A 56,882-nucleotide genomic window follows, 5' to 3' on the forward strand; every position below is an offset into this window, starting at 1 on the left:
CGCTACGAGAAGACCGCGACCATCTACCTGGCCGGCCTCCACATCGCTGGCATCTTCCTCTGGTCAGCCCGCTGATCCGAACGAAACGGCCTAGTAGCCGAGGTCCTTCTGCTCGGTGATCAGACGGCCGGCGATGTGCAAGTTCCCGTCGGAGTCGAGCACAGCGATGATCTTCTTAGTGGAGCCGTGGTGGGTCGTGAAGTAGATCTTGTCCGCCTCCTGCGAGGAGGAGTGGTTCGTGTTCACGGACAGCTCGATGCTCACCGGGGAGCTGATGAGCACGTCCTTCTTCGGCGAGTTCGGGTAGACCTGGTTCTGCCGCAGCTTGACACGGCCGTGGGTGTCCCCCTCGTCCCAGTCGGACGCCACGCCGAGGTCGATGTCAGCCATGCGATTTCCCCCTCCGGTTGTTTTGGACGAACCGTGCGGCCGGGTGCCCCAGGACAACCCGAGCCGATCCCAGAACCTACGCAGTCTGTTCACACGACGGTGCAGCATCGCGGCACTATGGCCGACTTCCATCCCGCTTCGTCGTGAAATGACTGCAAGATACCGGAGGTGAAAAACGCCCTAATTGATCCTTGCAATTTCCGTCGACAGCGGATGAATCAACGTGATCAGCAGACTGGCCAGATAGTCCGGAACAAGCAGCCTGAGGTCCCGTCCCGCCCGGCGATCGCCCCTGTCCGGCCTCCCTGAAGACTGCACGACATACCTCACCGTGTACTGCTCCGGGTCATGGGGCCCACCCTGGAACGTGTCGGCCGGAGCCGTGCCCGTTCCCGGTTCGGTGCGGATCAGGACGGCATGACCCGCACCTCGCCGTGGACCAGGTCCACCTCGACGTTGTGGCCGGCTCCGACGAGAATCTCCAGCAGAGCCTGACGCAAGGCTGCGCGGATGCCCTCGTATTCCGCGTCGGGCCGCCCAGCGGGATCCAACTCTGCCGCCGGCACCCAGCCCACGACCACCGCTCCCCGTTCCTCCCGGACCCTCAGCCCGGCCCTCTCCTCGGCGCTCACCGACGCGACGTCGAACCCGGCGGACGCCAGCGTCCGGCACACCTCGGCGAACAGCCCCTCGAGATTCTCACCATGCACACGCAAAAGCTACACATGCCGAGTGGTGATGGAGCGACACGGTCCGTCGCCGTACGCCTCCTGGATCCTCAGCGGGACACCTCCACGAGGTAGCCGTCCGCCCCCGGTTCCACCAGCCCGGCCCGGACCGCGGACGCGTCGGCGATACCGACAGCGAGCGTCAACCCGGTGACCTTCTCCCCCACCGGCACGGCCGTGATCCGGTGGATTCCTCGGGGGGGAACCGGGGCATAGCCGGTGCGCGCCATCGGGTGCGGTGGGCGGACGGTCTCCCGGCCGCGGTGCGGTCCGGGCACTGCGGGCGGTGGTCCTGGCCCATCAGCCCCGTCAACAACGTCGCCAGGCATTACGCCTGGGAGGTTGGCCGTGACCCGGCTGGCTTCCGAGTGCAGTGTGGCAGCGACGGTAGTTGTAGCTGTAGAGGAAGCCCTCCAGGGCTGCGGTGCGTTCGTGGTTGCTGGTGCAGAGGCGGACGTAGGCCCATTCCTCGACGAGGGTGCGGTTGAAGTGGTCGACCTTGCCGTTGGTCTGGGGACGGTGGGCCCGGGTGAGGTTGCCGGTGGCGTCGAGCCGGGTCAGAGCCTGCTTCCAGGTGAGGCCCTTGTGGTAGGCCCAGGCGTTGTCGTGAGGACGCGTTCGGTGCGGGTGATGCCGTGGGCGTTGAAGAACGCCGTGGCGCGGAGGAGGAAGCGGGTGCGGGTGGCGACCTTCTCGTCGGGGGGAATCTCGCTGCAGGCGAGGCGGGTGTGGTCGTCGACGGCGGAGGCGCACCAGTCGCACTGCGTAGCCCAAGCGCGCACAGCGACCAGTACGTTGTCGCGACGCGCCTGCCCATGCCCCGTGCCCGGTGGGAGGAAAGGCCGGGCCCGTGCAGCGCTCGCCGGCTGTTGGTGCCGCCCCGGCGGGCGAGGGTTTCAGGCGGTGGTGCGGTTGCCTTGGCGTGCGGCGAGGGCTGCGTCGGCGGTGGGATGGGCGGGCAGGAAGGTGTCCATCCCGGTGACGTCGAGCAGGCGGCCCAGCCGGTCGGGGATCGCCGCCAGGGTCAGGGAGCCGTCGGCGTCCTTGGCGCAGCGCCAGATGCCGATGAGGGCGCCCAGGCCGGAGGAGTCGCAGAAGGTGACGCCCGCCAGGTCGGCGATCAGGTGCGGGTGGCCGTTCGCGATGAGATGCAGGGCGCGGGACCGCACGGCGGGGGCGGTGGTGATGTCGAATTCGCCGGACAGGGCGATCACGGCCAGGGTGCCGTCGGTGTGCGGGACGTCGATGTGGAAGGCGTCGGTCATGGGCGTCGGTTCTCCTGCCCGACGGAGGTGTCGGCGGTCGGGGCGGCGGCGCTGTGGGCGGTGGTGGTGACGCCGGCAGGAGCGGCGTCGGGGGTGGGGACGGACAGGGCCAGCAGGGCCACGTCGTCGCGTTCGGTGTCGGGGAGGGTGTCCAGGAGGACGATGGTGTCGTCGATCAGGCGGCCGGCGCTGACCGGCGTCGGCCGCCGGGCCAGGAAGTCCGTCAGGCCCGTATCGGCGAGCATGTCACCGTCGGCTGTGCGTGCCTCGGTGAGCCCGTCGGTGTAGAGGAGCAGGCCCTGGCCGGGTGCCAGGTGCAGGGTGCGTGAGGCGAAGGCGGCTTCGGCGAAGGCGCCGACCAGCATGCCGCCCTTGGCGCGGACCGCCTCCACCCGCATGCCGCCGTCCTCGGTGGGGCTGAGGTGGTAGGCGGGCGGGTGGCCGCCGGTGGCCAGCGTGACGGTGAAACCGCCGTCCGGGGCGGGATCGAGCAGGCCGAAGACGGCGGTGCAGAAGCGGGTGCCGACCGCCGCGTCCAGCAGCAGCGCGGTGTTCAGGGCCTTGAGCGCGGCCGTGGGATCGGCGTCAACGAGGGCTGCGGCCCGCAGTGTGTAGCGGATCAGTGAGGTGACCGAGGCGGCTTCGGCGCCCTTGCCGCACACATCGCCGAGGAAGAACGCCCACCGGCCGCCGTCGACGGGGAAGACGTCGTAGAAGTCGCCGCCCACTTCCTGCGGGGAGGCGGTCTGGTAATGGCAGGCCAACTCCAGGCCCGGTACCGCGGGCAGAGCGGGAGGCACCAGCGTGCGCTGCAGGGTGGAGGCGAACGCGGCGATGGCCGCCTTGTCCCGCTCCGCACGCTGGCGGGCCTCTTCCTCCGCCTGGCGCCTCTCCTGCTCGACCTTGCGGCGCTCCTGCTCGGCGCGTACGGCGTTCAGTGCCGACAGCCGCAGCTCCAACTGGTCACGCACCACCGCGGCCAGATCTCCGAGGGTGGAGGCATCGGCCTCGCTGATCTCGCGGGGGCGGGTGTCGAGGATGTTGACCGTGCCAAGCCGGTACCCGTCGGCGGTGATGATCGGAGCGGCTGCGTAGAACCGGACTCCCATCGGGCCGGCGACCAGCGGGTTGGAGCAGGCGACCGGGTCGAGCAGGGTGTTGGGGATCACGGTCGTGTCATCGGTCAGGACCGCCGAGGCGCACAGGCCCGGATCGCGGCCGATCTCGGTGACGCCTTCCAGCCCGTGCGTGGCCTTGAACCAGATCCGGTCCTCATCCACGATCGTGACGGTCGCTACCGGCACCTCGAACAGGCGCGCAGCCAGCGCCGCGACCCGGTCGTAGGCGCCGTCCGGAGGGGTGTCGAGAATGTCGTAACGGCGCACCGCCGCCATCCGTGCCGCCTCGACCGACGGGCCCGAAGGCCCGGTCGGTGCTATCGCGGGCGGGCTCGCTTGCTCGGGCATGGCCCTCGTCTCGTCATCCCCCCGGAAAGCGCAGACCGGACGGCCAGCACCCTGGAACCCTACCGAACGCCCCCAGCGACACCACTCAGAAGGCACTGCCGAGCAGCCAGTCCAGAAGCTGCTTGCGGAAGAAACCTCCCACGCCCACCCGAGCCGGTGCGTCACCTACTCCAAGAACGTGAGGGTGTAGAAGGTGGTGGCGGCGACGATGTTCATCGCCTATCAGCTACACGCCGGGACGCCCCGTTGCGCTCCCGTGTGAAAGGCGCGCTCCCTCTGTCCGTGCGCGCACCCTGGACGCCACCAAGCGCATGACCGACGGTAAGACCCCACGGACGCGGCCGTACCGGCAGCCTCGAGGCACACACCTCGTCCGGGCAGACCTGACTGGAGCAGACATGGAACGAACCGACCGCCTAGTCATACGCGTTGCTCGCAGGCCGCTGGTCCGGCTGGCCCGGGCGGGCGTTCTGCTGGCCGCGCTGCTCGGCGCGACCTTGCCGACGACGGCCGCCCAGGCCGCCGCCGGACCGTCCGCGCTCGTCACCTGTCTGGGGCAGCAGGTCACCGACTACAACCCGGGCCTGCACCTGACGCAACCGCGGGACGTCACCTACCAGGCCAACGGCACTTACTCCTCCTGCCCGCTCAACGACGGCGTCACCTCCGTCACCTATGCGGAGAGCGGCTTCGTACCCGACGCCACCTGCGTCGCTTTCCCGAGCACGGCGACAGCGCACCTGTACTGGAGCAACGGGCAGACCTCCACCATCCAGGTCACCGGCGTGGAGATCGATGTCGCCGGAGCCACACAGGTCTACGTCTCCCTGGGAACGGTCACGGCCGGCCGGTACGCCGGATCGACGGTCAACGTCACCACCGAGATCATCCCCGATCTGCTCAACCCCTTGCCGTGCCTCACCACTAGCGGTCTGACCAGGGTGTCCGGACTGTCGACACTGCTCATCGTCTGATCCGGACGATCCCGAACGAGCGGACGGCCCGGCCAGCACGAACTCGGTGCCGCAGCAGAAGCACTCGCGGCGCCGGTGAAGAAGGCCACCCCAGCCTCACCGGCGCGGCAGGGTCACGAAGGCGCCCCGAGCCGTGGCGTGGGCGGGGGCCTTCGTCTCCGGCAGATCAGCGACCGGGCGGCTCGGGACAGCGCCGACGGCGACGGCACGGTCGTCAACGTCGATCTCGCACCAGGGCTCACCGCGCTTCGGCTGGGACAGGACGTTCACCTATGCCCGGTCGTCTTTCCTTCAGGACGCACCGGAAGCCCTTGGCCGCTCCCGAGCGATACCGGCAGATCAGGCCCCAGCCCCGAGAACGGAGAACCAGGCGTGGAGAAGACCGGCACCGTCTCCTCATCCTGGCTCCGACGGCGGGCCGACGGACCGCCGGCCTCAGCTCCATCTTTCCCGCCGCCTGGAGCGCTCGTCCGGCTAGGGCTCGGCAGCGCTGTCCTGTGGCCGCAGCCAATCCTCTGGACGCCATCTGCACCACCAGCCAGATCGCCGAGACCGCATGCCAAGGCGTCGCCAGTGTCTCCGCACCCGCGCCGCCGCAACGAAGCACTCGCACAGCTGCTGACCGAAGCCGACCTGACCTCGGCCGAACTGGCCCGCAGGGTCAACCGCCTTGCCGCCGCGCACGGTGTCGAGCTGCGGTACGACCGCACCTCGGTGGCCCACTGGCTGGCCGGATCCCGGCCCCAGGCCTTCGTCGCCCAGGTGGTGGCGGAGATACTGACGCGCAGGACCGGCCGTCTGGTCGCCGCGACGGAGACGGGGCTGCTCCGGGAACGTGCCGCGGGCCGGACGGAGTCCACGCCGGCCCCGGTGCCGCCGGACCCCCTTTCCGGCCTCGTGGCCCTGGCCCGGACCGACACGGAGCCGAAGCAACGGTCGGAGCTGCGGACCTACGTCTACCAGGAACGCCGGGTTCCGGACGCGCGCCGCCCCCGCCCGGCAGCCGATGAAGGACGGACCGGCGCGGAGGCGAAGGTGGGGGCCGCCGACGTCCACAGGGCCGGCGTGGTCGCCGACCAGTTCTACGCGAACTGGATCCGCTTCGGTGGCGCGCACGCCCGCGGCGCGCTGGCCTCCTACCTCGGTGACGACATCGGGGGCCTGCTGGCCCAGGCGGTCCTGCCGGAAGTGCGCGTGGCGCTCGTGTCGGTGACCGCCCGTCTCGCCTACATACTGGCAGGCGCCTCCGCGGACGCCGGCCTCCACGGCCTCGCCCAGCGCTACCACCTCCTCGCCCTGGACGCCGCCGCCGAGGGCGGGGACGACAGGACCCGTGCGATGACGCTCCGCTCCATGAGCGTCCAGGCGCTGCGTATGCGGGCTCCGCGCTACGCCGTCGAACTCGCCGACGCGGCGGTCACCGCCGTCGGCCGAACCCAGGACGGTGACCTCCGGGCCTTCGTCCTCGTCCAGCGCGCCCACGCGCGGGCCGTCGCCGGAGAACACGACGACGCTCGCCGGGATCTGTCCGCGGCCGAACGGTCACTGGGGCGGACGGCCTCCGGGGACGGGCCGTTCGCACGGTACTCACCGGCCGGCTTCGCCTACCGCTCGGGGCAGGTCCTGCACCGGCTGGGGCACGTCCAGCCGGCGCTCGCCGCCCTGCGGTCCGCGGCCGAGCCCCGTGCCGAACACGAGAACTGCCTGCGGGCGCTCAGCCAGGCCCGACTCGCCCTGGTACTGCTGGACCAGGGCCTCGTCGACGAAGCGTGCCTCTACGGCCGGCTGTTCGCCAAGGAGTACCCGGCGCTCCGGTCACATCGGGCGACACTGATGTCGCGGGAGTTGAGGGCACGGCTGGCCAGGTTCCGCCGCCACCCCGGTGCGCTGGACGTCCTGCGGATCCTCTCGGCACTCGACCCGCAACCGGCCACCGCTCAGCACTGACCCGGCGGGACACGGCCCTGCGCGCCACGCGGACATGACAGTCTGCAGTACCGCCTGCGACGCCCTCGGCAGACACCGAAGAGTCATCACACGACGGAAATCGACAGGCCACCTCGTCCGTCTCGGCAGCGTTGACAGAAGACGCGCCGTGTATTGGCCGGGGGTGGGGGTGTGCACAGAGATGTTCGAACCACCTGCCCGGCCCCCTTCCTCAAGGGCCGGTGCCCGGGGGCCGTTATCGATGCGGGAGACAGCCCTTGCAGACCACCTGTGCAGCCTTGTTCCCGCGGTGATCACCCACTCGTTCGTCCCATCCCTTATGAAAGGAACCCTCTGATGAGAAGACGCTTAACCGTCATGGCGGTCGCTTTCGTCACGGCCTGCATCACCGCCCTCGCCGCCACCACCTCGGCAGCCGCCACGGCCTTCGAGCAGGACGACCTGGCCCTGGTCGTCTGCACGGGAACGGCGGACCAGAACTACTCCCCGCCCCTCACCACCACGAACCGGACGACGCACATCACGTCCACCCATGACTACCCGTCGTGCCTCGACGTACAGCTCGACCCGCAGTACCCGACGGTCACGTCCGCCAGCACCGGCCTGGACTACACGACGGAGGCGAACTGCCTGGTCGCACCGCCCATCACCTACCCCACACTCGATCTAATCTGGAGCAACGGTCAGCACAGCTACGCGGCGGTCACCACCGTCGTCACCCGCAGCACGGGCAGCACCATCGTGACGAGCATCGGCACCATCGGCTCCGGGCTCTTCGCAGGCCACATCGTCCACGAGGTCGTTGTCTATCCGAGTCTCGACGTGCTCGGATGCCTGACCACCGGCGTGACCGACGTCAGCGGTATCACCACGCTCGAGGTGGTGTGACCACCAGGCCTCACGACAGTGCCCGCGAGGCCGCGTGCCTGGTCAGAACAGGCATGTTGCGCCGCTTCCGGCAGCGCCGCCGGCCTTGGCCGCCCGCCTGCCGGCTCCGGTTTTCCGTGGTGCCGGACCAGTGGACGGCGAGGCGCTTTCCGGACCAGCTCCGCGCCCCTCAACCGAACGCGGTCACCGCGCCAGCCGGGTGATCCCTCCGTCCGGCGCCGCTGGCTGCGGGCCGCGGAACCGTCCCGTGGCCCCGGGGGAAGGTTGCAGCCCCGCCGGCAGCAGTTGGCCGGCGACCGTGAGCGCAGGCCGACGGGTGAGGATCGCGTCGGCCAGCGTCCGCACGGCCGGGATGTCCAGCGTCAGCACCGCCCGCACCCGCTGCAGATCCCCAGCCATCTGCTCGACGCTCCGGTCGAGTCCGAACCCGACGTCGTGGAGCAGCTCGCGGACCTCCGCGGCGTCGGGGTCGCCAGCCTGTGCGCGGCGGAGGACCGTGAGGACCTGCCAGAGGTAGTCCAGTTCCCACGGGAGCAGGAACAGCAGGACGAGGCCGTCCTCGGCGCCGGCGCAGGGCAGCAGTACTCGGCCAGACGGCCGAGTGTGTCCGCCACCGCCAGGTAGGTCTCGCCCGGCAGCACGAACGCATCCTCGTCGAACCGGTCCGCAGTTACCATGGCGCCCGGGCAAGGGCAGGGAGGACGCGCTGTTCCAGGTACTGCACCTCGAGCAGCCAGGAGACGTCACCGGGCAGTACGCACCGGCGATCCGGCTCGTCGACCCGTGATACCCCCACATCGCCTCCCTGTCGTTCGTAACGCTGCTGCCGCCAGCATGGCGCACCCGCACCACCCACCGGAGGTGAACCGGCAAGCCCGGGACGGGAAGCAGCGGCGGCAGGGTGCGCTGGTCAGGGGGTGTCGCCGGAGTGGTGAAGGCGGCAGACGACACCGGGCCCGCGGGGCTCGCCGGGCCGCGGGTCGTACAGGGCGCGGCCGCCGGGCCACCGGGTCAGCTCGGTGCTCAGGGCGACACCGTCGTCGATGCCCTCGGTGGGCCAGCCGTCGATGTCCGGCAGCAGTCCGTCGAGGGGGCCGCCGACCAGCTCGGCGTAGGAGCGGCCCGGCCGGGGGCCGGGGTCGTGGTCGGCGCCGTAGACCCGGCGGCGCAGCAACTACTGTTCTCCTTCACGGTTCAGCGCGCAACTTCTCCCGCACCCGCGGCGCCGGCGAGGACGGCACGGTCGTACTGGAGCAGCATGCGGGGGATCTCCCACTCCCCCGCATCCCCGCCCGGGGGCCGGTGCGCGGCCGGGTTGCCGGGCTCGGTCGGGGGTGGCCGGTCCGGGTCGGGCGCCAGGGTGGGTGGTCGGTGGCGGGCGGGGAGGTCGGACAGGGACCTGCGGGCGGTGTACAGGCGGTAGGCGGCTTCCCGGCCGCGGACGGTCTTCGGCTCGGTGATGTCCAGGCAGTGGGTGGAGATGGCTGCGGCCACCACCTGGTCGTCCAGACCGGGATCGCGCCGTCGGCCGCGCAGGACCAGGGCGAGGTGGCGGCGCGCTTCGGCGAGCAGGTGCCGGCGGTGGAAACGGCCGCCCTGGTTCATCACGAAGACGGTCGCGGTGACGTCGACGGCCGCCAGCGCGACATCGACCACGGCGGCGACCCGGGCCCGGATCGCCGCGGCTACGGCGCGGGCGTGGTCGAGGAGGGAGGTGATGACGTCGGCGGCGACCCCGGAGGTGAGGATCGCGCTCGTCTTCCACCACGCGCGCAGCTGCGAGAGCGGCCGGGTCTTCTGCATGGGCGGGCGGGTCTTGCGGGCGGCTATGGCGTTGAGCTCGGCGCGGGCCCGTTCGGAGACCACGGGCAGGAACTTCGGCTCTCCGCGAGCGCCGCCGTGGCGCCGCTCAACTACTGGGATGCGCAGGCCGGTTAACGTCAGGGGACGCCGCCCTGGGCAAGGGTCGACGATGGGTGTGCGTCAGGCGCCGAGACGCCGAGGGCCGCGTGGGCGGTGACGCGCCGGGCGTAGGCGGTCAGGGAGTCCGCGCCGGCCACTCCCGGTGCGACCTCGAGGACGGCCTCGGCCACGCGGTCCGGGCCGTCGAGCGCCCCGTCGACCACCACGGCCACCCGGTCGGCGCGGACCAGCCGTCCCATCGCTCGCCTGTAGGCGGCCGGGGTGACACCGGCCTGCCCCGGCCCGGCCGGAGCGGGACCGGCCGGAGCGGGACCGGCCGGAGCGGGACCGGTGGGCGTCGGCGGCGGAGCCGAGCGGGCCGCCGCGACCACCGCGACCGCCGCAGGGCTGCCGGACGTCGCGTCCTCGCGCCGACAGCCCCGCCACGCCTCGGCCAACTCCTCGTCCTCCACCTCCTGTCCCGCCAGGCGGAACAGCTCGTGCAGAGCCAGGGCGACGGCTTCCGGCGCGCGGGACGGGGCCACCTCGAAGCGGAGCCGCAGCACACACGCCGCACCGTCGTCCTGGACGTCACCGTGCACCGCGTACGCCAGCCCGTGGGCGTCGCGCAGCGTCCGGGCGAGCCGGGACGACGCCGATCCTGCCAGCAGTTCCCGGGCGACGGCGAGGTGCTGGGTGGCGTCCCCGCGGCTCTCCGCCCGCAGTCCGACCATGATCACGCAGGCACCGCTCCGCCCGGTGGACGGGCGGAGCGTCAACGGACGCACCGGCACGGCGGTGCCCGCCGCCGCCACGGGACCGGAACCACGGGCGGACCACGGTGACGTCCGCGCGGACCCGTCCGGCGGGGGCGGCACCAGACGGCGGGCCAAGGCGTCGAGGTCGACGCGGTTCAGGTCGGCGGCCACCACCAGGTCGCGGGGCGCGCCCAGAACGGTGCGGTGGAAGGCGAGGACCGCGTCGACGTCGACGCCCTCCTCCGCTGTTCCCTCCCGGGGCTCCGGGTGCGGGGTGCGGTCGCCGGGGAAGAGCGCCCGCCGGAGCAGCACGCCGGCCGAGCCCCCAGGAGCCGCGCGGGCGGCCGCGAGCGCCCGGTTCCAGCGGTGGAGGAAGGGCAGGACGTCCTCCGTGCGGGGAGTGAAGGACGTCAGGGTGCGCGAGAGGAGGGCGAGCGCGTCCTCGAGGTCGTCCGGTGTCGAGCTGAGGACGAGGCGGGTGGACGCGGCGCCCGCGTCGGCCGCGAACGTGGTGCCGAGCCGCTCCAGCCCGGCCTCGAGGTTCTGCTCGGCGGCGTGGCCGGAGCCGCGACGCAGCAGCGTGGTCCAGGCGCGGGCGGTGTCCTCCTGCCCCAGCGGGTTCCCCGCCGTGCCGTGGTGGAGGACGAGGCAGGCGGCCGCGGAGAGCCTGCCCGGCAGGTGGACGGGGACGAGCCGGACGAGCACGTGGTCACCGCTGTACACGCCATCAGGACCGCTCGCGCCACCAGGACTGCTCACGCCACCAGGATCGCTCGCACCACGAAAACCGCTTGCGCCACCGTTCGTCATGCCATCACCACCGCCTCCCGCATGCCGACCGGCTCCTGGACCAGGAAGGTCGCGCCGGGCAGGCAGAGCCCGGCGGCCCGCACGACGTCGTTCTCGGTGACCGAGGCGAGGGCGTCCGCCGCCGTGTAGGCGTGTGCCGGGCAGCCTCGGAGGCGGACATGGGCGGCGAAGGCCTCCGCCCGCGTGGTGGGGTCGTCGAGCGCCTCGTACCTCTCGCGGCGCAGGAGCCGCACGGCACGGTCGAGTTCACCGGGGGTCAGGCCGTCGGAGACCGAGGCGAGGACCGAGCGGACCTCCGCCAGCAGCCGTTCCCCGCTCGTGCCGGCCGTGGCGGTGACGGTCCCGAACAGGACGGAACCGCCCCGTTCGAGTTCCCATGCCGTCACCATCTCGGTGGCGGGGACGGCGACGCCCCGACCGCGGACGGCGTCGCGGAAGAGGCGGCTGCCCCGGCCCTTCCCGAGCACCGCGGCGAGTGCCGCGAAGGCGGCGTGCTCGTCGGTGCCGTACGGCGGCGTGTGCGCCATGACGTGCACCTGGGGCGGGGCCCCTCGGGGCCGGGCGGGGCCGTGCACGACCCCGCCGGGGCGTCGGCCGAACCGGTCCGGCGCCGGCGGGTCCGGCGGCGCGGGGTGGCGGGGCAGGGCGCCCAGGGTCGCCGCCGCGGCGTCGGTCACGGCCTGGGGGGAGACGTCGCCGAGCACCACGAGGGTGGCGCCGTCGGGCCGGTAGTGGCTGCGGTGGAAGCCGGCCACCTGCTCGGGGAGGAGGCGGCCCAGCAGGTCGGTGTCGCCCATGGACGGGTGCCGGTAGGGATGACCGGGAGGGAACGCCTCGGCGAAGAGCAGCGCGGCGGCCCGGCCGGACGGGCCGCCCCGCTCCTCCTCCTCGCGCCGGACCACGGCGAGGGTCTCCGCGAGCGCCGTCCGGTCCAGGGCCAGGGGCAGGTGCGCCGTGCGGTCCGCCTCCATCGCGAGGGACCTGCGGAGCTCCTCGCGCGGGACGGTCATCGTGAAGGCCGTGCGGTCCTGGTTGGTGGAGGCGTTGACGTCCCGGGCGCCGGCCCGCCGGAGCGTCCCCAGGAAGTCCGGATGGCGCGGTGTGCCGCGGAACATGAGGTGCTCGAGGAAGTGGGCGAGCCCGTGCTCACCAGGACGCTCGTGTCGGGAGCCCACGTCGTGGCGGAGGTGGACGTGCGGATCCCGCAGGAGCGCGTCGCGCTGGGCGACGACGGTGAGGCCGTTCGCCAGCCGGGCGGTGACGAGGGCACCGTGCGGGGCGTCCTTCCGGTCCATCGCTCAGGACCTCGCATAGGCGAACCGCACCGGCAGCGCGAGGCAGAGGCCGCCGTCCCCGTCCCCGAGCCGCAGGACCAGGTGTTGCGCCTCGAGGACGGCCAGCGCCTCCCGGTCGGCGGGGTCCGGCGCGGTGGGCGTGGCGTACGCGCGCAGCACCCTGCCCCAGGGGTGGTCGGGAACGGTCCAGCGGCGCGGTGCGGCCGGATCGCGCAGGTCCTCCAGGAGGAGGAAGCCGGGGCCGCGCCGGTGGGTGAGCAGGGGTTCCCGTGGGACGGGCCACGCCGGGACCCCTTCGTGCCGCGGCGGGTCGAGGTGCTGGAGCGAAGCCTGCGGGAGGTCGCCGATGTCGCCGTCCCAGTACACCCGCAGCCCCGCGCCCGCGGCTTCAACGAGCAGGTGGAGGAAGCGGGCGGTGGCGGCGGCGGTGGTGGTCGAGAGTCGGACGGGGCGGTCGACGACCAGGCCGCGCATCCCGGAGCGGGCCATGGAGGCCAGGGCGTCCCTGCCGCAGGGCTCCTCGGGCGAGTGCGGCACGAGGAGCGTGGAACGGCCGGACGGCCGGGCGGTCGCGATGGTGGATTCACTCATGGCCGAGTCCCGTGGGCAGAGCGACGTAGCGGCCGTCCTCGTGGAAGAGCCAGCGTCTGGCCCGCCATTCCTCGAGCAGCGCGGTCACCCGCTCCTCCGTCGTCCGGTGCCCCTGGACCGTCACCTCGCGGGTGACCGCGGCGGGGGAGCGGCCCTTGAGGGTGGCAAGGAAGGCCGCCACGAGCAGCGGGTCGTCGAGCCGCTCCTCGGAGGCGGACGTGGTGCGCTCGTCGACGATCCGCAGGGTGCCGTCCTCGGGGACGGCGACGAGCCTGCGGCCCTGGTGGTTGGCGCGCCAGGTGTCCACGGCGGCCCGCAGACGTTCGGCGGCGGACTCGGCGATGCCCGCCGGCCGGCTCTCGAACACGTAACTGATGTCGGCCACCTCGTCCGCGGGGAGCTTGTACACCTTCTTGAGCAGGCCGGAGGGGCCCAGGTTCTCCAGGCCGAGTGCGGGGTCGTCGAAGAAGGGGCTGAACCTGGTGAGGACGGCGCGGTAGACGCCCTCCGGCGGGGTGAGGTGGCACAGCCCCGGCAGTTGTTCGACGACCTCGTCGTAGTCGGCGTCCGTCTCGCCGGGGAACCCGTAGAGGAAGTTCCAGCCGGGGAAGACGGCGACGGTACGGCAGTCGCGGAGCAGGCGCACGTTCTGCCAGCCGGTCACGCCCTTGCGCATCAGCCGCAGCACGTGGGTGCTGAGGCTCTCGATGCCCGGCTGGACCTGGGCCACACCGGCCTCGGCCAGGACCTTCAACTGGCCGATGTCGAGGTTCGACTTGATCTCGAAGAAGAGCCGCAGGTCCCAGGGTTTCTCCGCGAGCCGCGGCAGCAGGTCGCGGAGATAGCCCATGTCCATGATGTTGTCGGCGAACACCACGTCCAGCATGTGGTGGGCGCGGACCGCGTTCTCGATCTCCCGCACCACGCGGTCGGAGGACTTGGCGCGGAACGCCATGAGGGAGCCGTTGAGACCGCAGAACGTGCAGTGGTGCTTCTCCCCCCACCAGCACCCCCGGCCCCCCTCGATCTGGACCTTGGGTTCCACGCCGGCGACCGAGCGGGCCGCCCGGAAGGTGTCGAAGTAGCCGCTCAGGTCGGCCTCGGGGACCGAGTCCATCGGTACGACGGTCCGCGGCTGCTCGTTGGCGGTCGACTTGTCGTCGGGGCTGCGCCAGCACAGGCCCGGCACGGCGGCGAGGTCCTCGGCGGGCGGGGAGCCGTCCGGGTCGGACCGCGACAGGAGGTCCAGCAGGCGGGGGAGGACGAGTTCGCCCTCGCCCCTGACCACGTAGTCCAGGCACGCGAAGTTCCGGTGCAGCGCCGCGCCCTGGACGTCGTCGCAGTTGGCTCCGCCCATGACGGTGACCACCCGGGGTGCGCGCTCCTTCAGGGCGCTCGCCAGGGCGAGGCTGGGCATGTTCTGGTCGAAGGTGCTGGTCATGCCGACGACGTCGTACCCGCCGGCGACCAGTTCGTCGGCGAGCCGGCCGACGAATCCCGAGCTGAGCCGGTACATCTCCGACGCGGCCGTCAGGTCCGCGCCGCTGCCGGTCGCCGCCGCGTGGAACGGCGAGTCCAGCGGCTCCTCGAAGCCGTACAGGGCCGGGGAGAAGACCCACTCCCCGGTCGCCACGTAGTACCCGTCGACGATGCGCCGGTAGTCCTCGCTGCCGATGCGGCCCCCGGTGTGCTCGTGGACGTGGTCGGCCCACCGGATGTTGGCGTAGAAGGTGTCGACCTCCTCGACGAAGTCCAGTGCGCGCGCCACCGGTGCCAGCGTGCTGATCGCCATCGACGGCATGTCGAGCGACGCCCAGGGCATGCACACCAGCGCCACCCGCAGGGGCCGCCGCGGCCCGCGTCCGGAGACGTGGGGCAGGCCGAGGAACTCAGCCGTTGTCATCTCTGCGGCTCCTTCAGATGCGCGCGTTCGCGGGCTTGGGAAGATGCGTCCCCCGGTAGTCCGCGCGCTCGATGTCCGCGCCCTCGGTGAACGCCTCGTCGAAGGGCACGTCCCACACGTACGCGGACCACAGGTCGGCGCCCCGGAAGGCGGCCCGGGCGCACGTGCACTCCCGGAGGTCCGAGTGGCGCAGGTCGGTGCGGCGCAGGTCGGCCTCCGTGAGGTCCGCGCCGAAGAGACTGGCCCTGCGCAGGACGGCGCCCGAGAGGTCGGACGAGCGCAGCGTCGCCCGGGCCAGGTCGGCGCTCTCCAGCCGGCTGCCGGAGAGGTCGGCGCCGGTCAGGTCGGCCCCGGTCAGCCGGGCCCCCGTCAGGTCGGCGCCGCGCAGGTCCGCGCCGCGCAGATCGGTGTCGGCGCCGTGGCCGCGGAGCAGGAGCCATCCGTCGACCACCGCCACGGTGCGCAGCAGGCCTTCCTCGCGGACGACCAGCGCCAGGCACCGCATGCCCAGGCCGGGGCCCGCCACCTCGGCCGCGGTACGCGCCGGGGTCACGCCGGCGGCGGGGAACGGGGAGGCGAGAACGGGATCGGCGCCGCCGGGTCCCTGGAGCCGGCCGTCCAGCGGAACGAGGGCGTACGCGTCGGGATCGGCGCCGCTCTCACCGGTCTCGGCCAGCACCAGTTCCAGAAGACTACGCATGGGTCCGGGTCCTTTCCCCGCTCTCCGGGGAGCCGTGGCCGCTCTCCCCGTCCATGAAGAAGAAGTTCTGCGTGAGCCGCCCTTCCCCGGGTGCGTCACCGAACAGTTCGGTGATGCCGTGGAAGAGGCGGCCGCCCTTGAAGATCACGCACCGGTTGTAGGCCAGGTCCACGTGGTGGATGGCTTCCCACCGGTCCTCCCGGCCGGTGTCGCGCAGCACGTACCGCTGGTCGAACTCCTCCTTGGTGCGGCACCCGAAGTCGTCCAGCGTCCCGTCCTCGGGCACCCGGTCCAGGCCCGTGGGGAGGTGGCGGTAGAAGCTCAGGCCGCCCTTGGCGTGCTCGGGCGGGGTGAGGTAGACGACCGCCGTCCAGTCGACGAAGTCGAGGTGCACGCGGGTGCGCCCGCTGTCCGACCGGGTGGCCACCCGGAACTTGCCGAAGACCCACCGCCGCGGGTCGTGGTGGATGGGACCGCCGACGATCTCCGCGAGCCTGCGGGCGTGGCCCTCCGAGGCGAAGGCCTTGACGCTCTCCAGCCCCGGGAAGTTCGCCGCCTCGCCGAAGTCCCGGTACTCCGCGGCGAGGGCCAGGTCACGGACCCGGTCGGGGTCCTGGTAGAAGCCGTCGACGATCAGGAGTTCACCGTCGAGGGCCCGGGTGACGCCGGGGGTGCTCACAGGGCCACCGCCTCCTGTCGGGCGGGCATCCTGCGTACGGCGGACGGGACGGGACGCACCTCGTTGAAGAAGAAGTTGTGGGTGATCCGGGCGTTGGCCGGCCGGTCGCCCAGACCGCCGAGCGGCGCGTGGTAGAACTCGCATCCCCGGAAGAGGACCAGCCTGTTGTACACGGGCGCCACCCAGTCGAGCAGTTCCCACTTGCCGAGGTCGGCCATGTCGCGCCGGGCGACGCCCTCCTCGAACGCGTCGGCGTCGGCGAAGCCGAGGGAGCGGGCCACCCGGTCGGACGGTGGCCTGCGCAGGCCCGTCTCCCGGTGCCGGAAGAAGCCGGTTCCGGCGGAGGAGGGCGCGCCGGGGGTGAGGTAGACCATGCCCGCCCAGTCGACGGCGGTGTCGGCGTGCACCTTGGTGCCGCGCCCGGTCTCCTCGGTGATCACCCGGAAGCCGCCCCAGGTGAGCCGTTCCCCGTCCACGTGGACCGGCGAGCCGACGATCCGCTCGATCGCACGCTGGAGGGCGTCCGTGCTCAGCGCCTTGCTGCTCTGCCAGCCGGGGTAGTTGTAGCGGCTGGCGCTGCGGAAGTCCGAGCGCAGCGCGGCGGCGCGCACGGTGTCCGGGTCGGCGTAGAAGTCGTCGACGACGATCAGTCTGCTCCGCATCACGAGGCCCTCACTTCGTCGAAGAAGAAACGCTGGGTCAGGCGTCCGTCGGAGGGGGCGGCGCCGAAGCCGGAACTGGCGCGGTGGAACTGCGAACCGCCCCTGAGCAGGACCAGGCGGTTGTAGACCATGCTCACCCGGGAGATCTCCTCCCAGGCGTCGGGCCGGACCTTGTCGGGGTAGTAGACCTCCTCGATCCAGTGGTCGCGGTCGCGGTAGCCGAGCTCCTTCGCCTTCGCCTCGTCCGGAGGGCCGGTCAGTCCGCTCTCCCGGTGGCGGAAGAAGGCGAGCCCGCCCTCGCACCGGTCGGGGGGCGTGAGGTAGACGATGCCGGCCCAGTCGGTGTCGTCGAAGTGCGTGGTGAGCGGCGCGTTGGCGTTCTCCCCGGTGAAGGCGAACACCCCGAAGCCCATGCGCGCCGGGTCGTGGTGCACCTGGATGCCGAGGATCCGCGCGAACGCGTCCGCGGTCTCGCTCCCCGCGAAGGAGTTGTAGGTCTCCGAGTCGTAGGTCCGGCCCTCGTCGGTCTTCTGAGGTGACCAACGGCCCTTCTCCAGGGCCAGGGCGCGCACCCGGTCCGGGTCGGCGTAGAAGTCATCGACCACTTGGAGTGTCTTGTCCATCGGGTTCTCCTTCCTCTCGTGCGTCGGAACCGGCAGCGGTGAGCCGGGGCTTCAGGAAGACGAGGAGCAGCAGGTACAGCACGCCGGCCAGCCAGTAGGGGACCCGCAGGGCCTGCTCGGGGCCCAGCGGCCCGGTGGCCGCCTCCACGAGGACGCCGCCGAGGAGCATGCCCACCACGCTCATCCCGAACGTCACCATGCGGAACGTTGCGTTGACCCGGCCCAGTACGTGCGTGTCGACGGCCAGTTGCCGGAGGGTCAGGGTGCTGACGCTCCAGAACGCCACGGCGGCGGAGGCGATCGCGTAGAGCACGACGACCACCGGCGCCGTGGGCAGGAACCCGACGCCGAGGAAGCACAGCGCCATGGTCAGCAGCGCGGTCAGCAGGGAGCGGGCGGCGCCCAGCCGGTCGAGGAGGCGGCGCGCGTACTGGCTGCCGGCCACGCCGCCCACCGCTGCCGCCGAGAGCAGCAGGGCGTACCCGAGGGAACCGAGGCCGAGGGACTCGCGGACGAAGAGCACCTGTCCGGCCAGCATGGCCGCGTACAGCGTGTTCAGCACGACCGCGCTGCCCGCCAGGAGGCGCAGCAGCGGATCGCGCCGGACGAGGCGCAGACCGTGCAACGCCTGCGTCCCGACGGAGCCGTCTCGGGCGGCGGGCGGCGGGTCCTCGATCCGGCGCCGCAGTGCCAGGAGGGCCCCCGCCGACGCGCCGTTGAGCAGGGCGTTGCCGAGGAAGGGCACGGCCAGTCCGGCCTTGAGGAGGAGCCCGCCGAGGGGGCGGCCGACGAAGTCGTTGGAGAGGATCTGGCTGGCGCGGACGTGGCCGTTCGCCTGGGCCACGCCGCCCGCGGCGAGCAGCGGGACCGCCGTGTCGGCGGCGATGCCGTAGGCGACCTCGGTCGTCCCGAAGAACAGGGCGAAGGCCACCAGGAGACCGATGGAGCCGTCCGACGTCAGGAGCAGACCGCCCAGCGCCAGCATGGCGACGGCGCGGACCGCACCCGCCGTCGCCATCAGCGCGATCCGGGGCAGACGGTCGACGACGGCCCCCATGGGGAGGGCGAACAGCAGCCAGGGCAGGCGCTCCGCCATGGCGACCAGGGAGATGGCCAGGGCACTGTCCGTCACGGTGGACGCCGCCCAGGTCAGCGCGATCAGCGTCATGCCGTCCGCCGCGCTGCCGGCCGTCAGGCAGGACCAGAAGACCCAGAACCTCGACGGCAGCGGCGTCCTCGGGGCGGTGGACGCCCTGCTCATGAGCCCGCCGTCACCGAGGCGACGCGCTTCAGCAGGGGTTCGGTCCAGGACCAGTCCGGGACCAGCGGGTTGGCGGCCATGCACAGCGCCTGCGGGAGCGCCGTACGCACCAGCCATCCCTGGTGCTCGGTGGCCAGTGACTCCGCCTCGTTCGCCACCCACTCCCCGAACCAGCCGAGCGAGGTGTCCCCGGCGAAGGTGAGCGAAGCGGCCACGTTGGGCAGCAGGGATGCCGCCGGACGGTCGCGCCGGGCGAGTTCCAGGGTGACGGGCAGTGCCACGTCCGGGCGTGTGTAGAACTCGCGCGTCCCGATCACGGAGGCGTCCACGCCGATCGCCTCGGCGCAGGTGCGGACCTCGGCCAGCATGGTGGGCCAGCGCCGGGCCATCTCCGCGTCCAGTTGCTCGGGGGTGAGGGGGACATCCTCCGTGGGGTTCGGCGCGGGGGCGCCGGCGGGTACGCGGAACTCCTCTGCGTGCGCCAGCCGGAGCCGCTGCAGCGCCGTCACGGCCCGGTCCGTGGGCGTCAGCCCTTCTGCGGCGGGCGAGGCGGGGGCGGAGGGCGAGGCGGAGACGGGGGTCCGGAGCGGTGCCGCGGCGGGGGTGTCCCGCAGGACGACCGTCATGTTGCGGCGGCACGACAGGTAGCGGGCGTCCGGCCACAGCGGGGCCAGCAGGGAGGCCAGCCGGTGCTGGGGGGAGGGCGGGAACAGCGGTTCGAGATGGCCGGGCAGCCCCCAGGCGTTGAGCAGGGCGGTTCCGCCGGGGGCCAGGGCCTGCCGCACCCGCTGCCAGAAGGGCTCCTGGAGGATGAACGCGGGGTAGGACTCGCCCGCGTACACGTCAATGACGACGAGGTCGTAGGGGTCGGATCCGTCGAGGAAGGCGGCAGCGTCGGCCACCACCGCGTCGAACCGCACCGTCGGGAAGTGCTGCCGGAAGAGCGCGCCGGTGACGCCCGCCATGTCCGGGTCGAGATCCACGGCGGTGATGCTGCTGCCGGGCGCCGTGGCCCGCAAGGGCCGCAGCGACCCCCCGTACCCGAGCCCCAGGACACAGATCCTGTCGGCCGGACCGGCCAGTGGTCCGATCGCGAAGTCGTCGGGCTGGTTCCCCACGAAGACCCGGTCGCCCGAGAGGAGCGTCGCCGAGGTGCTCAACAGCAGGGGGGTGGTGCTGTACATCCCACTCCTAGATCGGTTCCGGTCCCTGGGCTGCGGGACCGCTGGTGCGGGATTCCCGTCCCGCACCAGCGGCAAGCGACCGTGTCGCGTGAGCGGGCGAGGGCTACGAGAGCGCCAGCGCCTCGTCGACCGCGGCCTGCTCGTTCTCGCTGAGCGGGACGAAGGTCGCGAACATCGGCATGTTGTTGTTCGAACAGCGGGCGTACACCGCGTGGTCGAACTCCTCGAACAGGGGCTCCTCGTGCTGCGTCTGCTCAGCCATGTGCTCTCCAATCGGGCATCGGGACCGAAGTCCCTGCTGGTCCGGCAATGACGGCACGTCAACAGCCACGCGCGGCGCTGCGGTTGTGGGCCTGTCGCCGGCTGGCGGCGATTCTGTCCCAGTGGTCACAGGAGGATCAAGAGTGCCGACAGGGAAACAGGAGTCTTGACTTCCGCGTCACCGGCCCCTCCCCTTGTCACCCCTTGCTCGCCACCTGTTCCACGGCGGGCTCCCCGTGCTCCTCGGCGGTCCCGGGTTCCGGTTCCGACCTGGGGAGCCACCGCAGTGCGGCCGTTCCCAGGGCGGCGTGCAGAAGGCCGGCCACGATCACGACGACGTGGAGGCCGGCGAGGCCGGCGACGAAGGCGGACTTCGCGTCCAGGACCACGGGTGCGGAGAGGGAGGGCAGGTGGAGCGACTCGTCGAGGGTGGGAGCGAGGTCCGGGCCCTGCGGGCGGAAGAGCAGCGCGGCGAGCGAGCCGAGGATCGCGATGCCGAGGGCGTTGCCGATCTCGTTGCCGGTCTCGGCGATCGCCCCGGCCGAACCCGCCCGCTCCGCGGGCACCGCGCCGACCGCGGTGTCCGCGGTGTCCGCGGTGTCCGCGACGACGGCGAAGGAGATGCCATAGCCCAGTCCGGCGATCACGGCCGAGGCGACGTACCAGCCGGCCCCGCGACCGCGGGGCGCCCGGGGCACGGCGCGGCTGTACGAGGAGCCGCGGTCCCTACCCACGGCATGGGACCGGGTCCGGGCGGTCGGCCACACCGGCGAGGCCCGACGAGCGGCACGGCGGGGAGCGGCGGCTTGGCCGTCCTCGGGCGGAGGGCCGGCGGCGAGCATCCGGAGACCGGAACGGCGCCCCGGCAGCGCACAGCGCGGGAGCAATGCCGCACGCCGAGTGGTCAGCTCACCTCGGTGGCGAGGCGGTGGAGCAGGGCGGCCGCGAGGGCGTTGAGGGCGACGGCGTCTGCGCGTGTCCAGGCCGCCGAGGCGATGGCGCCGTCGTTGTGCTGGGGGCCGCTGGCCTGGTTGAACGCCGCCTGGATCACGTCCGCGTAGCCGTCGGCCTGTTCGGTGATCCGGTCCAGGAGGGTGCCGTACCGGTCGGCCTGGTCCTGCTCGTCGCGCTTCTTGGCCCCACCGCCGGGCCACACGCCCAGTTTCCGCATCGAGGTCAGGGCGAGGCGGGTCTCTCGGATGGCGTCGGGATACTCGCCTGCCGTGACCTGCCGGTCCGCGGTGCGCAGGTGCTCGGCGGCTTCGCGGATCGGGCCGTGTGTCATCGGCAGCGGGATGGTGACGGTGAACGAGGCGGTCAGGCCCACGCTCTCGAGTTGCCGCTCCCACGTACTGGCGGCCACACGGTAGGTCTCCTGCAGGTCTGCGGCAGGGTGTGCCGTGCTCTGCGGCAGGGTCCCCTGCAGATCCAGCAGGACGGCGAGGTCGCCGCCGTCCCGGTGCTCTTCCAGGGCGAGGAGCTGGGCGGAGGTGACGGGGACGACGAGTTCCACGGACACGCTGGTGGCCCTGGTCCGCAGCGGGACGAGGGTGGGCAGGATGGAGCCGATCCAGCCGATGCCTTCGGCGGCCCGGAGCTCGCCGGAGAGCGTGAGGTGGTTGATGCCTTCGGCGACGTAGCGCGGTTCGACGTCGGTGTGGACGGCCAGCCGGTGCGCGCCCAGGCCGGGCAGGAGGCCCACAGCTGCAACGCCGTGCTGCTCCGGTGCCCTCAGTCTGATGTGGGTGCCGTCCTCGAACTTCATGTCCGCAACCATGCGGTCCCTCCTGTCTTTCCGGCCTGATTGTCCGCTGTCGGGGGCTCACGCGCCGGTGAATTCCGACAAAGGAGGTCGGCGTGGGCGGCGAGCCCGGGCCGGACACGACCGGGCGGCCGGGAAGCGGCGGTCGGAGCCGAGCGGGGCTGGGGCCGCACGACCCGGGGCGGCAGCTCGGCCGGGCAGCGTGCGGCACGGGGCGGCACGGCGCAGGCCACGGCGGCGCCGAGGCAGAGGACACCCGGCGACCGGCACGGAGGGCGCGGCAGCACCGGACCCACGGGCCGGCGGCACGCCTTGACTCCCCCGTCAGCGGCCCAGCACCAGATAGCGGGTCCGGCAGGGCGCGCCGGGCGGGCGGCGGGGACGAAGATGGGGCACGGGTGGGCAGTCCTGCGGCCGACGCGACGCGGCGCGGCGGCAGCAGCAGCACGGCGGCAGCGGCGCTGAGCCGGGGACGGCAACCTTATGTCCCTCTTCAGCCGGGGAGGTGTGGGCTGGGTCGGCCGGTGTGGGTCAGGGTGAGTTTGTGGAGTGCGCGGGTGCAGGCGATGTACAGCAGCGAGCGGTCGGTGGCGCGGTGGTATTCGTCGGCGGAGGTCTGGGCGACGATCACCTCGTCGAACTCCAGGCCCTTGGCGAGCGCCACCGGCAGGACGGCGACGTGGTGGCCGAGGACGTCGGCGGTGTCGGCCGTTGCGAGGGACGCGTCGTCCAGCTTCTCGGCCAGGTTCCGGCGCAGCTCGCGCGCTCGTGCGTGTGTCCTGGTGACGACGGCGAGCCGGCCGCGTCCGGTGTCTCGGAAGCGGCGGACCGCCTGGGCGATCCACTCCGTCTCCGCGTCGCTCGTGTCGAAGGCGAGCACCTCGGGCTGGTCGCCGTGGCGGTCGATCGTCGCGATGGGCCGACCGCGGAGCGTGGAGGCGAAGTCCATGATCTCGGCGGTGGAGCGGTAGCTGCGGTGGAGTTCCAGCACTCGTGCGCCGGGGACGAGGCCCACCAGGTCGTCCAGGGTGTAGCCCTCGGTGTTGCCGAGGCCTTGGCCGATGTCCCCGAGGATGGTCATGTCGCACGGGAACAGGTGGCGCAGCACGGCGTACTGGGTCGGGGAGTAGTCCTGCATCTCGTCGATCACGAGGTGTTCGACGTGCTCGTCGGTGGCGAGGCCGTCGAACCTGGCCGCCACGAGCAGGAAGGGGTAGGCGTCGGCCCACTCCAGGGTCCTGGCCGTGGGCGTCCGCAGTGCCGTCGGCGCGTCGGGACGGCGGTACAGCTCGCGGTAGAGGGCGAAGGTGTCCTTGACGGTGAGCATGGCGGTGAGGGCCTTGGCCATCTCGCCGGGGCGCGGGTAGGTGGTGGCGAAGGCCCGCTCGTGCCGGTCCCGCGCGCAGAGGTGCTCGGCCATGGCGCGAAGGCGTTGCCGCACGGGCAGTGAGGCCATGCGGTCGTAGAGCGCGCGCAGTTCCTCGGCGTCCAGTCGGCATCCCTTGAGGCGCAGGTCTTGGGGGTGGAAGCAGTGCTGGACCGCGTCCTCGACAGCCTTGTCCAGCCAGTGGTGGAAGGCCAGGGTCGACCTGGCCATGGCTCGCTCCCACTCCTGGTCGTCGCCGGGCTCCACCGGGTCGACGGGGTCGGTGAGCTTCAGCCGGTGCCGCTGGAGCCGGTCCCGTGCGATGCCTCCGATGTCGAGTGCGGCGACCGGTTCTTCGCCCAGCTCGGGCAGGACGTCGGAGACGTACTCGGCGAAGAGGTGGTTGGGCGAGAGGATGGCCACGTTGTCCGCCCGCAACCGGCCGCGCCTGCGGTACAGGAGGTAGGCGATGCGGTGGAGCGCGATGGAGGTCTTCCCGGATCCGGCGACGCCTTGGACGATCAGGGAGCGGTCGGTCTCGTTGCGGATGATCGCGTTCTGCTCGCGCTGGATGGTGGCGATGATGGAGCGCATGTGGGTGTCGGTGGTCCGGCCGATCTCCTCCAGGAGGATCTCGTCGCGGACGGCGTCGGCCGTGTCGACGGCGAATTGCAGCCGGCCGTCCTCGATCCGGATCTGGCGTTTGCGTTCGATCAGTCCGCCGACCTCCCCCGAGGGTGCTTCGTACCGGGTCCTGCCGAGCTCGGCCTCGTAGTAGATCCCGCCCAGCGGCGACCGCCAGTCCACCACCGCGGTGCCGTCGGCGTCATGGAGTGTGTGGCGGCCGATGTAGTGGGTCTCGCGCACGCGCGTGGTGTCCGGGGTGAAGTCGAGACGGGCGAAGTAGGGGACGGCGCGCATGGACACGAGCCGGTCGCGCAGGCGCATGGCGTGAGCGCCCTCGGCGTCGACGTCCCGCAGGAGGAGTTCGTTCTGGTACATCTCGGTGGGATCGATCTCGCCCCGGTTGTCGGCCATGTAGGCCTTGACCTCGCGGTAGTTGCTGTCGTGGATGTCGAGTACCTCGGTCACCGACGCGATCTTGCGTTCCAGGCGCCGCAGGACGGTTGTGAGGTGGTCGGCTTCCGCCGCGTGGACGTCCGAGGACGCGCGTATCACTGAGATGCTCCAGACGGTTCGAGTTCGAGCAGTTGGGTGGGGTAGCCGAATTCCACACGCAGAGGCGCGGGGCGGAAGCCGAGAGCGAGCAGTGCTCGCCGGTGTCCGAGGTCGGCCCGGTCGCCCTCCCGGAAGGTGGTGACCGAGAGCCGCGGGTAGTCACGCGCGGCCGATTCCACCAGTGCGGACAGTATCGACGACGTACGGAGCAGCGGGTGGACCGCGAGGTATTCGATGTGGCCGGTCGCCGGGTGGACGATCATCGCCGCCGCGTCCTGTCCCTCGTGGTGGGCGAGCACGACATGGCGCGCGTCGAGCTTCTGGCGCAGGGCAGTGGTGTGCCGGTGGGGGTCGAGTGCCGGCAGCATGTCGACCGCCGCCAACGACAGGGGAAGCAACAGGTCCGATCCCGCCCGGTCGGTGATCTCGAGATGGCCTGGGCCGCGTCGGCACAGTTCCCATTCGGATGCATCAAACCGGTACGGCATGAGCAGCGGGAAGAACCGCTTCGCGCGTCGCCACGCCGCGGGCGAGATTCCGTAGTGCGAGGAGAAGGCGTGGGTGAAGGACTGCTGGCCGCCGAATCCGTGCCGCAAGGCGATGCCGAGGACAGGTTCAGAGGTGTTCACCAGCGCTCGCGCGGCCTCGGTGAGGCGCCTGCGGCGCACATAGGCGTGTGGGGTCAGGCCGAAGGTGCGGGTGAAGGAGCGGTGGAGGTGGTAGGGGGAATAGCCGGTGTGGGCCGCGATGCGATCGAGGCGTAGATCGGTGTGCAGAGAGCGTTCGATGAATTCGACGGCCCCGGCGTGTTCCGCCGATCGCATGAGTCACCTTCCGCAAGATTTGCCCTGACACGGGCGGTTTCTTTCATAAATGCGCATCGTCGATGGTAACCGGCGTCCGGTGCCTTGTTTTGCTCGATCTTGCGCACCCACAGATGGTGTCCCGACTCCAGCCGCGTCTCCACCCGGACCTTCCCGTCGCGCTTGAGGGCGTTGAGGGTGTCCCTCGTGCACCGGTCGTGCCGGTCGCCGGGGCGCAGCATCCGCCACAGGTGTTCGACGGTGGCCCTCTGAAAGATGCCGAGAGCCTTCAGCACTTCCTTCCTGGTGTGGGTCGGCTTCCATGTCTGCTTCAGAGACTTGGAAGGGTTGCCGAACGTGCCGGGGACCCCTGGTTTCCGGGGGTGACCTGCGCCAACTCGGCTGGCGGCCGAAGAGGCCGTGGAGGGGCCTGCGGGGCCTGGTCTGCGTCGGCGGAAGGCCGGTGGTCGCGGGCGGCGCGGTCCTCGTGGGCGAGGTCGGGCGTGAAGTCGGCAGGCACGGTGTCCTCGGCTTTCTCCGGCCGGCTGGCCGGGTCGGGGCCGTCCGGCCCGCGCGCGAAAGTGCGCACGGGCCGGGACCGCCGTGTGAAGGCACCCCTTGTCCGCGGTCCGACGGCCACCGCCGTCAGGCGTCAGATTCCTCCTTGACCGCCCCCTGCAGTCCTCGTTTGTCCGTGACCGGAGTCGCTCCCGCGCCGTGCCCGGGAGCGTGGCCTCTGTCCACAGGCTCGCGGCTGGAGGGTGTCCTCGAGGCCGCCACGATCAGCGGGGCGGCCCGATCATGAGGAGTTGCCATACCCGAGAACGCCGACTCCGTACCACTCCCGCCGATGAAGCCGGAGGACATCATCGCCGCCTTCGCCTACCTCCGGGCGTTGCAGGCCGACAACATCGACACCGGCCTGTGCTGTGCGGCGGTCCGTGCGGGCGTGGGAGTCGTTGGTCATCTTGGTGGCCGCCTCCTGGATGCGGCGCAGTCGGTCGGCCGTGAGATCGAGCGCTTCCACGTCCGTGCGGGACTTCCGCGGGGCCCGCACCGCGGTCAGGTCGATCGCCTCGCGGCGGCCGGGTTCCGGCCCCCGGTCGTCGCGCTCGGGTGCGAGCAGTTGCTCGGGCATCGCCGCCTGTTGGTGGGCGACGACGTCGTACGCCCGGCCCCGCACGACCGTGGCGGTGGCGGTGCGCCCTGCTCGCGGACCACCGCGCCGGCGAGGACGGCGCGCTCGTACTGGAGCAGCATGCGGGGGATCTCCCACTCCCCCACCGCGTCCTGGCCCGGGGACCGGTGCGCGGCCGGGTTGCCGGGATCGGTCGGGGGTGGCCGGTCCGGGTCGGGCGCCAGGGTGGGTGGCCGGTGGCGGGCGGGGAGGTCGGACAGGGCCCAGCGGGTGGTGTAGAGGCGGTAGGCGGCTTCCCGGCCGCGGACGGTCTTCGGCTCGGTGATGTCCAGGCAGTGGGTGGAGATGGCGGCGGCCACCACCTGGTCGTCCAGACCGGGATCGCGCCGTCGGCCGCGCAGGACCAGGGCGAGATGGCGGCGCGCTTCGGCGAGCAGGTGCCGGCGGTGGAAACGGCCGTCCCGGTTCATCACGAAGACGGTCGCGGTGACGGCGACGTCCGCCAGCGCGACGTCGACCACGGCGGCAACCCGGGCCCGGATCGCGGCGACCGCGGCGCGGGGACGTCGGCGGCGACCCCGGAGGTGAGGATCGCGCTCGTCTTCCACCACGCGCGCAGCTGCGAGAGCGGCCGGGTCTTCTGCTTGGGCGGGCGGGTCTTGCGGGCGGCTATGGCGTTGAGCTCGGCGCGGGCCCGTTCGGAGACCACAGGCAGGAACCGCGGCTCACCGTCGTCGTCGACGGTGGTGACGTACTCGTGCTCCAGGTCCTCGAGGCAGGCTGCGATCTGGTCGCTGCGCCGGGCAGTCCAGCGGATCAGCTCGTGGGGCACCCCGGCCATCTCCATCACGGGCCGGCGCCCCGGGGTGACGGTGCGCGGCTCGGTCGCCAGCCCCAGCGCCTCGCAGACCTCCGCGGCCACCAGCTCGTTGTAGAGCGCGGAGGCGGCGACGGTGTTCTCGTGGAGGGCCGTGGTGTGGATCGAGCTTCACTTGCCGTCCAGGCGCTGCCCCTTCACGCTCAGAAGTAGATGATCATGCAGCAGTGGTCGCCCGGAGCGCGCCTCGTAGTGGCGGAAGCGGGCGGCGACCAGACCGCCGGGCGGCCGGACCCGGTAGATGCCGTCCTTGCCGTACCGGATCACCGCAACCTCGTCCTCGACTACTCCAGCACCCGCCCGATCGCCCGCTCGTGCGCGGCCTCGATCACCCGCTGCTTCCCTCATCCCCCAGCGCCCACAGGAGGTAGATCGTCGGCTGCGGCCGGAACACGAGGTCCGCCTCGGTCACCGTCACCCGGCGCCCGAGGGCGCCGGCCCGATACGCCTTCTTGGTGGAGTCGCCCGCGGCAAGCCGGTCAGTCTCGATCCGGTCCGCGTACGGGTGACGGCCCCGCTCGCCGAACAGGTTCCGTAGCTGGTCCTCGGTGATCTCCTCCCCCGGCGCAAGCCCGAACACGGCCAGGCCGCGGCCCATCCACCGCCCGACCGGGACACCAGCCTGCTCCTGGGCGATACGCAGCGGCGTGTGGGCCTGGCGGCGGCCGTCACCAGCGACGGTCTCGCGCAGATAGCAGCGGTACATCTGACCGGCGGTGATCAGCGCGATATCCATCATGGACACCACGTCACACGGCCCTGACCCGCAATAATAGGCCGATCAGCGGGACTTTCCGTCAGGCGGGAGCAGCAGCGGCTCGGACGGCTTCGGGGGCAGGAGTACAGATGCCCCGGCGTAGCGGCTTACCGTGAGATCCTCCAGAGCCCGTGGCACCTGATCGAACGGGTAGGTGGTGCATTCGACATGGAAGGGATGAGCTGCCGCCAGAGTAAGGAATTCTTTGGCATCCTCTACGGTGCTGGACGTTGTGGAACTTAACTGCCGTTCATGGAAGAGCTCACGGAAGTACTCCAGCGGAGGTATAGCATCCATGTGGATCCCTGCGACCACAACGGTGCCCCCACGGTCAACCACGCGGAGAGCCTTCGGGACGATGCTGCCCGAAGGAGCGAAGACGAGTGCGACGTCGAAACGGTGTCCCGGCCGCTCGTCCACTCCGTACGCCGCCTTGGCGCCGAGTCTCATCGCCAGCCTGCGCGCCGTTTCACTACGGGTAAACACCTCGAATCTTGCGCCCAGAAGCGTGCAGACCTGAGCCGTGATGTGGGCGCTTGATCCGAACCCGTACAGCGCTACCCGCATGCCGGCAGCAACGCGCGCCATTCTGACGGCCCGGTACCCGCTTATGCCCGCGCAGAGGAGAGGCGCGGCGCGTACCGGATCGTAACCGGCCGGGATCGTCCAGCAGTACGGTGCTTTGAGGAGAGCGTACTGCGCGTAGCCGCCGTCCGCGTGCCAGCCGGTGAAACGGCTGTGCAGGCAGAGGTTTTCCCGTCCGGTGACACAGAACCGGCATCGGCCGCACGTGCTGCGAGGCCATCCCGCTCCGACGATCTCCCCCACCCTGCGGTGCGGTACGTCTGCCGCCACAGCGACCACCTCCCCGACGATCTGGTGTCCCGGGATGACTCGCGGACGGCGCGCGGGGAGATCGCCGGTGATGACATGCAGGTCGGTCCGACAGATCCCGCACGCGAGCACACGGACCAACACCTCGCCGCAGCCGACTTCCGGCCGAGCCAGACTAGTGTGCTGAAGTGGATTGTCAGTAAGCCGGCCCTGTTCATTCACCACCCACGCCTGCATCATCGGCACAGCCACATGAAACCCTCTCTTGCACGCGATTGCATCGACTGGGATGCAGTAGTTGACGGCGCAACGGTTGCCGTAATGAGTTCCCTTCGTTTCGCTTTTCTCACAATAGCAGGTGAACTTCGCATGTGCGGGAAATGCGTCCGCCAACAGGCCGCATTGCCTCGTCCGGAGAGGTTTCCGTAACGGTTCGCAGCATGCTTCCTCGCGCCCGGGAAGCGAGTATTCTACGAGTCAGGCGTGGCGAGAGAGGTACGGTTTCCCGGAGTGACGGGTATTCACCAGTGGGGGCAGTGTGGCTCACGTGGAGCCTCAGATAAGCAGAAAAAATGAAGCGCCGTGCCGCCACCTCCCGTTTCAGCGATAAAGAAGAGAGATTTCTCCGAACCGCTATGGGCAGACGGTGTGAGCGAGTCTATCCTTTTCTCATCGACGACTGAAGGTCAGTCAAGAAAAGGGATCTCCCCGTGAAAAAATCGAAAATCCCCGGACGCGGCCTGGCGGCCGCACTGTCCACGGCCGCCCTGGTGGCCGGAGCGCTGGTTGCGGCTCCGGCAGCGCATTCCGCGACATCGGCCCGGCTGGTCGCGGACATGGCATGTCCCGTGGGCAGTCAGACGGTCTCCTTCTCGCCCGGTGTCACTCTGACGCCCCAAAGCGTTACGGTCACCTACAACGTCGCGCTGGGGGTGTGCGCGTCCCTGACCCAGCCACAGATCACGAGCGGCAGCAGCCAGGGCACCGTGACCGTGACGCTCGACTGCCTCGACCTGCTGAGCACCACCACCGGGACCCAGACGTTCCACTGGAGTGACGGACAGAGCAGCGTTCTCTCCTTCACACGTACGGTCACCAGCGCCAACGGCCAAACCGTCATCACAGTGACGGGGCCGATCACTTCGGGCCTGTTCACCGGCCGCATTGCCACCTTCACGGTCGTGGAGCCCGCTCTCGACCTGACGGCCTGCCTGACCTCGCGGGGCCTGACGGGTCAGACCGGCGTCACGACACTGCTCATCACCTGATCGCATCAGGGAGGGTGCCGCATAGGTCCGCCCCGCTCCGCGAATCCTGCCGAGCGGGGCAGCCTCCCGTTGGGTCAGCCATTTTCCGGGGCACGGGCTTTCGCAGGAGGTCGGCCCTTGCCTTTTCAGCAGCAGGTCCGATCGCATCGGGAACACACCAGTCGGCCCTCGTAGTAAGCCGCGGGCTTGCTTTCGGTACGGCAGTTCAGTCTCGGCACGAGCCGTGCATCGTGCCGCGTCTGCCAGATGTTGACCAACTCGACAAAGAGCGTCAGTACTGGCGCTATCAGAGACCAAGAAACGGATCCTTCATGGGCATCAGCCACCTGCTCCGCACCGTGTCCGCCGCGCTCGGCGCGGTCGTTCTCACCGCCGCAGCGCTCATGGGCGCGTCTGCACCCGCTCACGCTGCAGGCGCAGCCGCGGCGATCTGCCAGCTGGAGACCTTGACTACTCACGACCGGCCCATCACCCAAACGCTCCAGATGAACAACTGGACCGAGAACGCCATCGAGGTCAGGTGCGCCGGAGTAGCCATACCCAGGGACAACATCGTGCTCAGCGGTCTCCGTATCCCCGGCTACGAGCAGGCGGCCTGCAATGGCCCCGTCATCGGCAACACCGGGACGGCGACGGTGACGTGGAGCGACGGCACTACCAGCACTGGCGAGCGCAGCCAAGTGACCGCGTTCACCTCGAACGGAAACATGACGGGCACCTTCACCATCCTGATCACCTCCGGCGCGCACTACGTCGGCCGCACCATCTCGCAGACCGTCACTGGCTACGGCGGCTCCTGCGGTGACACCGTCTTCCCCGCCCTCGCAACCCTGGTATTCGCCGAGGTCGAACTCTGACGGGGCGGCAACGACCATGTTCCTGCTGCGGCTGAACTTGTGCTGTCGCGTTTCGGCTGACCGGGGCCGCTCCGTGCGGTATCGCCGAGGGACGCGTGTCCACAAGGGGGCGGGCTGACCGCCGCGCGTCGGCAGTTCCGGATACGGTTACGGTCGGAGGCCGAACGAGCGGTTCGCGCGCGGGTGAGACGACCGCAGCGGTCGGCGAGGAGTTGCGGGTCAGCGTCTGCTCTGTGCAGCCTAGCGTCGGGCCTGGGCCGAGGGCGCGTGCCAGGCCCCCGCCCGCCGGGCCCTGGAGCGGGACGACGAGGCAAGCATCTCCATCGCCGCGCTTCCCTGCTACAAGCACGGCCACCGGTCACGGCTGATCTGCCGGCCCCGCCGCGACGGGCGCAGGAGCTTCTCTTGCCGTGACTACCGCGACCTGCTCATCGCTGCCCACGCACCCGGTCGTCGGACCGATCGTCCTCGTCTGGGGCAACCTCAACGTCCGCAGGCCTGCGGGACTGCGCCTGGCCCGGGACTGGCCGACAACCTACTCCCCCCTTACACACGTGCACCCGACCTCAACCACGTCGAGGCATCTGGTCCCTTCTGCGGCGCGGCTGGCTTTCCAACGTCGCCTTCACCAACCCCGGACCACCTCATGCAGCGCATCCGAAGCGGCCTCCGCCACATCCGTTGCGGAAGAAGTGACATAATGACGAGGAAGCGGACTATAGCTTAAAAGAGTGACTTTACGCGCTTTTTCTATGCAACTGAGTGACAAGGGTACAAGTTACCCGTCACCACTGCCGTCCAACGCTGGAGGCCCTTGTGAAGGCTCTGATGCGAAAACGCCCCCTTGCCGTGGTGTTCGATTGCGACGGAACTCTGCTCGACACGGAGCAGGCGTGGCAGACGGCGCGGGAGGACGTGCTGGCCGCACTCGGTGCCTCGTCCGACTCCGGGCTGCTGGCCGAGGTGGAGGGGATGCACTACGCCGAGTGCGGTAAGCGGCTGGCCGAGCACGCCGGACGGCCGGAAAGGGGGGCCGAAAGCGCGCGAAAGCTGCTGGAACTTTACGAGCACCGGGTGAGAGCAGGAGTGAGGGCCATGCCCGGGGCAGTCGATATGGTGCGGATGCTCAACGGCCGCGTGCCGTTGGCTGTGGCCAGCAACTGTCCCGATTCCACCGTGCGTTCGAGCCTGAATATGGTTCAGATCGCCGCGTGCTTCGCCGCCGTGGTGGCGGTGGGCCACGGTGTGGCCCCGAAGCCGGCTCCTGACGTCTACCTGCGTGCCGCCGAACAGCTCGGGGTGGCTGCACGGGATGTCGTCGCTGTGGAGGACTCCGGGTCGGGTGCGGGGTCAGCCAGGGAGGCAGGCATGCGGGTCCTCCTGGTCAACCCTGACGCCACTGACGAGGACCGTCGCAACGCTGATGCGTGGACGCCGCATCTCTCCAGCCCGGAGGCCATGCGCTGGGGTGCCTTCGTAGCCGGCACCCGCCACTGACCGCACCGGAACGGACAGCCGGCGGCAAGGCGCCGGCCCACATGCACGCGGGCGAACCGGCCAATCGGAGCTGGCACCGTTAACAACCCTCGTGATCAATACACCTAGTGGATGGCAATTGGGTCGTGCTGGGTGATGGGCATGGCGTGGAGAAGCCTGCATAAGTGGTCCGCCACCCTTCGCTTTGGTCCGCCGGGTGCGCGCAACGCAGTTGCAACCCCGACATTCACAAGCCGTAGAAGTCGCGCAGGTGGGTGTGGAGGTTCTCCGCCGAGGTGTAGGTGTGGGTGTGCCAGCCGATGCGTGCGGCGCCCTCCGTGTTGGTGGGTTTGTCGTCGATGAACAGGGTCCGTTCGGGTGAAACTCCGGTGGCATCTCGTACGGCTTGGTACGCCTTCGGATCGGGTTTGTTGACCTTGAGGTCCCAGCTGAAGAACAGGTCGTCGAACAGCACCATGCTCGGTGCGCCGTCCAGGCACCGGGCGAGGTCCCGGGGCGCGTCCGACAACAGGGCCAGCCTCACTCTGCCGTGCAGGCGCTGCACTATGCGCACGGTCGGCAGGTGCGGATGCAGGCAGTTGCCGATGTCCAGGTCCCACAGTCTCTGCCGTTGGGCTGCGTCCCATTCCGCGCCCAGATCCTCTGCGACCATCTGCCAGTACTCCGCTGCGGTGGCTGTGGTGTTGTAGGCGGGCCGGTGACGGTGCCACGCGGCCCAGAAACGCTCCCGGGGTACACCGGCGGCTTCTTCCAAGGCCCGGACGACGGGGTCGGGCTGGTTGCGGGAGAGGACTTCCGAGTAGTCGAAGACGACGAGGTCGAGGGGCATGTCGGGCTCCATGCGGATGTGCGGTTCAGCGATGGCCGAAGGAAGCGTCGAAGGAGGCGTCGGCGGGGCTGATCGCCGCCAGCTCGCGGACGCGGGACAGCGCTTGCGGCGCAGCCGTCAGCCGGTCCATGCCCGCGTCCTCCCACTCGACGGAGAGCGGGCCGTCGTACCCGATCGCGTTGAGGGTGCGGATCAGGGCTTCGAAGTCCACGTCGCCGTGGCCGACGGTGACGAAGTCCCATCCGCGCCGGGGGTCGGCCCACGGCAGGTGCGATCCGAGGCGCCCCGCGCGTCCGTCGGTTCTCAGTACCGCGTCCTTGAGATCGACGTGGTAGAGGCGTTCGCGGTAGTCGTAGGCGAAGACGGCCGGATCGAGGCCCTGCCACAGGAAGTGGCTGGGGTCGAGGTTCAGGCCGAAGGCCGGACGGTGGCCCAGCGCGTCCAGGGTCCGTGCGGTGGTCCAGTAGTCGTAGGCGATCTCGGTCGGGTGGACCTCCAGGGCGAAACGGACCCGGGCGTCGTCGAAGGCGTCCAGGATCGGATGCCAGCGGTCGGCGAACTCCTGGTAACCGGACTGGATGTCGTCCTGGCTGACCGGGGGGAAGAGCATGAACATGTGCCATACCGGTGAGCCGGTGAAGCCGACGACGGTGTCCGCTCCCAGCCGGGCCGCCGCGGCCGGCAGGGCCGCCATGGCCTCCGCCGCTCTGCGCCGCACGCCCTCGGGCTCACCGTCGCCCCACACGGCGTCGTCCAGGATGTTGCGGTGCCTGTCGTCCACCGGGTCGCACACCGCCTGTCCCAGCATGTGGGCGGCCAGGGCGTTGACCCTCAGTCCGTGGGAGCGCAGGAGGTGCGCGACCTCGTCCACGTAGTCGAGGTCCTGGCGGGCGCGCCCGGCGTCGAAGTGGCGGGGATGGCACGCCAGGGTCAGGCCGTCGTACCCCCACCGCGCGGCATGTCCGCACAGCTCGGGCAGGGGCATGTCGGTCCACTGCACGGTGGTCAGGTTGATCGGGCGTGACACGGCGTGGCCTCCCGTTACGTGTGCGTTCGATTCATGGCTCACGGCCGCGGGTTCACCCTTGGTGGCGAGCTTCGCGTGCTGCGGCGGCGAGCTCGGCGGTGACGGCCTGCCGTTGCCCGGTGTCGTACGCCGCCTTGCCCACGCCCAGTCCGTCCAGGCGGCAGCCGGCGTCGAGGAGGGCGGGCAGAACCCCCGGCACGACCGCTCCTCCGTAGAGCACCCGCACGTCGTCGGTTCGCTCGGCGCCGAGGTTTCGCAGCGTCTCGCACACGACGGCGACCTGGGAGGGCGGCGCCGCCTGATGGATCTCACTCGTCCACGGAGGCTCGTACAGCCAGACCAGGGGTGCTCCTGCGGGGTGAGCGTCCGCGACCGGCCGGGCCTGCCGGACGACGGCTTCGACGGCTGCCTCGGCTGCGGTGGGGGCCTGCTCACCGACGCACACGATCGGTGTGATCCCCTGCTCGGCGGCCGAGGCGGCCGAACCGGCAACCGTCGTGTCGTCCTCGGCGAGCCGGGCGCGCCGCTCCGGATGGCCCACCATGGCATATCGGCAGCCCGCGTGGACGAGCGCTTCGGCAGCGATCTCACCGGTCGGAGGCGAGGCGTCCCGCCACACGTTCTGGGTTCCCCATCCGATGCCCGTGCCGTCGAATGCCGCCGCCGCCACATCGAGCAGCTGGGCCGGGACCAGGACGACGAACCCGATCGAGGCAAGCTCGTCGGCTTCGCCGCGCAGGGCCGTCGCGAAGGCGTCAAAGTTCTGATGATCGAGGAGCGCCTTGGTGTTGGTGCAGGACAGGGCGCGGTCCGGGTGTGCGAGGAGTCGGTCTCGGTCGGGCATACGGCTCTCACTCCATGTTGGTGTGGCGCTCGGTCATGTCCCCGTCGTCGACCATGCCCGACTGCTGGAGCGCGAGCACGACCGTGTCGAAGAGGAGCAGGGCCGCCTGTTCGAAGAGGGTGCCGACGAACTGTTGTGAAGTATTGGGGCGGCCGTCCGCTCCCCGTTCCTGGAGTAGCACCGCCAGCGTCGCGATCCGGACGAGTTCGGAGTCCGGGTTGCCGCAGACGGCCACGAGTTCGGCGTCCGACTCGAGCGCCGTGCGAGCCAGTTCGCACACCGTCGGAGTGCCGCCGGAGCCACTACAGGCGACGACGACGTCGCCCGAGGTGACGGCAGGGGAGGTGACGTCGGAGAAGACATGGGCTTCGACGCCCATGTGCGTCAGCCGCATGGCGAATCCCTCGGCGGACAGTTTCGACCGGCCCGCTCCAACGACCACCACTCTCCGTGCCTGAGATATGACGTCGATCATCTTCGCGACCTGCGTCAGGTCGGCCCCCTCCAGCGTCGCCCTGGTCTCGTCCGCCACAATGTCGCGGGCCACGGCCAGCCGGGTCGCCGACGCATAACCCGCGTTGTCAGGGAGAGGCGAGCGTGCACGAGTCTCTGTGGGCTGAGCGGCGGTGGTGCCGGCTGCGTGCTGTTGCTCCTTGTGAATCACGGGTGAACCCTTCTCTCATTTCGTGGGTTGTCTCGTGCCGAGTCGGCAGCAGAACTCGGCCAGTGAAAGTCGGTCCGGCACTTGCCCTGGTCCCGACGGCAGCGCCACGCCGCAACGCGGACAACCGGTCTCCCCGAGGGTGAGCGTCTTGCGCGGATCAAGGCAAGGTCGTCAACCGGCGTTGGTGGGTGCTGCCCCTCGCTCGAAGGCCCCTCGCCTAGCGTCGCCCGCGCGCCCGCAATACGCCACTCGGGCCTGCGGACGGCTTCGGTCGGACGGCTTCAGGCCCCGTCCAGCAGCTCGGCGAGCACGGCGTCCAACCGTGCGGGATCCCTGGCAACCCTCCCCACGGCCACACCGTCCCAGGGTGCGGCACCGCGCAGCGCCTGGTAGCTACCCGGCACGACGGCACCGCCGTAAAGGAAGCGGGTCTCGCCGTTCCGGAGATCGGGGCTCAGGACCTCTCGCAGGGCTTCCAAGGCCGAGGCGGCATGGTCGGGGTCGGCGCCCTTGTCCGCACCGACCGCCCATCCCGGCTCGTACAGCACGGTGACGGGTGCGGCGGACGGCAGCGCGTCCCGCAGGGCCGTAGCCTGGCGCCGCACGTGGGCAGCCGCCTCGGTCGCCGGCACGGCTTCGGGCTCGCCGACGCAGACCACAGGCAGAAGACCGGTGTCCGCCGCGGCGCGCGCCTTGCGGGTCACGAGGGCGTCATCTTCGCCGAACAGGCGGCGACGCTCGATGTGACCGATCATGGCGGCGCCGCACCCGATCTCCGCCAGCAGCTCGGCGGAGACCTCGCCCGACACCGCGCCCCCCTCGTACCAGAGGTTCTGCGCTCCGACAACGATGCCGGTTCCTTCGAGTGCGCGGACGGCCGGCAGCAGTACCGGAAAGGGCAGGAACAGACAGAAGGAGACGTCGGCTAGCCGGTCGGCGCGTGGCAGCAGCAGCCGTTCGATCCACTCCTCGGTCCCTCGCAGACCCAGTTGCATTTTGGTACTGGTCAAGGAAACAGGCATGGCACCTCCTGCAGGTCGCCTGGGTGAGGCCGTCAAGGAGCAGCGGTGCCTCTTGGGTCTCCGGCACGTGCGAGGCACGCGGTCGACACAGCGCCGGCGAGCCGGTGGGGGTCACCGTGCCCAGGGGTGCCGCCGGAGACGCTGATCAGAGGTCCACCTCACGAGCGAAGGGTGTGCACGGAGTTCCACCTGAGCGACTCGTTTGCCGTTCAACTTGTGTACTCGGCCCACTCAGCGTCGACAGCCAATCACTTTTGCGTCATCGCGCGCTTAATCGTAGTGACGATTTTGGGGCAAAGGAGACAGTGCAGCGTGTCGAGTGTCCGCGATGCTTTGCCATAAACGACCACTCGGGCATCCGGAGCGGTTCAGTGCAGGCAGCCTTCGCCTCACACACAGGGACGACACGACGACACGGCGGCTCCCCCAACGTGTCATGCGGCGTTCACCGGGGCCACTGGCGACCGGTCGGGACGCGGCGCCACTCGCCGGCCGCCGGCCACGAGATGACGCGAGAGCACGCCGCGACCGCGGACTGCGCGACACGACCGACGACCCACACCGCAACGTCGGGATACGCAGGATGCCGACCTGAGGTCAGCCCGGGGGCCTCAAGGACGGTAAGAAGGAATGGGCGATTTGGGGGCAATTGAACGGTTCTCGGCACTGCGGATGGGTAATCGGAGGGAGTCGCTGACGGACAGGGCTGATGCGCATCGACAGCCCGACCACAGCGTCCAGTTGTGTCCATGCACGAAGGACGGCCATGTACATCCTGATGAACACCTACACGGTCCCGACCCAGGCAATCGACGCAGAGCTCCCCCGACACCGTCGCTGGGTGGAACATCATTTCGCGGAGGGGCACTTCATCTTCGGGGGCAGGCGTGAACCGCGCACAGGCGGCTTCGTCGTCGCCGCAACCGACGACGAGGGCGAAGCCCGCGAGTACCTGGAAGAGGAACCGCTGTTCGCACAGGGCCTCGTGACCTGGGAGCTGTTCGGGCTCGTCCCGCAGCTGTCGTCCGGGCCGACACTCCGCGCGGTGCTGGACTCGTTCGGCGCCACGACGTCACTGCCCGGAACCGCCGGCGACGGAGCCGACGAGGCCGGCCCGCTGCGCGTACGTGTCAACGGCGAGGTGCGCGTCTTCCCGCCGGTGCCCACGGTGGAAAGCGTCGTCGAGGAGCTGTGCGAGGCCAGGCACGTGGGAAGCGAGACCGTCTCCGCCTCGTTGGACGGGACAGTGCTGCCTCGCGAGGGGTGGGGCGTCCCCCTGCGGCAGGGCGCCGACCTGCGTGTCGCCGTCCTGACCTCGGGTGGCTGACATGACAACACCATCGACGGCAGACACCTGGCACCTGGGCAGTCTGGAGCTGCGCTCCCGGCTCATGCTGGCGATCCCCGAGGACGCCCCCCTCACTCAACTCGGCGCGATCCTGGAAGCAGGGCGCGTGCAGACCGCCACGATCAAGGTGGCAGCCGACCTCGACGACGCCGACACCGACACATACGAAGTCCTCCGGGAGCACGGTGTCCATGTCCTGCCCAACACGGTGGACGCCGCGGATGCGGACGACGCGATCCGTGCAGCCCATCACGGGGCTAACCTCGTGGGCAAACCCTGGGTGAAGCTGATCATGACTCAGGATCCCGAGTACTCCTTGCCCAACCCGGTCCAGCTTTTCCACGCGGCCGAACGTCTTGTCGAGGACGGGTTCGAGGTCTTCCCCCTGATTCCGGACGATCCCGGACTCGCCGTAGAACTCTCACAGCTCGGCTGCGCCGGCCTCATGCCCCAAGGTTCACCGGCCGGGTCCGGGCAGGGCATCGCCAACCCGCTCAAGTTCCGCCTGATCCTCGACCGTGTGGACATCCCCGTTCTCGCCGGTGCCGGGATCGGGACGGCGGCCGACGCGTGCCAGGCCCTGGAACTCGGCTGCGCCGGCGTCGCCTCGGCGAAAGTGATCTTCTCAGCACGCGACCGGACCAAGGCCGCGACCGCACTGGCGGACGCCGTCGCGGCAGGCCACTCGGCCTGGCAGTCCACCCGGAACGACGCCTGACGCCGTGCCGACGGGCTCCGCCCGACCCGCCCCTTCGCCGAGCCACATCACCCCGGTGCAGATCAAGCCGGACGAAACATGGAGGATCATGTCTCAGGCACTCGACGACCTCACCAAGCACGGCGTCTCGATCTACCTGGACGACATCAGCCGCTCGCGACTCGAAAGCGGTGACCTGCGCCGACTCGTCGAACGGGATTCCGTCGTCGGCGTAACCACAAACCCGTCGATCTTCAGGAAGGCACTGGCCGACGGCGAGGGTTACGACAGAACGATCAGCGATCTGGCCCGCAGCGAGTTCTCACCGACCGACGCACTACGGATCCTCACCTGTATGGACGTGCGGGACGCGGCGGACGTGCTGGCACCGATCCACCGGAGGACCGACGGACACGACGGCTGGGTCTCGCTCGAGGTCAACCCCTACTACGCGAACGACACCGAGGCAACCGTTGCCGAAGCGACACTGCTGCACTGGACGGTCGGCCGCGAGAACGTCATGATCAAGGTGCCGGCCACACACGCCGGCATTCCCGCCGTCACCGAACTCGTCGCGCGCGGCATTCCCGTGAACGTCACGGTCATCTTCTCCCTCACCAGCTACAGTCAAGCAGTTGACGCCTATATGACCGGCCTCGAACGGGCCCACCAGCAAGGCCTCGACACACGGAAGATCCGATCGGTCGCCTCGTTCTACCTGGCCCGCATCGACGACGCCATCGACCGCGAACTGGACACGGTCGATGCCCCCGCGGCCGGTGCGCTGCGCGGCAAGGTCGCGCTCGCACACGCCCGCCTCGCGCACCGGGCCTACGACGATCTCCACAACGGTGAGAGGTGGCGAACCCTGTCCGCCGGCATCCCAGGACTCGCCCCTCAGCGACTGCTGTGGGCATCGACCTCCACCAAGGACGACCGGTACTCGGACACGCGCTACGTCACCCAACTCGCCGTCCCAGGGTCCATCAACACCATGCCCGAGAGCACACTGCACGCCGTTTCCGATCACGGAGTGATCCCGGTGAGCCCGCTGGGCAGCGACCCCGACTCGGCCCAGCAGATCATGCGGGATCTCCAAGCCCTCGGGATCTCGTTCGACAAGGCGGCACGCCAGTTGGAAACACAAGCAGTCACCGGCTTCCAACATGCCTGGCGCGGCATCCTTGATGTGCTCGCCTCCCGACTTGCGGCCAGGTGAACGCACCCGCGAAATCCGCGGCCACCGCAAGTCCGCCGCATGCCCACTGCTCCCGCAAGGAGGATGAACCATGGCTAAGGTCGTCCAGTTCGACCGGACCGGCGGCGCCGAAGTCCTGACGCACCGTGAGGTCGACACCGCCGCTCCCGGCAGAGGTGAGGTCCTTGTTCGCGTGGAAGTGATCGGCCTGAACCGTGCCGAGATCATGTATCGCGAGGGTGCCTACTTCTACCAGCCCGTCCTCCCCTCCACCCTCGGCTACGAAGCCGCCGGAACCGTCGAGGCCGTCGGTGAGGGCGTCGAGAGCCTTGCCGTCGGCGACCAGGTCGCCAGCGTCCCGGCCTTCCTGCAGACCGAGTACGGGACCTACGGCGACCATGTGATCCTCCCGGCCGCGGCCGTGGTGCCGCGCCCGGCGGGCGTCGCCGCCACCACGGCCGCGGCCGTATGGATGGCCTACATCACCGCCTACGGCCCTTTGGCCGAGAGCGGCAACGTGCGACCCGGCGACCACGTTCTGCTCACCGCCGCCTCCAGCAGTGTCGGCCTCGCCGCCATCCAGATCGCCCGCCGCATCGGAGCCGCGCCGATCGCCACCACCCGCGGACCAGGCAAGAAACAGCGCCTGCTCGACGCAGGCGCCACTGACGTGATCGTCACCGACGACGAAGACCTGCCCGCCCGCATCAAGGACATCACCAACGGCGAAGGCGTCCGCCTCGCCTTCGATCCCGTCGCAGGCCCCGGCGTGGAGACGCTTGCCCAAGGCATCGCACCCGGCGGGCACCTCGTCGTCTACGGTGCGCTCGACCCCCGCACCACCCCCCTGCCCAATGCCCGGTCCTTCCCCGCCCTGAACACCCGCACGTACGCTCTGTTCGAAATCACGTCCGACCCCGAAAGGCTGCGCCGCGCGGTGGCGTTCATCAACTCCGGCCTTGCCACAGGGGCCTTCGACCCGGTTGTCGACAAGATCTTCGACTTCAGCGAGATCGCCGACGCTCAGCGCTACATGGAAGCCAACAGCCATGTAGGGAAAATCCTCGTCACCGTCGACCACAACACGCGCTGACCCCGGCAGGGATACCGGGGAGCGTTCAGTGCGCTCTCTCGGTTGTGCCTGAGCGTTTTCAGCATCACCGCTCCAAGGTGAGGACGGCTTCGCCCGCCTGACGTCATGCGGTTCGGCTGCAGCGGGCGCTGCGGAAGATCCGCAAGGACTTCAGGCGGGCGTCGCCTCGTTCGACCATGTCCCGAGTGCCCCGGACCGGACCAGGGCGGCCTCGGGTCCGGCCCGATCACGTCTCGAGCGACAAGGGATACCGCTCGTAGGCGATCCGATCCTGGCTCCGCCGCAAGGGCATCGCCCAGGCGATTACCGAGCGGGCCCGACGAGGCAGGCGCGGAGGCCGCACGCCGAAGACCATGCCGGCAGTACCAGCAGACGGCTGCGAACGGGCGCCCTGGCAGGACCGCGGACGGCCAGTCGCCGCCTCCAGCCCCCTCCCTGCCCCAGCGCTCCTTATCGCTTCGGCACCCACCACGAGCCACGCGGAGAGCAGCCCGCAGGGTGTCCTTCTCCGCCGCGACATACACCGCGTGCTCCTGGCCGGGCCGCCTGACGGCACCGTTCATCCGTTCGGCAAGTCGAGTGGTCTTCCGGCCCGTCGGGCATACCCCGCGAGGTAATCGGGAAATGCTGCGTCATGACCGGAATTGTCCTGCCCAAGGGCCTCCGTGCCTGCCTTCTCGAGGTCGGAGGGGTCCTCACACCGACGGGCCTGGTGCGCGCCGCGGCGTGGAGGGACACCTGCGACGCGGTGCTGAGCACTACGGGGGGCCCGACTTCCAGCTCACCGTCTCGGCCAAGGAAAAGGGCGCGCACGTCGACGGCCTGCCCCGTGCCGACAGGGTGCGCGGCTTCCTCGCCGCGCGCGGCATCGGATCCCCGAGGGGTAGGAGGACGACCCGTCCGAGCTGGACACCGTGCACGGCATCGGCAACCGCCAGGGACCTGCTGGTGCTGGAGAAGATCCGGGGAGGGGGGCGTCACGCCCTGCACCGGCTCGGTGATGCCTGCACGCGGTGCGCGCCGCGGGGCTGAACACCGCTGCGGTCCCCTCCGAAGCCAAATGCTGCGACAAGCTGGTGGCCCCGGGCTCGAGGAGCTGACCGACGTGCGGATCGACGGCGTCGTGGCCCGCGGGCGGAGCCTGCGGGGCGAGCCCGAGCCGGACACCTTGCTGGGGGCGGTCCGCGACCTGGATGCCGGGGCGGACGCGCGCGTGATGTCCGAGGACGCGCTGGTCGGCATGGACGCCGGGCGGGCAGGGCGGTTCGGCTGCGTGGTGGGCGTGGACCGCACCGGACGGGCCGACGTGCCGGGCCGGCACAGTGCCGGCATCGTGGCCGAGGCCATCGGCGGCCTGCTGGGAGTCGCGAAGTGATCACCGACCCGGCGTACGAGATCTTGCCCTGGGGCCTGCGGGAGCTGGAACTGAACATCGACCTGCTGCCGCAGAGCGAGTCGGTGTTCACGCTGGCCAACGGCCACTTCGGCTGGCGCGGCAACCTTGACGAGGGTGAGCCCAACGGCTCGCCCGGCTCGTACCTCAACGGGCTGCAGGAGACGCACTCGCTGCCGTACGCCGAGCCTGGCTACGGTGATCCGGAGTCAGGTCAGACGCTCATCAACGTCACCAACGGCAAGCTGATCGGGCTGTTGGTGGACAACGAGCCGTTCGATGTGCGCTACGGCACGGTCCGTTCGCACCGGCGCGAGCTGGACCTACGCGCGGGGGTGCTGTACCGGGAGTGCGAGTGGGTCTCGCCTGCCGGGCGCACGGTGCGGGTGCGCTCGACCCGGTTGGTGTCCTTCAGCCAGCGGGCGGTCGCCGCCATCGCCTACGAGGTGGAGCCGCTGGACAGCGAGGTGCGTCTGGTGGTGCAGTCCGAGCTGGTCGCCAACGAGGAGGTCCCGCAGTCGGCCGGCGATCCCCGTGCCTCGGTCGCGCCCCAGACACCGATGCGCAGCGAGGCGCACTCCGCCTCGGGCACCCGGTTGCGCCTCTCGCACTCCACCGCCCGCAGTGGGCTGCGGATGGCGGTCGCCGCCGATCACCGCATCGAGGGCCCGTCCGGTACCACGCAGGTGTCCGCGGAGTCCGACGACGACGTGAGCCGGCTGACCGTGACCTCGGTGGTCGGCCCGGGCGAGCGGCTGCGGCTGGAAAAGTTCGTCGCCTACAGCTGGTCGGCGAGCCGGTCGCTGCCGGCGTTGCGCAATCAGGCCGACGGGGCGCTGGTGGGCGCACTCGACACCGGGTGGCGCGGCCTGCTGGAGCAGCAGCGAGCGTACCTGGACGACTACTGGGACCGCGCCGACGTCGAGGTCGAGGGCGACACCGACATCCAGCACGCGGTGCGCTTCGCGCTGTTCCACGTCCTGCAGGCGGGCGCGCGCTCCGAGGAGCGGGCCATCCCCGCCAAAGGCCTGACCGGGTCCGGTTACGACGGGCACACCCTCTGGGATGCCGACACCAACGTGGTGTCGCTGCTGTCCTTCACCTCGCCCCGCGCCGCGGCCGAGATGCTGCGCTGGCGGCGCAACACACTACCGGCGGCGAGGGAGCGGGCCCGTCACCTGGGTCTGCAGGGAGCGACGTTTGCCTGGCGGACGATCAACGGCGAGGAGGCGTCCGGCTACTGGCCCGCCAGCACCGCGGCCTTCCACGTCAACGCCGACATCGCGAACGCGGTGGTGCGCTACGTGGCGGTGACCGGCGACGAGGACTTCGAGCGCGACACAGGGCTCGAGTTGCTGGTGGAGACCGCTCGGTTGTGGCGTTCGCTGGGCCACCACGACCACGCGGGGGCCTTCCACATCGACGGTGTCACCGGCCCGGACGAGTACAGCGCGATCGGTAACGACAACATTTACACCAACCTGATGGCGCAGGCGAATCTCGTCGCAGCGGCCGACGCCGCCGAGCGGCATCCGCGGCACGCGGCGGCGCTGGGGGTGACCGACGAGGAGTCGGCGGCCTGGCGGGACGCGGCGGCCGCGATGGCGCTGCCCTACAACGAGGACCTCGGGGTGCACGAGCAGTCGGCGGGCTACACCCGTCTCCAGGTCTGGGACTTCGCGAACACAGGCCAGGACCAGTACCCGCTGATGCTGCACTACCCGTACTTCGAACTTTACCGCAAGCAGGTGGTCAAGCAGGCCGATCTGGTGCTGGCGATGTACCTGCGCGGCGACGCCTTCACACTGGAGCAGAAGGCCCGCAACTTCGCCTACTACGAGCCGCTGACGGTCCGCGACTCGTCGCTGTCGGCCTTCGGCCAGTCGATCATCGCCGCCGAGGTCGGGCACCTGCAGCTCGCCTACGACTACCTGGGCGAGTCGGCGATGATCGACTTGGAGGACCTGAACAACAACGCGCGCGACGGACTGCACATCGCTTCCCTGGCCGGCACCTGGACCGCGCTGGTGGCCGGGTTCGGCGGGATGCGGCTGTTCGACGGCGGCCGCCTCCGCTTCGCGCCCCGGCTCCCCGAGGAGCTGAGCCGGATAGTGTTCCGGCTGCTCTTTCGCGGCCGCCGGCTGCGGGTGGAGGTGCACCACAGCACCGCGACGTACGCCCTTGTGACCGGTGAGCCGCTGGAGATCGTGCACTACGGCGAGTCGTTCACGCTTTCCGCCGACAAGCCGGTGGTTCGGGACCTGCCGCCGGTAGCCCACCGGCCGTCGCCGCAGCAGCCGCCGGGCCGCGCACCGGTGCGCCGCCCCCGGCACAGGTAACCGGCGCCCGGCGCCGGGCCACACCCTCGCCGATACGGCCAGAACAGCGCCGGCCACAGCGGCGCCGCGCAGTTCGTCACCGCAGGCGAGGTCGTGGAGACGGCCGAGGAGGGCGGCGCCGGGGTGGCCGTGTCTGGTGCCGGCGGGTCGACCGCAGGACCAGCAGTCGACCTCGTCGCCGCTGCAGGTGACCTGGCAGGGCACGCACCGGAACACGGGCCTGGGGTGGGCGATGGGGCGACGTCGGCTGCTGGGGCGCATCACCGCGGCCGTCGTGGCGCTGCGGGTGGGCCGGTGGGGGTGAGACAGTGAGCGTTTCCAGCGTTGCCTCTCCAGGGTGAGCACCGCGGCAGCGATGACCGTCATGCGGGGCGGGCTGCAGCGGCTTCGGCGGAGGATCCGCCGGGACTTGGGTCGCGCTACGCCTCGTTCGACGGGAGTACGGCCGTGGGCGAGTGCGCGATTGAGCGTCCGTTCGGTCGCCGTTGGGTGGGCCTCGGGCGGCAGTGGTGCCCCAGGGACTCGCGCCGATTCAGGCGCGCTCGGCGACAATCGGGAAACCCTGGCGTTCGCAGATCCGGACGATGCGGTGGGTACGTGCTGCGGTCAGGTCGTGGGCGCGGCTTGGAAGAGCCGGGGAGATCCACAGCAGCCGTCCGTCAGGATCGGTGACGACCTGCACGTTCACGCCCTGGCGCCGGTGTTTGTGCGAGTGGTCGGCGCGTCCGTCGCCCGGGCGGTCGCACTCGCCGTGGGTGCGTGCCGTCCAGGAGCACGTAGTCCCGGTTGTGCTCGCGCAGGGTCTTGAGCAGGCCCGATGCCCGGTCGGCGAGGAGTCGCACGGCGGCGGTGGTGTAGGCGTGGGCGGTGCCGACGGATATGCCGAAGCCGGCGGCGTTCACCTTCACGGGTGACGATGACCATCGTGACCCACTCGACCGGGGCAGGGGGCAGGTCGAGACTTCGAACCCCTCACCCAACGGCACAGGGGCCCTGTTCGTTGCGGGCACCAAGACCATCACCCCATCGGTGGCCACGCTGAAACGCTCACTGACCACCGACGGCCGGACCCGCGCGCCGACAGCCACCCGGGAGTGCGCCCGTCACCTCGCTGGCCGGGCGCGGGGCAGGGCAGGGCAGGGCAGGGCAGGGCAGCCGGATGGTGCGCCAGTCGGCACAACGCGCGGCGGCCTCGAACTCGACCAGGACTACGTCACCGCCCTCCTGGAAGGCGACACGGCCGAAAGGTGGGAAGACGTCGCACGCCTCTCCAACTCCTCGTCGGCGAAGCTGCCTGCTTCCTGCCCTGTGGGACGCAGGAACAGGGGGACGAGGCCGGCCTCCCCGCCGGTGCAGGGCAGCAGTTTCTCGACCAGGCGGCCGAGGACGTCGGCCGCCGCGAGGTAGGTCTCCCCTGGCACAACGCTTTCGACCGACGCTGTCGAACCGGCCACCGGCCTGGGGGCGCCGCAAGGGGCAATCCGCCCATACGGGTTCGGTTTCCGGTTGGTCGCCGCGAGCCTTTCCGCCACAACGCGCGCGGGACGGCGCGGCCTTCCTCTCGTCCCGGCGCCGACGACGGACGGAGGACGTGGCATGGACCCGGCCTCTCCCGCCACATCACACGGCATACCGGAATATTCCACGTGATCTTTACGAATCGGCCATGATTTCCGCCGGTCCGGCGCGACCGCACCGCCCGCCGGGGGGCGGCGGCGACCTGAGCAGCAACACCGTCGTGCGGAGTCGGCGGCGCCGGAGAGTTCGGTGCGCCGCGATGGATGGCGCGTTACCCACCGGTCGCCGTACCCCCGGCACCTTGCCGGAATCCGGGGCGTTCGACGGGCCATCACCTGGTGGCCCGTCAGTTCGCCGTCGTCTCGCCCTGTGGTCGGGATCCTGCAAGAGCCCCTTCCTTGCCAACCGGCTTGCGCACCCCCGGGCTCTCGCCGAAGCGTCCGAAGCCGCGCTTGTTGGCAGGGGCACAGCACGGCGAAGGTTCAGGTACCGATGCGGCACCTCCAGGACGCCCGCGCCGTCCGCAGGACTGCCGCAGACGTGACCCAAGGGCCCGGACATCCAACGGACCCACGACCCCACACCGGAGGACAAGTGAAGGTCAAGACGTGCCTGTCGTCGGGCGCCTCCCGAAGAGCCCGTGCCGCCACCGTCGTCGCCGCCCTGGCGACCGTGTCCGCGCTGGTGACCCCCACCGCCATGGCGTCGGCGTCCGCGGACGCGAAGCCCACCTCGGCCCAGCTCGCCCGGGTCGGCGACGCGGTGCTCACCGCCGACGTCGGCGGCACGGCCTGGTACACCGACGAGGCGTCGGGCAAGATAGTCGTCACCGCCGACAGCACGGTCTCGGCTGCGGAGATCAACAAAATCAGGAAGGCGGCCGGCGCGCAGTCCGGGGCGCTGCAGATCAATCGCACCCCGGGCAAGTTCAGCCGTCTGATCGCCGGCGGGGAGGCCATCACCTCCTCCGGCGCCCGCTGCTCCCTCGGCTTCAACGTCCGCAACTCCGCGGGCACGAACTTCGCGCTCACCGCCGGACACTGCACCAGCGGCCGGTCGAGCTGGAGCATCGGCACCGCGGTGCCGGGCCAGACCGTCTTCCCGACCTACGACCACGGGGTCATCCAGCACTCCAACCCCGCCGCATCCGACGGCCGCGTGTACCTGTACAACGGCACGTACCGCGACATCGTCAACGCCGGCAGCCCGACCGTCGGAACGCGCATCGAGCGCTCCGGCAGCACCACGGGTTACCGCACCGGCAGCGTCACCGGCCTGAACGCCACCGTCAACTACGGCAACGGCCAGCTGGTCTACAACACGATCCAGACCAACGCTTGCGCCGAGCCCGGCGACAGCGGCGGCCCGCTCTTCGCCGGCAACACCGCCTACGGCCTGCTCTCCGGCGGCAGCGGCAACTGCACCACCGGCGGTACCACGTTCTACGAGCCGGTCACCCGGCCGCTGAGCCTGTACGGCCTCAGCGTCTTCTAGCCCCGCAGCAGTACCGCGTCACAGGCAGGCCCCGGAGGCCGCCGGCCGTCGCCGGCGGTCTCCGATTCGTGCGCGGGTCCCTCTGTCCTTCGTCAAGCGATTCGTTGGGTTTGGGTCGTAGAAGGGTCCGTCGCAGGGCATGGCGAACAGGCCGCTTTGATGCGCTGGCGGGCGAAGCGGAAAAGGGCCTGGGGGTGGGTTTTGCCTCTGGCTCGGCAGCGGTACTGGCTCGCCGGTCCGATGCACTCTGCTGTGAGCTGCGGTGACGTGCGCAGGCTGACATTGCCCACCTCAAGAATCGCCAGACTTGCGGCGTAGCCCACACCACGCTCGTCACCGGGCGGGCATCACGTGCCGTGAATGCCGCCACAGACGGTCGCATTCGCGCACAACCGATCCGCCGTCACTCGATTGAGGGGTGCGACGCCGCGGGATGCCCGGCCGCCGAGCAGCACGGGGCCCCGGCTCGCCATACCGCCGGATTTCCTCTTTTCGGCCAGGAGTCTGGTGCCGGCGGAGCAGACCCGTCAGAGGAGAGAGAAGTGCCGCGGGTACCCGCCGGGCCCGGGTCCGTCCTCCTGTGGGACCGCCCCCTCTGGTGTCCGGTCACGGCGCGGCACAACGGTCGAGGGCGGCCGGAGAAGATTGCGAGGGACCGGCGGCGGCGCAGCCGACGGAGGCGCGGTGCGGGCCCGGGCGGAGTGACACGATCGCCGTGACGCAGGGCCGGCCGGTGCCGGTTGGCGAGGCCGGTCCCCCGCTCTTCGACGCGCACGCGCGCATCAGAACGTACGTCGGCGCCCGGCAAGGTTCCCGGGCAGTGGTGCGCCTGGGCCCGGCGCGGTGGCGCGAGTGTGGCGCGCTGCTGCCCCCGGCGGTTGGTACAGCGAACTGTGTCCGCCCGGGTCGGGTTTGCGGCCAGCAGCACCACGTCTTCGCGGCCGGCCCGGCATGCCTGTCCGCCGGCTCTTCCGTTCGTCGTGCGGGGAGGCACACTCGTCATGTCCCGTTCCCGTCCCGGCGCGCCCCGGTGCCGCTCCCCCACCGCCCGGCCCCCGGGTACGTCGGCGCCGCACAAGATCGTCGACGGCGTCGTGTTCCTGCTCCTGGGCGCTTTCCGCGTGGCAGGGCACATTTTCGCTCGGCGTGGCGGATGTGGTCTGCTCTGCGCGGCCATGGGCACGGCCATGCCCTCCCCAGGCCCGCGGGTGAGGTCGGACGACGGCTCCGGGCTCCATCGCCGGGGGGGCGTGGGGCCAGTTGTTCAGCTGTCCGCCTGAACAGGGGACGCGTGGCTGTCACCCGACGGGGCGAGAAGGACGGTGTCGCACGGCGGCGCGGTGCTCGGAGCCGTAGGTGTGCAAGAGGCTCTGCTGGAACGACAACCGCACCAGGGCCACCTGCGCGTGCAGCATGTTGCCGGAGGTGTCGAGAGCAGGGCAGCCCTGCTCAGGCGTTGATGTCATGCGGTGCTCCTCGGACGGAATCCGATCCGATCGGAGGGCCGCCGGCCACCGAGGGGAAAAGTACGACCCAACCGGCGGGGTGGGCGATACAACGGGTCGTTCCCTGGTCCCACGGCCACAGAACGCTGTCCCGGAAGAGCATCTCCGCGGCCCGCGGCCTGCCTGCGCGAACGGGGAGGCGGTGAGCAGGGCCGTGCTCACCGCCTCCCCACCGGCGGCAGCGGGCCGATCCCGCGCTGCCCCGCGTCGCACCGGGCACTACTCGACGGCGCTGAACTTGACCGAGGCGTACTGGAAGTTGTTGAAGGAGTTGCCGGGGTTGATGCGGAAGCCCTGTACGACGCAGCTGATGTCGCTGTAGACGGTGGCGACGGCATCGGTGTTGTTGGTGCCGCTGAGCGAGAGCAGGTCGACGACGTAGCAGGGGCCGAGGGTGGGGTTGTTGATCTGGCCGGCGCCGCCGAGCAGACCGGAGAAGTAGAAGGTGCCGTTGGCGTTGGTCTGCGCGGCCGCGGATGCGGCCGTGGCGGACGCGGCCGTCACGGCGAGCACGGCGGCCCCCGTCACGGCGGCGCGTATGAGCATGCGCATAGTTCCTCCAAGCGGTGTGAGGGCGCCGGATGGAGCGCCCGTCCCTCTTGGAGGGTCGAACAGGCCGCAGGGGAGAGCCATAGTCCTGTCGGAGGGTGCTGGCGTGGCCCTGACGGTGACGCGTCCGGCAGGTCCCCCGCGGCGATCCGACCGGTGCTTCCTGTGCGGCCGGCGTCCGTTCCTGCAGCACGAACGGCATGCCGTCGTGGTGTGGCCTGCGGCGAAGCCGCGAAGAACCCGCTCGTGAGGTTCGGCGTGCGCGAGGTGCTGCTGTCGCTCTCTCGCACGGGTGTTCTGCGCGGAGGAAGTTCTCGCACCCTCCAGCCGGAAGGCACGCGTCACCCGGCAGGGCCATGGCGCACGCGGAGGCATGCCGGGAAGGTATGAGGTGGTGCTGTGGCGCGGAACCCACGCGGCTGGGCTGTGGAGAGTCATCGGTCCTTGCGTCCTGACCACCCGGGGCTTGCCGTTCCCGGTGTGCCCGCAGCGGCACCGTCGCACCGGACAAGGAGAAACCCGCATGCGCGCCGCACTTGCCAGCTCGGCCCCGCGGCCTCTCGCGTGCAGGAACTCAGCTGTCTCCTCGCGCTGACTCCCCCGACCGCCACGTCTTCGGAGACGTACACCTGGAACACCGGCCGGACCAGTACCGCCACCTACGTCGGCACCACCGTGGTGCGCGCCGTCGACGGGACAGCGACGGTCACTGCCACAGCCTCGATCGCGTCCGGTCTCGGCCAGGGCAGCTCTGCGACCAAGATCGTGATCATTCCTCAGCTGAGCCTGACGGCCTGCGCCACCACCGGCGCCCCAGCGTCTCGGCCACCCGCGTGATCAGCGACATGGCCGTCGGCGTCCTGGTCGCACACCTCCGTACCCTCAGCATCGACGACTGCCTGGCCGACGGCATCCAGCACCGCGACAGCCTCGCCCACAGCATCAGCATCGGACTGGTCGGTCTCGCGCACACTTTCAGAGCGGTCCCGGTGTGCGTTCAGCGAGCAGGTGGAGACCGCGCTGGCGTGGACGGGGGACTCGCTGATGGCTCAATGAGCTCACTGCCATCGCACTGGGGTGATGAGCGGCGCGTCGTGCGGCGCGAGCCGCTCGTTGCCGACCGCGGCTGTGAGCATTCCGCTTCGGCCCACCTCATGAAAGGTGCAGTGCGGGTAGTGCTTCACGATGTACCTGAGGGAGTCGTACCACAGCACGGATTCGGTGAGCTGTGCAGCAAGATGCACTGACAGGCTGCCAGTCCGGTACGGTCGGGCGGTGCGGTTGGCGATGACCGGGAAGATCGGCTTGCTCAGGGTGACGCCCGCCAGTGCTCGGGTCATACGCGCGGCAGCCTCGGACATGTACCGGGAGTGGAACGGAACGCTGACGTCAAGGGGAACTACTTGGACGGCCCTCGCTGTCTGTAACGCGGCAGCAGCAATGCCCAGTTGCACACGCGGTCCTGCCAGGACCACCTCCCGCTGCGAGTTGATCGCCGCGATGTCGAGTCCCTCCAAGAACCGCCACGACAGGCAGTCCCGTACCTCACTGGGCGTGAGTCCCACAACCACAGCCATACCACCGGCGGTGATCGCTTCCGTCGCACGGGCACGCTCTACCACCAGACTCAGGCCGTCACGGAAGTCGAGCACACCGGCAGCGAAGAGAGCGTTCAACTCCCCCAAACTATAGCCAAGCGCGCAGTAGGGGTTACTGCCCCGTTCCTCCGTCCAGCGGCGGCCGGCCATAGCGTTGACGGCGAAGATCGCGGGTTGCGCGTACAGAAGGCGGGTGAGCGGGCGCCGCGAGTCGCCCGCGCAGAGAGTGCGTAGAGAGTATCCGAGCACCTCGTCGGCCTGCTCGACCATCGTCGGGTATCGGGCGAACAGACTGGCGCCCATACCGCGGTGCTGGCCACCCAGCCCCGGAAAGACGAGAACACTGGCCATCAGGGCCTCGGAGCAGACAGCGGTGGAAGGACGGGGTCCACATGATCTCCGTCTTTCTCTGCGGGGCGCAGGCGGACTCGTGCCGCAGCCGGCTGTGGACGCAGGGCGAACACGCGTGAGGGTCCGATGCCTTCGGCGCGCGGCGGAGACGTAGCGAGGGGCAACTGAGGCTCACAGCCGTGGCGCAGGGCCGTACCCTCTGCCGCCGGAACCCTGACGGCGCTCAGTGACACATCGATCAAATGAAGACCCATGGACGTGCTTCCTTTCACCGACCTGGCGGACGCGATGTGGGTCACCCGGTCATTCCGAGCTACTGGACCATGCGGATGCAGGCGCGCGCGGACGAGCGCACATGCCGCCGCACGGTCGGGCATGATGATCATCCGCGTTCCTGAGATGCACCGCGGACACCCTCGAAGGACGTTCACGGCTGCACCGCCGGCCTCTGTGGCCGGAGACCTCGACGCCGGGGATCGACGTCCTCGCCGTCCTGGAGTCGCAGTTCGCGGAGCTGCGCCGGGAGACGGCGGGCGACTCCTACGCCACCGCCATGGCCGTGCTCGCCCAGGCCGGCGCGCTGCGTGGGATGCTGGAGCGTCCCCGCCACGCCCGAGAACAGGCCGAGCGGGCGAAGAGGGCACAGCAGAACGCCGAAGACGCGGCGCGGGCCGTCGGCGAGGCGCTGCAGCGGGCCGCGGACGAGGCCGGGCAGGACGGCATGGTGCCGGCCCCGGCCGCCGACGCCGTGCGGCGGGCGATCGAGGCCGCCGAGGTCGCCGCCCGGCAGGCGGCCAGGGACGCCGAGCAGGCCCTCGGGGCGACGGTCCCCGGAGTCCGAGCCGCCGCGCGGAACGCCGCGGCGAAGGCCACCGAGGCCGTGCAGGAGGAAGCGACTCTGATGCGGACATGGGGCGTTGCCCCCGGCGAGCTGGAGCGGATGCCGTTCGACCGGCGCGCCCGGCTCGCCGAGCGGTTGCGCACCGGCCGTCTCGCACGGTGGGCCGAACTCATCGGCCGATTCCGGCAGATGGCCGACGGTGAGCGCGCCCGCAAGGTGGAGAATGCCACCGGGGAGCTGGTCGGCGTCACGCTCGGCGACGACCTCTCCCGCGTCGTCCCCGCCGAACTGACCAACCTCGGCCTGCCCGAGCTGCGTGCGGTGTTCGCCGCGCGCTACGCCGCCGGGGAGCTGATGCTCTACGACAGTCAGGGAGAGCAGGCCACCGGCCGGGGTGCCGTCATCGCGTGCGTGGACACCTCACACTCCATGTACGAGGCAGGGCCCGGCGGGATCACCCGGGAGGCGTGTGCCAAGGCGTGTGCCCTGGCGTTGCTCGATCAGGCCCGCCACGCGGATCGCGACTTCGTCGGCATCCTGTTCTCCGCCGCCGGCAGAATCCAGGTCTTCCGCTTCCCGGCCTGCCGGCCCGTCGACATCGCCCGGAAGTTGGACTTCGCGGAGAGCTTTCTCGGCGGCGGCACCAGCTACCAGACGCCGCTGACGGCGGCCCGCGAACTGCTGGAGGAGGAGTTCGAGGACGCCGCCCGGGCACGCGGCGACATCGTGATGCCCACCGGCGACGACTGCGGCGTCACCGAGCAGTGGACGCGCGAATGGAACGACGCCAAGCACCGGCTGGGCTTCCGGGTCTTCGGCGTGGCCGTCGGCGCGCCACGCGTCGGCCAGACCGACTCGGTCCTCCGGGCGCTGTGCGACAACCTCGTCTCCATCGAGGACCTCACCGACGTCCACGCCGTCGCCGACTTCTTCCGGGTCATTTGACCGAGTGTCCGCCGGAAACCGCCCGGGTGGGGTGAGCGGCGTGCGCGGAAGGCGCGGCGACGGGTGCCGCCGAAGGCCAACTCGCCGCACGGCTCAGGCCCCGGACACGAACTGGACGTGCTGTGGGCAGCCGCTCGGGGAACGGGAACCGGGCCTGTGCCGGACGGTGCGGGCGGCGCCCGCGCAGCGCCGGGCTCCTGCCGGCCCGCGCGGGAGGACGTCCGCCCGCCCCGCCTCTCCCACTTCGAGTCCGACCAGGGCGTGAAGGACGGGAAGGACGCCGAAGCCGCGGCCACGGCGGGCGAGGGCCCGGACGACCTCCGCCGCGAGCTGCACGAGTCCATCGGGCGCGGCGGGCACCCCTCGTGGGCTGTACGTGCAACTGACCCGGTACGAGGACGCGGCGGACTACCGCTACGACGTCCTCGACGTCACCACAACGTCGTCCGCGACCACACTCATCAGCAATCGACATATGCCGGTGAACTTAGTATGTTGATCACCATGACTCAACGAGCTCTGCAAGAACCGACCTTGCTCGTCCTCACCGCCCTCGCGGACGAGCCACGCCACGGATACGCGATCGCACGCGAGGTGGAGGCGATCTCGGACGGGCGGGTGAAGCTGCGGACCGGGACGCTGTACGGGGCGCTGGAGCGCCTGCTGCAGCAGGGGTGGATCGAGGTGCGCCAGGAGGAAATCGTGGACAGCCGGCTGCGACGCACGTACGCGTTGACCTCTCCCGGGCGCGCCGCCCTGGCCGCCGAGGCCGAGCGGATGGCGGCCACCGCGCGTGAGGCCACCCGGCGCCTGGGCGGCTTCGGCAAGGCGGCCACCGCATGAACCCCGTGCTGCTGCACCTGTACCCGCAGAGCTTCCGCCGCGCCTTCGGGGACGAGATGACCGAGGCCTACCGCGAAGCGACCGCGGGAGCGGGACGCCGGGCCCGCTCCCGCGAGGCCGCCGACGTCGTCGCGCACGCCCTCCGGATGCGGCTGGGCCTCACATCGTCCCGTCCCGGGGGGCGGCTCTTCGCGGTGGCCGCGCCGTTCGCTCTGGCCGTGACCGCCGCTTACGCCGCGTTCAACCTCCATGAGAGCACCAGCAACTGGTACGTCATGGGGGCGGGGGGCGGCGGCATGCCGATCGCGACGATCCTGAACGGCTGCTACCTGCTGACCCTGATCGGCGCCGTGATCGCTCTGGCCGGGCCGTACCTGTCGGGTGCCCTCTGCTCGGTCGCCGGCGCGCTGGGAAGCTCGGTGACGTTCCTGTACCCGGCCTGGCCCACGGCGTCGGATCTGCGGTGGGACTTCGCGGCGTTCCTGATCACGCCCGTCCTGGCCGCCGCACTTCCGCTGCTGTGTCCGCCCGACCTGCGTCCGGCCCCCCGAGCGCGGAGCAGGGCAGGCGTGCTGGCCGTGGCGGTGTGGGCGGTTCTTCTGGTGGGCATCCTGACCGTCACCGACCCGCTGGGAACAGGCCTGTCCCTCCCGTGGAGGTTCGGAGTGCCGTTGGCCGCAGCCCTGTTCCTGGCCGGCCGGCAGGCGTTCACCCGTATCCGCACCACGGCGCATCTCACACTCGCCGCCGCACCGCTCGTCACCGTCCTCCACTTCTCCGGGTGGACCGGGAGCACGGACACCCTCGCGGCCCTCGGCGCGCTCGCGGTGGCAGCCGTTGCCCTGCGCGTGCGCCGCCGCGGCGGCACCGATGCGGTTGATCCAGCCTGACTCACGGGCGGTGAACCCTGTCTCGACGCCGCCTCCCGCCGTCCCTGCTGCCACCGCTGCCGCTGTCGCTGCCGCCGGCACGTCGACGTAGCGACCGCCAAGGGTGGCCGAGGACAGCTTCCCCTCCTGGATGATCATGAGGAACGCGCCCGTGAGCAGCGGGAAGAGAGAGTCCGGTGAGCGCCGTGGCCTGAGCGGCCAGGACGACGGTGCCTCCAGGCAGCAGGAAGCGTCCCCAGCAGGATGGCGGCGGCGACGAGCGCCCGGACGGCGGGGCCTCGGAGACGGGGTTCAGGCCGGGCATCGGACCGCAGCGAGGGCGTGCGGAGGCAGGACTTGAGCGGGCGGTCAGCGGTCCCAGGGCCGCCCGCGACCTCGGTGCCGGTGGCGAGCGTGTCGGGCCGGCGGTGGTGTTCGCGCTCACGAGTCGCGCCTTCCGGGGTGAGGGCCGGGCGGAGGGAGACCCCCTTCAGGCTGGGTTGGTCGCCGGTCAGGGACGCGGCGTGCAGGCCGAGGCCAGGGCGAGCAGCGTCTCGCCGTTCGGCACTGCGCCGACTCGTCCCGACGGCCCCCGGTCGAGAGGCAGGTCAGGGCCTGCGCGGAGGCGAAGGGTGTCGGCTCGCCCTCGCCGTCGGCTTGATCGCCGTGGTGACGAAGCGTCCCGAGTGGGGTCCGGACGGTTTGACGTCTGGGCCCCACTCGGGCGGGAGCGTCAGCGCTTCATGAGGGCGAAGACGCCCCAGCTGAGGTATTCACGCCCGTAACGGGCGTACAGGGCGGGCTCGGTGGTGAGCTCTTCCCGCACCTCGGGAGCGAGTTCGTCGTCCGGGTTCTCGTCGAGCCAGCGGCGCATGCTGAGCCACTGGGCTGCGGCGTAGCGGTCCCAGCTGTTCCGGTCGGCCAGCGTCATCTCCACGACGTCGTATCCGAGTTCCTGGAACCGCCCGATCAGAGCGGGGAGGAGCAGGAAGTCGGCGACGGAGGTGGCGTGGCATGCCTTGGCGGTCTCCTCGTCCGGAGGGAGCTGCCGCCAGAACGGCTCGCCGATCAGCATCATTCCTCCAGGCCGCAGGCTGCGCTGCAGCAGTTCGGTCGTCCCGGCGACGCCGTTGCCGATCCAGGTGGCGCCTACGCAGGCGGCCAGATCGACCGGCTGTTCGGCGACGTGGCCGGCGGCGTCACCGTGGACGAACTCGACCCGGTCGGCGACGCCGAGTTCGGCGGCGCGGGCCCGGGCCTGCTCGGTGAAGAGCGTGCTGATGTCGACCC

At 70.7% G+C, this 56,882-nt stretch carries 50 protein-coding genes and 6 pseudogenes (1 of these 56 running past the window's edge); 18 read left to right on the forward strand and 38 right to left on the reverse strand.

What is annotated here, in order from left to right:
- Positions 1-90: 90 nt before the first annotated feature.
- From ABZ836_RS09155 to ABZ836_RS09175, 5 genes and pseudogenes are all read right to left on the reverse strand, one after another.
- Positions 91-390, reverse strand: coding sequence for a DUF6342 family protein (locus ABZ836_RS09155; protein ID WP_180219406.1), 300 nt, complete (start codon positions 388-390; stop codon positions 91-93).
- Positions 391-797: 407 nt separating this feature from the next.
- Complete coding sequence (locus ABZ836_RS09160; protein ID WP_356138838.1) at positions 798-1,100, reverse strand: hypothetical protein; 303 nt, start codon at positions 1,098-1,100, stop codon at positions 798-800.
- A gap of 327 nt (positions 1,101-1,427) precedes the next feature.
- A pseudogene (locus ABZ836_RS09165) lies at positions 1,428-1,649 on the reverse strand (integrase core domain-containing protein); the annotation flags it as partial.
- Between the two features lie 365 nt (positions 1,650-2,014).
- Positions 2,015-2,383 (reverse strand): STAS domain-containing protein, encoded by a 369-nt coding sequence (locus ABZ836_RS09170; protein WP_361140886.1) that lies wholly within the window; start codon positions 2,381-2,383, stop codon positions 2,015-2,017.
- Positions 2,380-3,777: a GAF domain-containing SpoIIE family protein phosphatase gene (locus tag ABZ836_RS09175; protein ID WP_361140888.1), complete on the reverse strand. Its 1,398-nt coding sequence runs from the start codon at positions 3,775-3,777 to the stop codon at positions 2,380-2,382. The genes ABZ836_RS09170 and ABZ836_RS09175 overlap by 4 nt, the downstream gene beginning before the upstream one ends.
- A 470-nt stretch (positions 3,778-4,247) precedes the next feature.
- On the opposite strand from ABZ836_RS09175, the gene ABZ836_RS09180 reads away from it, so the two are divergent.
- The 3 genes from ABZ836_RS09180 (at position 4,248) to ABZ836_RS09190 (ending at position 7,658) form a co-directional block, all read left to right on the forward strand.
- Positions 4,248-4,823 (forward strand): hypothetical protein, encoded by a 576-nt coding sequence (locus ABZ836_RS09180; protein WP_361140890.1) that lies wholly within the window; start codon positions 4,248-4,250, stop codon positions 4,821-4,823.
- Positions 4,824-5,396: 573 nt separating this feature from the next.
- The gene (locus ABZ836_RS09185) at positions 5,397-6,770 is read left to right on the forward strand and encodes a hypothetical protein (RefSeq protein ID WP_361140892.1); all 1,374 of its coding nucleotides are present in this window, start codon (positions 5,397-5,399) and stop codon (positions 6,768-6,770) included.
- 336 nt (positions 6,771-7,106) lie between these two features.
- Complete coding sequence (locus ABZ836_RS09190; protein ID WP_361140894.1) at positions 7,107-7,658, forward strand: hypothetical protein; 552 nt, start codon at positions 7,107-7,109, stop codon at positions 7,656-7,658.
- 183 nt (positions 7,659-7,841) lie between these two features.
- On the opposite strand, the gene ABZ836_RS09195 is transcribed toward ABZ836_RS09190, so the two are convergent.
- From ABZ836_RS09195 to ABZ836_RS09305, 23 genes and pseudogenes are all read right to left on the reverse strand, one after another.
- A complete protein-coding gene (locus tag ABZ836_RS09195; protein ID WP_356138850.1) occupies positions 7,842-8,057 on the reverse strand; it encodes a hypothetical protein in 216 nt (71 codons plus the stop codon).
- A gap of 511 nt (positions 8,058-8,568) precedes the next feature.
- Complete coding sequence (locus ABZ836_RS09200) at positions 8,569-8,832, reverse strand: hypothetical protein (protein WP_361140897.1); 264 nt, start codon at positions 8,830-8,832, stop codon at positions 8,569-8,571.
- Between the two features lie 20 nt (positions 8,833-8,852).
- A complete protein-coding gene (locus ABZ836_RS09205) occupies positions 8,853-9,524 on the reverse strand; it encodes a hypothetical protein (protein ID WP_361140899.1) in 672 nt (223 codons plus the stop codon).
- 74 nt (positions 9,525-9,598) lie between these two features.
- Positions 9,599-11,077, reverse strand: coding sequence for an insulinase family protein (locus ABZ836_RS09210; RefSeq protein WP_361140901.1), 1,479 nt, complete (start codon positions 11,075-11,077; stop codon positions 9,599-9,601).
- A gap of 47 nt (positions 11,078-11,124) precedes the next feature.
- Positions 11,125-12,423 (reverse strand): pitrilysin family protein, encoded by a 1,299-nt coding sequence (locus tag ABZ836_RS09215; protein ID WP_361140903.1) that lies wholly within the window; start codon positions 12,421-12,423, stop codon positions 11,125-11,127.
- Between the two features lie 3 nt (positions 12,424-12,426).
- Positions 12,427-13,014, reverse strand: a complete 588-nt coding sequence (locus ABZ836_RS09220; RefSeq protein WP_361140905.1) for a DUF5825 family protein — start codon at positions 13,012-13,014, stop codon at positions 12,427-12,429.
- Positions 13,007-14,917, reverse strand: coding sequence for a RiPP maturation radical SAM C-methyltransferase (locus ABZ836_RS09225; protein WP_361140907.1), 1,911 nt, complete (start codon positions 14,915-14,917; stop codon positions 13,007-13,009). The genes ABZ836_RS09220 and ABZ836_RS09225 overlap by 8 nt, the downstream gene beginning before the upstream one ends.
- A gap of 13 nt (positions 14,918-14,930) precedes the next feature.
- Complete coding sequence (locus ABZ836_RS09230; RefSeq protein ID WP_356138861.1) at positions 14,931-15,617, reverse strand: pentapeptide repeat-containing protein; 687 nt, start codon at positions 15,615-15,617, stop codon at positions 14,931-14,933.
- The gene (locus ABZ836_RS09235; RefSeq protein WP_356138863.1) at positions 15,610-16,296 is read right to left on the reverse strand and encodes a DUF6445 family protein; all 687 of its coding nucleotides are present in this window, start codon (positions 16,294-16,296) and stop codon (positions 15,610-15,612) included. Before ABZ836_RS09235 ends, ABZ836_RS09230 begins: the two co-directional genes overlap by 8 nt.
- Positions 16,293-16,958 carry a DUF6445 family protein gene (locus ABZ836_RS09240; RefSeq protein WP_356138865.1) on the reverse strand — a complete coding sequence of 222 codons (666 nt, stop codon included), beginning with the start codon at positions 16,956-16,958 and terminating at the stop codon, positions 16,293-16,295. Before ABZ836_RS09240 ends, ABZ836_RS09235 begins: the two co-directional genes overlap by 4 nt.
- A complete protein-coding gene (locus ABZ836_RS09245) occupies positions 16,958-17,581 on the reverse strand; it encodes a DUF6445 family protein (RefSeq protein WP_356138867.1) in 624 nt (207 codons plus the stop codon). Before ABZ836_RS09245 ends, ABZ836_RS09240 begins: the two co-directional genes overlap by 1 nt.
- Positions 17,553-18,842: an MFS transporter gene (locus ABZ836_RS09250; protein ID WP_361140910.1), complete on the reverse strand. Its 1,290-nt coding sequence runs from the start codon at positions 18,840-18,842 to the stop codon at positions 17,553-17,555. Before ABZ836_RS09250 ends, ABZ836_RS09245 begins: the two co-directional genes overlap by 29 nt.
- On the reverse strand, positions 18,839-20,026 hold the full coding sequence (locus ABZ836_RS09255) for a hypothetical protein (RefSeq protein WP_361140912.1): 1,188 nt from the start codon (positions 20,024-20,026) through the stop codon (positions 18,839-18,841). Before ABZ836_RS09255 ends, ABZ836_RS09250 begins: the two co-directional genes overlap by 4 nt.
- A 103-nt stretch (positions 20,027-20,129) precedes the next feature.
- Positions 20,130-20,288, reverse strand: coding sequence for a hypothetical protein (locus ABZ836_RS09260; RefSeq protein ID WP_356138872.1), 159 nt, complete (start codon positions 20,286-20,288; stop codon positions 20,130-20,132).
- A gap of 196 nt (positions 20,289-20,484) precedes the next feature.
- Positions 20,485-20,967: pseudogene (locus tag ABZ836_RS09265) on the reverse strand (MFS transporter); the annotation flags it as partial.
- 224 nt (positions 20,968-21,191) lie between these two features.
- Positions 21,192-22,064, reverse strand: coding sequence for a hypothetical protein (locus ABZ836_RS09270; RefSeq protein WP_356138874.1), 873 nt, complete (start codon positions 22,062-22,064; stop codon positions 21,192-21,194).
- Between the two features lie 478 nt (positions 22,065-22,542).
- A complete protein-coding gene (locus tag ABZ836_RS09275; protein ID WP_361140915.1) occupies positions 22,543-24,507 on the reverse strand; it encodes a 3'-5' exonuclease in 1,965 nt (654 codons plus the stop codon).
- 83 nt (positions 24,508-24,590) lie between these two features.
- Positions 24,591-25,418: a helix-turn-helix transcriptional regulator gene (locus ABZ836_RS09280; protein WP_361140917.1), complete on the reverse strand. Its 828-nt coding sequence runs from the start codon at positions 25,416-25,418 to the stop codon at positions 24,591-24,593.
- Positions 25,419-26,196: 778 nt separating this feature from the next.
- The gene (locus ABZ836_RS09285; protein WP_361140919.1) at positions 26,197-26,424 is read right to left on the reverse strand and encodes a hypothetical protein; all 228 of its coding nucleotides are present in this window, start codon (positions 26,422-26,424) and stop codon (positions 26,197-26,199) included.
- Positions 26,425-26,459: 35 nt separating this feature from the next.
- Positions 26,460-27,056, reverse strand: coding sequence for a hypothetical protein (locus ABZ836_RS09290; RefSeq protein ID WP_361140921.1), 597 nt, complete (start codon positions 27,054-27,056; stop codon positions 26,460-26,462).
- Positions 27,005-27,760: pseudogene (mobF, locus tag ABZ836_RS09295) on the reverse strand (MobF family relaxase). The gene ABZ836_RS09290 and the pseudogene mobF overlap by 52 nt, the downstream one beginning before the upstream one ends.
- Complete coding sequence (locus ABZ836_RS09300) at positions 27,741-28,151, reverse strand: relaxase domain-containing protein (protein ID WP_356138880.1); 411 nt, start codon at positions 28,149-28,151, stop codon at positions 27,741-27,743. The pseudogene mobF and the gene ABZ836_RS09300 overlap by 20 nt, the downstream one beginning before the upstream one ends.
- Positions 28,152-28,193: 42 nt before the next feature.
- Complete coding sequence (locus tag ABZ836_RS09305) at positions 28,194-29,243, reverse strand: zinc-binding alcohol dehydrogenase family protein (RefSeq protein ID WP_356138893.1); 1,050 nt, start codon at positions 29,241-29,243, stop codon at positions 28,194-28,196.
- A 470-nt stretch (positions 29,244-29,713) separates the two neighbouring features.
- Here ABZ836_RS09305 and ABZ836_RS09310 point away from each other — a divergent pair, with 470 nt between their 5' ends.
- From ABZ836_RS09310 to ABZ836_RS09325, 4 genes and pseudogenes are all read left to right on the forward strand, one after another.
- Positions 29,714-30,271: a hypothetical protein gene (locus ABZ836_RS09310; protein WP_361140923.1), complete on the forward strand. Its 558-nt coding sequence runs from the start codon at positions 29,714-29,716 to the stop codon at positions 30,269-30,271.
- Between the two features lie 311 nt (positions 30,272-30,582).
- Positions 30,583-31,128 carry a hypothetical protein gene (locus ABZ836_RS09315; protein WP_356138883.1) on the forward strand — a complete coding sequence of 182 codons (546 nt, stop codon included), beginning with the start codon at positions 30,583-30,585 and terminating at the stop codon, positions 31,126-31,128.
- 292 nt (positions 31,129-31,420) lie between these two features.
- Positions 31,421-31,855, forward strand: a pseudogene (locus tag ABZ836_RS09320) (IS630 family transposase).
- Positions 31,856-31,944: 89 nt separating this feature from the next.
- Positions 31,945-32,625 (forward strand): HAD family phosphatase, encoded by a 681-nt coding sequence (locus tag ABZ836_RS09325; RefSeq protein WP_356138885.1) that lies wholly within the window; start codon positions 31,945-31,947, stop codon positions 32,623-32,625.
- Positions 32,626-32,851: 226 nt separating this feature from the next.
- On the opposite strand, the gene ABZ836_RS09330 is transcribed toward ABZ836_RS09325, so the two are convergent.
- The 5 genes from ABZ836_RS09330 to ABZ836_RS09350 all read right to left on the reverse strand — a co-directional run bounded on the left by ABZ836_RS09330 (position 32,852) and on the right by ABZ836_RS09350 (position 37,011).
- Entirely contained in the window at positions 32,852-33,454 is a 603-nt protein-coding gene (locus ABZ836_RS09330) for an HAD family phosphatase (protein WP_356138887.1), read from the reverse strand.
- Between the two features lie 25 nt (positions 33,455-33,479).
- Positions 33,480-34,481: a sugar phosphate isomerase/epimerase family protein gene (locus tag ABZ836_RS09335; protein ID WP_361140926.1), complete on the reverse strand. Its 1,002-nt coding sequence runs from the start codon at positions 34,479-34,481 to the stop codon at positions 33,480-33,482.
- A gap of 52 nt (positions 34,482-34,533) precedes the next feature.
- Complete coding sequence (locus ABZ836_RS09340) at positions 34,534-35,325, reverse strand: triose-phosphate isomerase family protein (protein ID WP_361140928.1); 792 nt, start codon at positions 35,323-35,325, stop codon at positions 34,534-34,536.
- A gap of 7 nt (positions 35,326-35,332) precedes the next feature.
- Complete coding sequence (gene hxlB / locus ABZ836_RS09345) at positions 35,333-35,872, reverse strand: 6-phospho-3-hexuloisomerase (RefSeq protein WP_361140930.1); 540 nt, start codon at positions 35,870-35,872, stop codon at positions 35,333-35,335.
- 398 nt (positions 35,873-36,270) lie between these two features.
- Positions 36,271-37,011, reverse strand: coding sequence for a triose-phosphate isomerase family protein (locus ABZ836_RS09350; protein WP_356139426.1), 741 nt, complete (start codon positions 37,009-37,011; stop codon positions 36,271-36,273).
- 709 nt (positions 37,012-37,720) lie between these two features.
- On the opposite strand from ABZ836_RS09350, the gene ABZ836_RS09355 reads away from it, so the two are divergent.
- The 7 genes from ABZ836_RS09355 (at position 37,721) to ABZ836_RS09385 (ending at position 45,383) form a co-directional block, all read left to right on the forward strand.
- A complete protein-coding gene (locus ABZ836_RS09355; RefSeq protein WP_361140932.1) occupies positions 37,721-38,338 on the forward strand; it encodes a YciI family protein in 618 nt (205 codons plus the stop codon).
- Between the two features lies 1 nt (position 38,339).
- Positions 38,340-39,077, forward strand: a complete 738-nt coding sequence (locus ABZ836_RS09360) for a thiazole synthase (RefSeq protein ID WP_361140934.1) — start codon at positions 38,340-38,342, stop codon at positions 39,075-39,077.
- 55 nt (positions 39,078-39,132) lie between these two features.
- Positions 39,133-40,275, forward strand: a complete 1,143-nt coding sequence (gene tal / locus ABZ836_RS09365) for a transaldolase (protein WP_361140936.1) — start codon at positions 39,133-39,135, stop codon at positions 40,273-40,275.
- Positions 40,276-40,345: 70 nt separating this feature from the next.
- The gene (locus tag ABZ836_RS09370; protein WP_356139418.1) at positions 40,346-41,347 is read left to right on the forward strand and encodes a zinc-dependent alcohol dehydrogenase family protein; all 1,002 of its coding nucleotides are present in this window, start codon (positions 40,346-40,348) and stop codon (positions 41,345-41,347) included.
- A 1,060-nt stretch (positions 41,348-42,407) separates the two neighbouring features.
- The gene (locus ABZ836_RS09375; protein ID WP_361140938.1) at positions 42,408-42,722 is read left to right on the forward strand and encodes a hypothetical protein; all 315 of its coding nucleotides are present in this window, start codon (positions 42,408-42,410) and stop codon (positions 42,720-42,722) included.
- On the forward strand, positions 42,719-45,079 hold the full coding sequence (locus ABZ836_RS09380; RefSeq protein WP_361140940.1) for a glycosyl hydrolase family 65 protein: 2,361 nt from the start codon (positions 42,719-42,721) through the stop codon (positions 45,077-45,079). Before ABZ836_RS09375 ends, ABZ836_RS09380 begins: the two co-directional genes overlap by 4 nt.
- A gap of 136 nt (positions 45,080-45,215) precedes the next feature.
- The gene (locus tag ABZ836_RS09385; protein ID WP_356132654.1) at positions 45,216-45,383 is read left to right on the forward strand and encodes a hypothetical protein; all 168 of its coding nucleotides are present in this window, start codon (positions 45,216-45,218) and stop codon (positions 45,381-45,383) included.
- Between the two features lie 17 nt (positions 45,384-45,400).
- On the opposite strand, the pseudogene ABZ836_RS09390 reads toward ABZ836_RS09385, so the two are convergent.
- Positions 45,401-46,003: pseudogene (locus ABZ836_RS09390) on the reverse strand (transposase family protein); the annotation flags it as partial.
- 1,257 nt (positions 46,004-47,260) lie between these two features.
- Here ABZ836_RS09390 and ABZ836_RS09395 point away from each other — a divergent pair.
- The gene (locus ABZ836_RS09395) at positions 47,261-48,091 is read left to right on the forward strand and encodes a S1 family peptidase (RefSeq protein WP_356132988.1); all 831 of its coding nucleotides are present in this window, start codon (positions 47,261-47,263) and stop codon (positions 48,089-48,091) included.
- A gap of 1,298 nt (positions 48,092-49,389) precedes the next feature.
- Here the strand turns inward: ABZ836_RS09395 and ABZ836_RS09400 are convergent.
- From ABZ836_RS09400 to ABZ836_RS09410, 3 genes are all read right to left on the reverse strand, one after another.
- Positions 49,390-49,557 carry a hypothetical protein gene (locus ABZ836_RS09400; protein ID WP_356132656.1) on the reverse strand — a complete coding sequence of 56 codons (168 nt, stop codon included), beginning with the start codon at positions 49,555-49,557 and terminating at the stop codon, positions 49,390-49,392.
- Between the two features lie 258 nt (positions 49,558-49,815).
- On the reverse strand, positions 49,816-50,142 hold the full coding sequence (locus ABZ836_RS09405; protein WP_356132658.1) for a hypothetical protein: 327 nt from the start codon (positions 50,140-50,142) through the stop codon (positions 49,816-49,818).
- Positions 50,143-51,203: 1,061 nt separating this feature from the next.
- Positions 51,204-52,094, reverse strand: coding sequence for an acyltransferase domain-containing protein (locus tag ABZ836_RS09410; protein ID WP_356132660.1), 891 nt, complete (start codon positions 52,092-52,094; stop codon positions 51,204-51,206).
- A gap of 481 nt (positions 52,095-52,575) precedes the next feature.
- Between ABZ836_RS09410 and ABZ836_RS09415 the strand changes: the two are divergent.
- The 3 genes and pseudogenes from ABZ836_RS09415 to ABZ836_RS09425 form a co-directional block, all read left to right on the forward strand.
- Positions 52,576-53,880 (forward strand): annotated as a pseudogene (locus ABZ836_RS09415) (VWA domain-containing protein); the annotation flags it as partial.
- A 504-nt stretch (positions 53,881-54,384) separates the two neighbouring features.
- The gene (locus tag ABZ836_RS09420) at positions 54,385-54,723 is read left to right on the forward strand and encodes a helix-turn-helix transcriptional regulator (protein ID WP_356132662.1); all 339 of its coding nucleotides are present in this window, start codon (positions 54,385-54,387) and stop codon (positions 54,721-54,723) included.
- Complete coding sequence (locus tag ABZ836_RS09425) at positions 54,720-55,613, forward strand: hypothetical protein (RefSeq protein ID WP_361140943.1); 894 nt, start codon at positions 54,720-54,722, stop codon at positions 55,611-55,613. The genes ABZ836_RS09420 and ABZ836_RS09425 overlap by 4 nt, the downstream gene beginning before the upstream one ends.
- Positions 55,614-56,325: 712 nt before the next feature.
- Here ABZ836_RS09425 and ABZ836_RS09430 read toward each other — a convergent pair.
- Positions 56,326-56,882 carry the 3' portion of a methyltransferase domain-containing protein gene (locus ABZ836_RS09430; RefSeq protein ID WP_356132666.1) on the reverse strand. It continues 190 nt past the right edge of the window, so only the last 557 of its 747 coding nucleotides appear in the window; the start codon falls outside the window, past its right edge; its stop codon occupies positions 56,326-56,328.

The organism is Streptomyces sp. NPDC047130 (assembly GCF_040643475.1).
Classification (GTDB): Bacteria; Actinomycetota; Actinomycetes; order Streptomycetales; family Streptomycetaceae; genus Streptomyces.

Excerpts from the sequence above, each read along its gene's own strand:
- ABZ836_RS09410 (WP_356132660.1), bottom strand. The coding sequence starts at position 52,094 with ATGGCCAGTGTTCTCGTCTTTCCGGGGCTGGGTGGCCAGCACCGCGGT.
- ABZ836_RS09360 (WP_361140934.1), top strand. The coding sequence starts at position 38,340 with ATGACAACACCATCGACGGCAGACACCTGGCACCTGGGCAGTCTGGAG.
- ABZ836_RS09220 (WP_361140905.1), bottom strand. The coding sequence starts at position 13,014 with ATGAGTGAATCCACCATCGCGACCGCCCGGCCGTCCGGCCGTTCCACG.
- ABZ836_RS09350 (WP_356139426.1), bottom strand. The coding sequence starts at position 37,011 with ATGCCTGTTTCCTTGACCAGTACCAAAATGCAACTGGGTCTGCGAGGG.
- ABZ836_RS09225 (WP_361140907.1), bottom strand. The coding sequence starts at position 14,917 with ATGACAACGGCTGAGTTCCTCGGCCTGCCCCACGTCTCCGGACGCGGG.
- ABZ836_RS09180 (WP_361140890.1), top strand. The coding sequence starts at position 4,248 with ATGGAACGAACCGACCGCCTAGTCATACGCGTTGCTCGCAGGCCGCTG.
- ABZ836_RS09240 (WP_356138865.1), bottom strand. The coding sequence starts at position 16,958 with ATGCGGAGCAGACTGATCGTCGTCGACGACTTCTACGCCGACCCGGAC.
- ABZ836_RS09420 (WP_356132662.1), top strand. The coding sequence starts at position 54,385 with ATGACTCAACGAGCTCTGCAAGAACCGACCTTGCTCGTCCTCACCGCC.
- ABZ836_RS09270 (WP_356138874.1), bottom strand. The coding sequence starts at position 22,064 with ATGGTTGCGGACATGAAGTTCGAGGACGGCACCCACATCAGACTGAGG.
- ABZ836_RS09370 (WP_356139418.1), top strand. The coding sequence starts at position 40,346 with ATGGCTAAGGTCGTCCAGTTCGACCGGACCGGCGGCGCCGAAGTCCTG.
- ABZ836_RS09215 (WP_361140903.1), bottom strand. The coding sequence starts at position 12,423 with ATGGACCGGAAGGACGCCCCGCACGGTGCCCTCGTCACCGCCCGGCTG.
- ABZ836_RS09340 (WP_361140928.1), bottom strand. The coding sequence starts at position 35,325 with ATGCCCGACCGAGACCGACTCCTCGCACACCCGGACCGCGCCCTGTCC.
- ABZ836_RS09260 (WP_356138872.1), bottom strand. The coding sequence starts at position 20,288 with ATGGCTGAGCAGACGCAGCACGAGGAGCCCCTGTTCGAGGAGTTCGAC.
- ABZ836_RS09300 (WP_356138880.1), bottom strand. The coding sequence starts at position 28,151 with ATGATGGATATCGCGCTGATCACCGCCGGTCAGATGTACCGCTGCTAT.
- ABZ836_RS09255 (WP_361140912.1), bottom strand. The coding sequence starts at position 20,026 with ATGTACAGCACCACCCCCCTGCTGTTGAGCACCTCGGCGACGCTCCTC.
- ABZ836_RS09195 (WP_356138850.1), bottom strand. The coding sequence starts at position 8,057 with ATGGCTGGGGATCTGCAGCGGGTGCGGGCGGTGCTGACGCTGGACATC.
- ABZ836_RS09355 (WP_361140932.1), top strand. The coding sequence starts at position 37,721 with ATGCGCATCGACAGCCCGACCACAGCGTCCAGTTGTGTCCATGCACGA.
- ABZ836_RS09280 (WP_361140917.1), bottom strand. The coding sequence starts at position 25,418 with ATGCGATCGGCGGAACACGCCGGGGCCGTCGAATTCATCGAACGCTCT.
- ABZ836_RS09155 (WP_180219406.1), bottom strand. The coding sequence starts at position 390 with ATGGCTGACATCGACCTCGGCGTGGCGTCCGACTGGGACGAGGGGGAC.
- ABZ836_RS09400 (WP_356132656.1), bottom strand. The coding sequence starts at position 49,557 with ATGACATCAACGCCTGAGCAGGGCTGCCCTGCTCTCGACACCTCCGGC.
- ABZ836_RS09170 (WP_361140886.1), bottom strand. The coding sequence starts at position 2,383 with ATGACCGACGCCTTCCACATCGACGTCCCGCACACCGACGGCACCCTG.
- ABZ836_RS09305 (WP_356138893.1), bottom strand. The coding sequence starts at position 29,243 with ATGATGCAGGCGTGGGTGGTGAATGAACAGGGCCGGCTTACTGACAAT.
- ABZ836_RS09375 (WP_361140938.1), top strand. The coding sequence starts at position 42,408 with ATGCTGCGACAAGCTGGTGGCCCCGGGCTCGAGGAGCTGACCGACGTG.
- ABZ836_RS09315 (WP_356138883.1), top strand. The coding sequence starts at position 30,583 with ATGGGCATCAGCCACCTGCTCCGCACCGTGTCCGCCGCGCTCGGCGCG.
- ABZ836_RS09230 (WP_356138861.1), bottom strand. The coding sequence starts at position 15,617 with ATGCGTAGTCTTCTGGAACTGGTGCTGGCCGAGACCGGTGAGAGCGGC.
- ABZ836_RS09250 (WP_361140910.1), bottom strand. The coding sequence starts at position 18,842 with ATGAGCAGGGCGTCCACCGCCCCGAGGACGCCGCTGCCGTCGAGGTTC.
- ABZ836_RS09425 (WP_361140943.1), top strand. The coding sequence starts at position 54,720 with ATGAACCCCGTGCTGCTGCACCTGTACCCGCAGAGCTTCCGCCGCGCC.
- ABZ836_RS09405 (WP_356132658.1), bottom strand. The coding sequence starts at position 50,142 with ATGCTCATACGCGCCGCCGTGACGGGGGCCGCCGTGCTCGCCGTGACG.
- ABZ836_RS09245 (WP_356138867.1), bottom strand. The coding sequence starts at position 17,581 with ATGGACAAGACACTCCAAGTGGTCGATGACTTCTACGCCGACCCGGAC.
- ABZ836_RS09190 (WP_361140894.1), top strand. The coding sequence starts at position 7,107 with ATGAGAAGACGCTTAACCGTCATGGCGGTCGCTTTCGTCACGGCCTGC.
- ABZ836_RS09330 (WP_356138887.1), bottom strand. The coding sequence starts at position 33,454 with ATGCCCCTCGACCTCGTCGTCTTCGACTACTCGGAAGTCCTCTCCCGC.
- ABZ836_RS09175 (WP_361140888.1), bottom strand. The coding sequence starts at position 3,777 with ATGGCGGCGGTGCGCCGTTACGACATTCTCGACACCCCTCCGGACGGC.